Source organism: uncultured Lactobacillus sp., from assembly GCF_948948975.1.
GTDB lineage: Bacteria > Bacillota > Bacilli > Lactobacillales > Lactobacillaceae > Lactobacillus.
In genome coordinates this window covers 1-48,240 of sequence record NZ_CARBVX010000016.1, presented here as the reverse complement: position 1 = coordinate 48,240, position 48,240 = coordinate 1, and the positions used below count along the sequence as shown (strand labels likewise).

The 48,240-nt window shown below is 35.5% G+C and carries 32 protein-coding genes and 2 tRNA genes; 4 read left to right on the top strand and 30 right to left on the bottom strand.

What is annotated here, in order from left to right:
* Positions 1-115 precede the first annotated feature (115 nt).
* The 17 genes from rpoC to pth all read right to left on the bottom strand — a co-directional run bounded on the left by rpoC (position 116) and on the right by pth (position 28,237).
* Entirely contained in the window at positions 116-3,787 is a 3,672-nt protein-coding gene (gene rpoC / locus Q9R40_RS07255; protein ID WP_304677030.1) for a DNA-directed RNA polymerase subunit beta', read from the bottom strand.
* A gap of 17 nt (positions 3,788-3,804) precedes the next feature.
* A complete protein-coding gene (locus tag Q9R40_RS07250) occupies positions 3,805-7,443 on the bottom strand; it encodes a DNA-directed RNA polymerase subunit beta (RefSeq protein ID WP_300722326.1) in 3,639 nt (1,212 codons plus the stop codon).
* Positions 7,444-7,641: 198 nt separating this feature from the next.
* On the bottom strand, positions 7,642-10,110 hold the full coding sequence (locus tag Q9R40_RS07245; RefSeq protein ID WP_304677027.1) for an ATP-dependent Clp protease ATP-binding subunit: 2,469 nt from the start codon (positions 10,108-10,110) through the stop codon (positions 7,642-7,644).
* Between the two features lie 164 nt (positions 10,111-10,274).
* Positions 10,275-10,348, bottom strand: a tRNA-Pro gene (locus Q9R40_RS07240).
* A gap of 40 nt (positions 10,349-10,388) precedes the next feature.
* Positions 10,389-10,463 (bottom strand) — tRNA-Gly (locus Q9R40_RS07235).
* Positions 10,464-10,565: 102 nt separating this feature from the next.
* On the bottom strand, positions 10,566-12,107 hold the full coding sequence (gene lysS, locus Q9R40_RS07230) for a lysine--tRNA ligase (RefSeq protein WP_011161471.1): 1,542 nt from the start codon (positions 12,105-12,107) through the stop codon (positions 10,566-10,568).
* 17 nt (positions 12,108-12,124) lie between these two features.
* Complete coding sequence (gene dusB, locus Q9R40_RS07225) at positions 12,125-13,129, bottom strand: tRNA dihydrouridine synthase DusB (protein WP_304677025.1); 1,005 nt, start codon at positions 13,127-13,129, stop codon at positions 12,125-12,127.
* Positions 13,130-13,188: 59 nt separating this feature from the next.
* Positions 13,189-14,064: an Hsp33 family molecular chaperone HslO gene (hslO, locus tag Q9R40_RS07220; protein ID WP_004898919.1), complete on the bottom strand. Its 876-nt coding sequence runs from the start codon at positions 14,062-14,064 to the stop codon at positions 13,189-13,191.
* A gap of 50 nt (positions 14,065-14,114) precedes the next feature.
* Positions 14,115-16,757: a YfhO family protein gene (locus tag Q9R40_RS07215; protein WP_304677024.1), complete on the bottom strand. Its 2,643-nt coding sequence runs from the start codon at positions 16,755-16,757 to the stop codon at positions 14,115-14,117.
* A gap of 62 nt (positions 16,758-16,819) precedes the next feature.
* Entirely contained in the window at positions 16,820-19,507 is a 2,688-nt protein-coding gene (locus Q9R40_RS07210) for a YfhO family protein (RefSeq protein WP_297937952.1), read from the bottom strand.
* Between the two features lie 70 nt (positions 19,508-19,577).
* Positions 19,578-21,704, bottom strand: a complete 2,127-nt coding sequence (gene ftsH, locus Q9R40_RS07205) for an ATP-dependent zinc metalloprotease FtsH (protein WP_297937950.1) — start codon at positions 21,702-21,704, stop codon at positions 19,578-19,580.
* Between the two features lie 83 nt (positions 21,705-21,787).
* Positions 21,788-23,080, bottom strand: coding sequence for a tRNA lysidine(34) synthetase TilS (gene tilS, locus Q9R40_RS07200; protein WP_304677022.1), 1,293 nt, complete (start codon positions 23,078-23,080; stop codon positions 21,788-21,790).
* A 22-nt stretch (positions 23,081-23,102) separates the two neighbouring features.
* Positions 23,103-23,459, bottom strand: coding sequence for a S1 RNA-binding domain-containing protein (locus tag Q9R40_RS07195; protein ID WP_304677021.1), 357 nt, complete (start codon positions 23,457-23,459; stop codon positions 23,103-23,105).
* Entirely contained in the window at positions 23,459-23,836 is a 378-nt protein-coding gene (locus Q9R40_RS07190) for a septum formation initiator family protein (RefSeq protein ID WP_004895915.1), read from the bottom strand. The genes Q9R40_RS07195 and Q9R40_RS07190 overlap by 1 nt, the downstream gene beginning before the upstream one ends.
* A gap of 88 nt (positions 23,837-23,924) precedes the next feature.
* Complete coding sequence (locus Q9R40_RS07185; protein WP_004898904.1) at positions 23,925-24,167, bottom strand: RNA-binding S4 domain-containing protein; 243 nt, start codon at positions 24,165-24,167, stop codon at positions 23,925-23,927.
* 13 nt (positions 24,168-24,180) lie between these two features.
* Positions 24,181-27,678 carry a transcription-repair coupling factor gene (mfd, locus tag Q9R40_RS07180; protein ID WP_304677020.1) on the bottom strand — a complete coding sequence of 1,166 codons (3,498 nt, stop codon included), beginning with the start codon at positions 27,676-27,678 and terminating at the stop codon, positions 24,181-24,183.
* Between the two features lies 1 nt (position 27,679).
* On the bottom strand, positions 27,680-28,237 hold the full coding sequence (pth, locus tag Q9R40_RS07175; protein WP_304677019.1) for an aminoacyl-tRNA hydrolase: 558 nt from the start codon (positions 28,235-28,237) through the stop codon (positions 27,680-27,682).
* A 184-nt stretch (positions 28,238-28,421) separates the two neighbouring features.
* Here pth and Q9R40_RS07170 point away from each other — a divergent pair, with 184 nt between their 5' ends.
* Together Q9R40_RS07170 and cbpA are read left to right on the top strand one after the other, a co-directional pair.
* Complete coding sequence (locus Q9R40_RS07170; protein ID WP_004895924.1) at positions 28,422-29,393, top strand: L-lactate dehydrogenase; 972 nt, start codon at positions 28,422-28,424, stop codon at positions 29,391-29,393.
* A 146-nt stretch (positions 29,394-29,539) separates the two neighbouring features.
* On the top strand, positions 29,540-30,220 hold the full coding sequence (gene cbpA, locus Q9R40_RS07165; protein ID WP_061400965.1) for a cyclic di-AMP binding protein CbpA: 681 nt from the start codon (positions 29,540-29,542) through the stop codon (positions 30,218-30,220).
* Positions 30,221-30,284: 64 nt separating this feature from the next.
* On the opposite strand, the gene alr is transcribed toward cbpA, so the two are convergent.
* From alr to Q9R40_RS07100, 13 genes are all read right to left on the bottom strand, one after another.
* Positions 30,285-31,415, bottom strand: a complete 1,131-nt coding sequence (gene alr / locus Q9R40_RS07160; protein ID WP_304677018.1) for an alanine racemase — start codon at positions 31,413-31,415, stop codon at positions 30,285-30,287.
* A complete protein-coding gene (gene acpS / locus Q9R40_RS07155) occupies positions 31,415-31,774 on the bottom strand; it encodes a holo-ACP synthase (protein WP_011161458.1) in 360 nt (119 codons plus the stop codon). Before acpS ends, alr begins: the two co-directional genes overlap by 1 nt.
* Positions 31,775-31,849: 75 nt before the next feature.
* Entirely contained in the window at positions 31,850-33,304 is a 1,455-nt protein-coding gene (locus tag Q9R40_RS07150) for a DEAD/DEAH box helicase (protein WP_304677015.1), read from the bottom strand.
* Between the two features lie 15 nt (positions 33,305-33,319).
* The gene (gene murF / locus Q9R40_RS07145; protein WP_304677014.1) at positions 33,320-34,687 is read right to left on the bottom strand and encodes a UDP-N-acetylmuramoyl-tripeptide--D-alanyl-D-alanine ligase; all 1,368 of its coding nucleotides are present in this window, start codon (positions 34,685-34,687) and stop codon (positions 33,320-33,322) included.
* A 162-nt stretch (positions 34,688-34,849) separates the two neighbouring features.
* Positions 34,850-35,101, bottom strand: a complete 252-nt coding sequence (locus tag Q9R40_RS07140) for a type B 50S ribosomal protein L31 (protein ID WP_004898881.1) — start codon at positions 35,099-35,101, stop codon at positions 34,850-34,852.
* A 116-nt stretch (positions 35,102-35,217) separates the two neighbouring features.
* Positions 35,218-36,816, bottom strand: coding sequence for an APC family permease (locus Q9R40_RS07135; protein ID WP_304677013.1), 1,599 nt, complete (start codon positions 36,814-36,816; stop codon positions 35,218-35,220).
* A 105-nt stretch (positions 36,817-36,921) separates the two neighbouring features.
* Complete coding sequence (locus tag Q9R40_RS07130) at positions 36,922-37,686, bottom strand: ABC transporter ATP-binding protein (protein WP_304677012.1); 765 nt, start codon at positions 37,684-37,686, stop codon at positions 36,922-36,924.
* Positions 37,679-38,578 carry an ABC transporter permease gene (locus Q9R40_RS07125; protein ID WP_297937910.1) on the bottom strand — a complete coding sequence of 300 codons (900 nt, stop codon included), beginning with the start codon at positions 38,576-38,578 and terminating at the stop codon, positions 37,679-37,681. The genes Q9R40_RS07130 and Q9R40_RS07125 overlap by 8 nt, the downstream gene beginning before the upstream one ends.
* Positions 38,575-39,567 carry a tryptophan ABC transporter substrate-binding protein gene (gene trpX, locus Q9R40_RS07120; protein ID WP_304677011.1) on the bottom strand — a complete coding sequence of 331 codons (993 nt, stop codon included), beginning with the start codon at positions 39,565-39,567 and terminating at the stop codon, positions 38,575-38,577. The genes Q9R40_RS07125 and trpX overlap by 4 nt, the downstream gene beginning before the upstream one ends.
* Before the next feature lie 285 nt (positions 39,568-39,852).
* Positions 39,853-41,088, bottom strand: a complete 1,236-nt coding sequence (gene glyA, locus Q9R40_RS07115) for a serine hydroxymethyltransferase (protein ID WP_304677010.1) — start codon at positions 41,086-41,088, stop codon at positions 39,853-39,855.
* Positions 41,089-41,235: 147 nt separating this feature from the next.
* On the bottom strand, positions 41,236-42,678 hold the full coding sequence (gene gtfA / locus Q9R40_RS07110; protein WP_304677009.1) for a sucrose phosphorylase: 1,443 nt from the start codon (positions 42,676-42,678) through the stop codon (positions 41,236-41,238).
* 10 nt (positions 42,679-42,688) lie between these two features.
* Positions 42,689-44,887, bottom strand: a complete 2,199-nt coding sequence (locus Q9R40_RS07105) for an alpha-galactosidase (RefSeq protein ID WP_304677008.1) — start codon at positions 44,885-44,887, stop codon at positions 42,689-42,691.
* Complete coding sequence (locus tag Q9R40_RS07100; protein WP_304677007.1) at positions 44,871-46,832, bottom strand: PTS sugar transporter subunit IIA; 1,962 nt, start codon at positions 46,830-46,832, stop codon at positions 44,871-44,873. The genes Q9R40_RS07105 and Q9R40_RS07100 overlap by 17 nt, the downstream gene beginning before the upstream one ends.
* A 220-nt stretch (positions 46,833-47,052) precedes the next feature.
* Between Q9R40_RS07100 and Q9R40_RS07095 the strand changes: the two genes are divergently transcribed.
* Both Q9R40_RS07095 and Q9R40_RS07090 read left to right on the top strand, forming a co-directional pair.
* Positions 47,053-47,880 carry an AraC family ligand binding domain-containing protein gene (locus Q9R40_RS07095; protein ID WP_297937892.1) on the top strand — a complete coding sequence of 276 codons (828 nt, stop codon included), beginning with the start codon at positions 47,053-47,055 and terminating at the stop codon, positions 47,878-47,880.
* A 77-nt stretch (positions 47,881-47,957) separates the two neighbouring features.
* A partial coding sequence (locus tag Q9R40_RS07090) for a C69 family dipeptidase (RefSeq protein ID WP_304677006.1) occupies positions 47,958-48,240 on the top strand: 283 nt, incomplete at its 3' end.

Genomic DNA, 48,240 nt, shown 5'->3' with positions numbered 1-48,240 from the left:
AACTAAAAAATAAAGTCAAACATCCTATTGTGCTTGACTTTACGTAGAAAAAAGCCTACTCGTTTTTACACGAATAGGCTTTTTGAACACAAATGTTTAAGTTTTGAAAGGATGATTAGTCAGCTGAGCCATTATCTTTCTCTGCATCAGCTGCAGCTAATTTCTTTTCAATATCAGCTATAGAATAAACTGACTTTTTCTTTTCATCTTCAGGAACATCAACTTTAGGTTCCATTTCACGGTAAACTGGCATACCAGTACCTGCAGGAATAATCTTACCAATAATAACATTTTCCTTAAGACCAAGTAATGGATCATTCTTACCACGAATAGATGCATCAGTAAGAACACGAGTAGTTTCCTGGAAGGAAGCTGCAGACAAGAAACTATTAGTTTCAAGAGCGGCCTTGGTAATACCAAGAATTACACTTTGTGCAGTAGCAGGAATACCACCGGAAATAATTACTTCACGGTTTCTTGCCTTAAATTCACCAATATCCATCAATTCACCTGGTAAGATATCAGTTTCACCTGGGTCAAGAATACGAACCTTTTGAAGCATTTGACGTGCCATAACTTCAACGTGTTTATCGGCAATTTCTACACCCTGCATTCTATAAGCTTTTTGGATTTCACTTAGAATGTATTTTTCAGTAGTCAATGCATCACGTACACGAATCAATTCCTTAGGATCGATAGAACCAAGAGTTAACTTATCTCCACGTACAACATGATCTCCTTCAGTAACTGCTACTGAAGCAGTGTATGGTACATCATAAGTACGAGTATCAGTTTGTCCCTTAACAGTAATTTGACGAGTGTGTTCTGCTGGATCTTCTTCAATTGAAGTTACTTCACCAGTTACTTCAGAAATTGTAGCACGCCCCTTAGGATTACGAGCCTCAAACAATTCTTGAACACGAGGTAAACCTTGAGTAATATCTGCAGCACCGGCAACACCACCGTTGTGGAAGTTACGCATAGTTAACTGAGTACCAGGTTCACCAATTGATTGAGCGGCAACAGTACCAACTGCTTCACCAACTTCAACGTCATCACCAGTAGCAAGGTTCATACCGTAACATTTCTTACATACACCATGTTGAGTGTTGCAAGTAAATACGGAACGAATTGTTACTTCAGTAACTCCGGCATCAACGATCTTATGAGCCATATCTTCGTCCATTAAGACATCAGCTGGACAAATTACTTCATGAGTTTCTGGATCGTAAACACTCTTAGAAGTGTAGCGGCCAACTAAACGGTCAAATAATGGTTCAATCATTTCATCGCCTTCAGTAATTGCGTGAACAGTTAAACCACGATCAGTGCCACAATCTTCCTCACGAATAATGACATCTTGAGCTACGTCTACCAAACGACGAGTTAAGTAACCAGAGTTGGCAGTCTTCAAGGCGGTATCCGTCATACCCTTACGAGCACCGTGAGTGGACATGAACATTTCCAAAACAGATAAACCTTCACGGAAGTTTGAAGTAACAGGAATTTCCATCATTCCTCCGTTAGGAGCGGCCATCAAACCACGCATACCAGCAAGCTGGGTAAAGTTAGAAATGTTACCACGAGCACCAGAATCGGCCATGATTGTAATTGGGTTTCTTGGTGCATGAATTTGAGCAATTTCATTTTGAACAATGTCTTTACAGTTATTCCAAATACTAATTACTCGATCATGTCTTTCTTCATCAGTAATTAAACCACGACGGTATTGCTTAGAAACAACATCAACTTTCTTACGAGCTTCAGCTACAATATCATCTTTATCAGTAATTGTAGGAATATCTTCAACACCAATAGTTAAACCAGAAGTAGTACATACAGTGTAGCCTAGTTCCTTCAAATCATCCAAGAAATCAGAAGTTCTTTGAACTTTGTAATCCTTGTAAATTTGAGCAATAGAATCTGATAGGAATCCCTTCTTAAAGGCTTGACCAAGTTTCATATTGTCAAGCTTTTCATGGATATCCTCACCAGGTTGTAAGAAGTATCTTTCATCTACTGGATGAGTAAGGTTTTCTTGAGTAGGATCATTAATGTAGTAGAAATCCTTAGGGAAAATTTGGTTGAAAACTAACTTACCATAAGTAGTTACAAAAATTCCATGTTCATAACCTTTTGGCCATGGCTTTTCTGGCATTGAGTCAGCTGCTAAACCAATACGAGTATGATAGTGAATATCACCATTTGCATATGCAATAGCTGCTTCAGCTGGTGAATCAAAGATCATTCCTTCACCTTCACGACCACGTTCTGCTTGAGTTAACCAGTAGTTACCCAAAACAATATCCTGAGAAGGTGTTACGATTGGCTTACCATCCTTAGGAGCCAAGATATGGTGAGCAGCAAGCATAAGCAAACGTGATTCTGCTACAGCTTCATCAGACAATGGAACGTGAATGGCCATCTGGTCACCATCAAAGTCGGCATTGTAAGCTTCACAAGCAAGTGGGTGAAGACGGATTGACTTACCAGGTACTAAAACTGGTTCAAAAGCTTGAATACCTAAACGGTGAAGAGTAGGTGCACGGTTCAAAAGAACTGGTCTTTCTTTAATTACATCTTCTAAGATATCCCAGATATCATCATCTTCACGATCAATCTTACGCTTAGCATTCTTAATGTTAGATGCTAAACCACGTTTTACTAATTCATGCATTACAAATGGCTTAAATAATTCTAGAGCCATTGGACGTGGCACACCACATTGATAGAACTTCAATTCAGGTGAAACATCGATAACTGAACGACCAGAGTAGTCAACACGTTTACCAAGTAAGTTTTGACGGAAACGTCCTTGCTTACCTTTCAACATGTGAGAAAGAGATTTAAGAGGACGGTTACCTGGTCCGACAACTGGACGTCCACGTCTACCGTTGTCAATTAATGCGTCAACTGCTTCTTGAAGCATACGCTTTTCATTTTGAACGATAATTCTTGGTGCATTTAAGTCTAACAATCTCTTTAAACGATTGTTACGGTTGATTACACGTCTGTATAAATCGTTCAAGTCAGAAGTTGCGAAACGTCCACCATCAAGTTGAACCATTGGTCTCAAGTCGGGTGGAATAACAGGAATACAATCCATAACCATCCATGAAGGCTTGTTACCTGAATTCTTAAAGGCATCCAAGATGTCTAATCTTCTGATAGCCCGAGTTCTCTTTTGACCAGTAGCAGTCTTTAATTCTTCTTTTAATTCATGAACTTCTTTATCAATATCTACTTGTTCTAGAAGTTCTTTCACAGCTTCAGCACCCATTTTGGCTTCAAAACGGTCACCGAATTTTGCTTTCTTTTCACGATATTCAGCTTCTGTTAAAAGTTGCTTATCTTCAAGATCAGTATCACCTGCATCGATAACAATGTAAGCAGCAAAATAAATTACTTCTTCCAATGCACGAGGTGAAATATCTAAGACTAATCCCATACGTGAAGGGATACCTTTGAAATACCAGATATGTGAAACTGGTGCAGCTAATTCAATGTGACCCATACGTTCTCTTCTTACCTTAGCAGAAGTAACTTCAACACCACATCTATCACAAACAATGCCACGGTAACGAATACCCTTGTACTTACCACAAGCACAAGACCAGTCTTTAGTTGGCCCGAAGATTCTTTCATCGAACAAACCATCTTTTTCTGGTTTCAAAGTACGATAGTTGATAGTTTCTGGTTTTTTAACTTCACCATAAGACCAACTTCTGATCTTGTTTGGAGAAGCCAAACCGATTTGCATACTTTCAAACTTATTTACGTCGATCAAAAGTTTAACCTCCTATATTACTTAGAAACCTTATCATCAGATGAAGTTGAAGAATCACTCTCATCTACAGGTTCATCTGACTTATCGTCATTTTTTGCAGCTTCTTCAGCTAACTTCTTCTTTTCTTGTTGTTCAGCAAGTTTAGATAAAGTATCGATATTGAAGTGATCGTTAGAATCATCATCCATATCACGCAATTCAATTTCTTTATGATCCATATCTAAGACTTTGATATCCAAACCAAGAGATTGTAATTCTTTCACAAGAACACGGAATGATTCTGGAACACCAGGTTTTGGAATTTTTTCGCCCTTAACAATAGCTTCATATGCCTTAACACGACCTACAACGTCATCTGACTTGTAAGTTAAGATTTCTTGTAGAGTGTACGCAGCACCATAAGCTTCAAGAGCCCAAACTTCCATTTCACCGAAACGCTGACCACCAAATTGTGCTTTACCACCAAGTGGTTGTTGAGTAACAAGTGAGTAAGGCCCAATTGAACGTGCGTGGATCTTATCATCAACCATGTGAGCTAGTTTCAAGTAGTACATAACCCCTACTGAAACACGGTTATGGAATGGTTCACCAGTACGTCCATCGTAAAGGACAGTTTTACCATCTTTTCCAATACCAGCTTCGCGGACCATATTCCACATATCATCTTCAGAAGCACCATCAAATACTGGAGTAGCAACATGAATACCAAGCTGTTTAGCAGCAATACCTAAGTGTAATTCAAGAACCTGTCCAATATTCATACGAGAAGGCACACCCATTGGGTTCAAACAAATGTCTACTGGACGACCATCTGGTAAATATGGCATATCTTCTTCAGGACAAACCAAAGCAATAGTACCCTTGTTTCCGTGACGACCAGACATCTTGTCACCAACTTGGATCTTACGTTTTTGAACGATGTAAACACGAACCATCTTATTTACACCAGGTGGTAATTCATCGCCTGCTTCACGAGTAAAGACTTGAACGTTTTGAACAATACCGCCACCACCATGAGGTACACGCAAGGAAGTATCACGAACTTCACGAGCTTTTTCACCAAAGATAGCATGAAGCAAACGTTCTTCAGCTGATAATTCAGTCACACCTTTAGGGGTTACTTTACCAACTAAGATGTCCCCATCTTGAACTTCAGCACCAATGCGAACAATACCTTCTTCATTGAGGTCTTTGAGTGCATCTTCACCAACATTTGGAATTTCACGTGTGATTTCTTCTGGCCCTAACTTAGTATCACGTGCTTCTGATTCATAATCTTCAATATGAATGGAAGTGTAGACATCATCTTTAACCATACGTTCAGAAATCATAACGGCATCTTCATAGTTGTACATGTTCCAAGTCAAGAATGCAATAATTGGGTTTTGACCTAGAGCTAATTCGCCGTTTTCCATTGATGGTCCATCAGCAATAACTTCATCTGCAACTACACGTTCGCCTTGCTTAACCGCTGGAGTTTGATTGTAGTTCTTAGTTGCGTTTGAACGACGGAATTTTTCAAGAACATACTTATCTAGAGTATCGTCGTCTCTTCTAATTCTAATTTCGTTTGCATCAACATATTCAACTACACCAGGAGCTTTAGCAAGTAATGCATCCCCAGAGTCATGTGCTGCACGATATTCCATACCAGTACCAACAAGTGGTGCATGTGGATTAATCAATGGAACAGCCTGACGTTGGTGGTTAGCCCCCATCAAGGCACGGTTAGAGTCGTCGTTTTCAAGGAAAGGAATACATGCAGATGTTACTGAAACTACTTGCTTAGGAATAACGTCCATGTAGTCAATCTTGTCAGGAGTAACTTCTAGGTTATCTTCCTTATGACGAGCTAAGACAATCTTATCTTTGAAAGAACCATCTTCATTTAAGCGAGCGTTAGCACCAGCGATAATGTAATTATCTTCTACATCAGCAGTTAAGTAGTCGATCTTGTCAGTGACCTTGTGAGTATCCCAAGAAACACGCCGGTATGGTGTTTCAATAAAACCATACTTGTTAACAATAGCGTAAGTTGCCAAAGAGTTAATCAAACCAATGTTAGGTCCTTCAGGAGTTTCAATAGGACATAAACGACCATAGTGAGTATAGTGCACGTCACGAACTTCATATCCAGCACGGTCACGAGATAAACCACCAGGTCCTAAGGCTGACATACGACGCTTGTGGGTTAACTCACCAAGTGGGTTGTTTTGATCCATAAATTGTGATAATTGTGATGAACCAAAGAATTCCTTAACTGAAGCAACAACAGGACGAATATTGATTAATTGTTGTGGTGTAACAGTAGAAATATCTTGAATTGACATTCTTTCACGGACAACACGTTCCATTCTTGCTAAACCAATTCTAAATTGGTTTTGAAGTAATTCACCTACACGACGAATACGACGGTTACCTAAGTGGTCAATATCATCAGTAGTACCGATATTATCTTGAAGATCGAAGAAGTAGTTAATTGATGCCAATACATCAGCAGGAGTTAAGTGCTTAACATCATCTGCAATGTGGCCGTTAGACATTAATTTAACTACACGTTCAGGATCAACTTTAGAATATACCTTAATTTCTTGAACTGTTACTGGATCAGGTAACACACCTTCCTTTGAAGGTTCATAAGTTACCATCTTGAAGTCATCACGATCTAAGTAAGGTGATAGTTTATCAAGAAGTTCATGGGTAACAACGTCACCCTTTTTAGCAATGATTTCACCAGTATCAGGATCAGCTAAAGTTTCAGCCAAAGTTTGTCTTAGTAAACGATTCTTTAAAGAAAGTTTCTTATTGATCTTATAACGACCAACTGGAGCTAAATCATATCTTCTTGGATCAAAGAATCTAGCATATAAAAGTGAGCGAGATGAATCAGTTGTCTTAGGTTCACCTGGACGTAGTCTTTCGTAAATATCCTTTAATGCTTCTGCAACGCGAGAGTCGGCAGGATTCTTGTGGATATCTTTTTCCAAAGTGAAACGAAGTGAGTCACTTTCACCAAACATATCGGCAATTTCACTATCAGAACCAAATCCTAAAGCACGAATCAAAACACTTAAAGGAAGCTTACGAGTACGATCGATACGAACATAAGCTAAATCTTTAGCATCAGTTTCATATTCAAGCCATGCACCACGGTTAGGAATAACTGTAGCACCGAAAATTTGGCGACCATTTTTATCAAAATCTGAATGGTAGTAAACACCAGGAGATCTAACAAGCTGAGAAACAATAACTCTCTCAGCACCATTAATAACGAAAGTACCTGAATCAGTCATTAATGGGAATTCTCCAAAGAAGACGTCTTGAGTCTTAATTTCTCCAGTTTCATGGTTAGTTAACTTCAAAGTTACATGAAGCGGAGCAGAATAATTAGCATCGTGATCACGTGCTTCTTCAAGAGTATATTTTGGTTTCAAAAGCTTGTAGTCAACAAACTCTAAAGAAAGTTTTCCTGAAAAGTCTGAAATCGGCATAATGTCGTCAAACATTTCACGAATACCCTCATTAAGAAACCACTTGTAAGATTGCGTTTGTACATCAGTCAAGTTAGGTAACTTCAATACTTCTTTAATTCGAGAGAAGCTACGTCTTGTCCGGTGACTACCGTAGTTCACAGCGTGTCCTAACAAAGAAAACATCCTTTCTTATATAAGAATCTAAATATTACATTTGTGTTACAAATTGCAAAAAGTCAAAATTTGGGTACAAAAAAACAAAAACAACGTAAATGTCGTTTTTGTTTTATCATCTCGCTGGACAATAGATCAGCGAAATCCTGAATTTCAGCCTTTTAAACGTTTAGTATTTTACACTTATATTACCAATTTGTCAAAAAACTAATTTTTAACTAAAGTTTTCTCTTTATCAACAATTGTAAATTTTAATTTACCCTGATGGGCTCCAATTTTTACAATTTGACCAGCCTTAATTTTTTCACTAATTAAATCTTCAGCAATTACATCCTCAAGTTCATGTTGAATTGCACGACGTAATGGACGGGCGCCCATCTCTGGATCGAATCCATCTTTAGCTAATACATCTAAAGCGGCTGGTGAAATCTTTAAGGTTACGTCTTTTTTAGCTAAACGATCTACTAAATGACCAGTCATCAAGCTAACAATTTCGCGCAATTGCTTCTTAGTTAAGCTATCAAAGACAACTGTTTCATCAATTCTGTTTAAAAACTCTGGTCTGAAGAATTGTTTAACTGCTGCTGTAACTTTTTCTTGTTGGAGTTTATTTTTATCAGCATTATCAGCCGCAAATCCAACTGTCTTATCTTCTTGTAAACTACGTGAACCAAGGTTAGAAGTCATGATAATAATCGTATTTCTAAAATCGACTTTTCTTCCTTTAGAATCAGTCAAGAATCCTTCATCCAAAACTTGAAGCAATAAATTAAACACATCTGGATGTGCTTTTTCTACTTCATCCAATAAAATTACTGAATATGGATTACGTCTTACACGTTCTGAAAGCTGACCGCCCTCTTCATATCCTACATATCCTGGTGCCGAACCAATTAATTTGCTTGTTGCAATTTGGTCCATGTATTCTGACATGTCTACACGAATAATATTTCGTTCTGAGCCAAAAACTGCTGCAGCAAGAGCTTTAGCTAATTCTGTCTTACCTACACCAGTAGGCCCCAAGAATAAGAATGAACCGATTGGACGATTTTCATCCTTAATTCCGCTTCTACTTCGTCTAATTGCTCGACTTACGGCACTAATGGCTGCGTCCTGTCCAATTACACGTTCATGCAAAATACTTTCTAAATGAGCTAAGCGTTTAGTTTCACTCTTCTTCATTCTAGTAACGGGCACACCAGTCCATTCCGATACAATCTGAGCGATCTTATCAGAATCAACAATCGACTTTTTAGAGTTTTTATTCTCTACTTTTTCGATTAATTTATCCCGATTCTGTGTAAGTTTATTTTCCTCATCCCGCAGCTTAGCTGCTTGAACAAAATTTTGATTTTCTGCAGCTTGTTCTTTCTGATGAATAACATCATTAATTTGCGTATCCAATTTAGTTAGACGAGGATCACTTTTACCGATTGCTTGAATTTTTACAGCTGCACTTGCTTCATCAATCAAATCTATAGCTTTATCGGGTAAGAACCGATTAGCAATATAACGTGTTGAAAATTCAACTGCATCATTAATTGCCTCATCTTCAATTTTTACATTGTGGAATTTTTCATATTTAGGACGCAATCCTTTTAAAATATCCACAGTTTCTTCTTTTGAAGGTTCACCAATTTTTACTTGTTGGAAACGTCTTGCTAAGGCCTGATCTTTTTCAATATATTTTTGGTACTCATCAAATGTAGTAGCACCAATCATTTGAATATCGCCGCGCGCTAATGAAGGCTTTAAGATATTCGAAGCATCAATTGCCCCTTCTGCTCCACCTGCACCAATCAAAGTATGCATTTCATCAACAAATAAGATGACAGAACCATCACGTTGAATTTCTTTTAGAATCTTCTTCATTCTATCTTCAAATTCACCACGATATTTAGTTCCAGCAATTAAACTTCCCATATCTAATGCCATAACTCGTTTTTTAGCTAGAGTATCTGGAACTTCATGATTTACAATTGCAGTAGCTATTCCTTGTGCAACTGCAGTCTTACCGACACCCGGTTCTCCCACTAAAACAGGATTATTTTTAGTTCTTCGAGATAAAATTTGAATTACTCTTTTTATTTCTTTATCTCTACCGATTACTGGATCAATCGCACCTTCACGTGCTCTTTTATTTAAGTTCACGCTAACTTTATCTAAATTTGGAGTCAACGACTTACCTTTTTTTATGCCAGTGGATGAAGAGATACCCAAAGTATTATCTTCCTCCCCATAACCATCCATGAAACTATCATTCACATCCTGACTTAAATCTCGTGGATTTACACCAATATTTTTCAAAATTAAACTTGCTAAAATTTGATCACTAGCCAATAAACCTAGCAAAATATGTTTCGTCTCAATTTGAGCAGTCCCTAATTCGTCAGCCTTTTGTTTAGCAAAATTCAAAACTAAACTTAAGCGGGGGGACATTTCCATATATGTGGCCTTTGGACTTGAACCATAGCCAGTATATCTTTCAATTTCTTCTCGCACTAAGGTTGGTGTTACGTTTCTTTCACGCAAAAGTTTCCCAGCATCTCCATTAGCTTCGATTACTAAAGCAAGCAGAACATGCTCTGTTCCAATAATTCGATGGTGAAAGTTTTGTGCTTGTTCTTTAGCAATTTCAAGAACATTTTTTGCACTATCACTATACGATTTTTCCATTTTGCACCGCCTTACTTCTTTTAAGATCATATTACAATCTTTAGACAAATATATTATCACTTACAATTAGTAAATGTAAACTATTTGATATTTTCATGAACATTATATACAAAAAAGTTCGTCTTTCTAACCCAAGACGAACTTTTTAATAAAATAATATTCAATCGGGATGACAGGATTTGAACCTGCGACTTCTACGTCCCGAACGTAGCGCTCTACCAAGCTGAGCCACATCCCGAATAACAAAAAAGACTCACACTTCGGTGAGTCTTTTATACTGGAGCGGAAGACGGGATTCGAACCCGCGACCCCCACCATGGCAAGGTGATGTTCTACCACTGAACTACTTCCGCAGTACATTTATTAGTATAGCAAAACATCTTTTTATTGCAAGTATTTTTTGAAAAAATATTAAAAAAATAGACCGTCATTTACGACAGTCTATTTAGCAAAAACTATTTGTTCTTTTTCTTCAAATCTTCTTGAACTTCTGCTTCAACACTTTCAACCTTTTCTGGACGCATAGTTGGGAAGAGTAAGACATCACGAATAGCAGGAGCATCAGTTAAAAGCATTACCAAACGATCAATACCAATACCTAAACCACCTGTAGGAGGCATACCGAATTCCATAGCACGAAGGTAATCTTCATCAATCATATCCGCTTCATCATTACCAGCTTCTCTTTCAGCCATTTGGTCTTCGAAACGATGACGTTGATCATCTGGGTCATTTAATTCTGAGAATGCATTACCATATTCTGCACCCATAATGAAGATTTCAAAACGATCAGTAAATCTTGGATCATCAGCATTCTTCTTAGCAAGTGGTGATACTTCTACTGGGTGTCCATAAACAAAAGTAGGTTGAACAATTGATCCTTCACCGAATTCTTCAAAGAAGGCATTAATAATGTGACCAACCTTCCAGTAGCTTTCATAGTGAACGTTGTGTTCATCAGCAACTTTTCTTGCTTCTTCAATAGTCATTGGCTTCCAGAAGTCAACACCAGTCTTTTCCTTGATTAAATCAACCATGTGAACACGGCGGAATGGCTTACCTAAGTCAATATCAGTTCCTTGGTAAGTAATCTTACCATCTGGTGAAACAACTTTAGCAGCTGCTCTAATGATTCCTTCAGCTTCATCCATTACATCATGGAAGTCCCAGTAAGCTGCATAAGTTTCAAGTTCAGTAAATTCTGGGTTGTGCTTAGTATCAAGACCTTCATTTCTAAATACACGGCCAATTTCGTAAACACGTTCCATACCACCAACAATTAGACGCTTCAATGGAAGTTCCAAAGCAATTCTCATGTAAAGATCAATATCCAAAGCATTGTGGTGGGTAATAAATGGACGGGCTTCAGCACCACCAGGAATATTGTGGAGAACTGGAGTTTCAACTTCTAAGAAATCTCTATTATTCAAATAGTCACGAATAGCTTGAATAATTTGAGTACGGTGAACAAAGCGCATATAACTATCATGATTTGTAATTAAGTCAAGGTAGCGTTGACGATAAATTTGTTCAACATCCTTTAAACCATCCCATTTATTAGGTAATGGACGAAGAGCCTTAGATAAGAAAGTAATGTGAGTAGCACGAATAGTCAACTCACCAGTATCGGTCTTCATCACTTCACCATCAATACCTAAAAAGTCACCAATATCAGACTTCTTAAAAATCTTGTAGTTATCTTCACCAACGATATCTTTACGTACGTAAATTTGAATCTTACCAGTACGGTCATAAAGATCTGCAAATCCAACTTTACCCTTACCACGTTTTGCAAGCATACGACCTGCAATCTTAGTCATAGGCATATCAGCATTTAATTCATCTTTATCTTCGTTGCTATACTTTTCATTCAAAGTACGAGCTAAGTCTTGACGATCAAATTTTCTTACACCAAAAGGTTCAATACCGTTTTCACGCATTTCGTCCATTTTTTCACGACGAGCGATTAGTTGGTCGTTCATTTCATTCTTTGCCACTCTAAAAACTCCTTTTATTAGTTAATATGCTTTTGTCTCGCTTCATATTTTTCCACAAAATCATCTAACAAGTCAAAAACTTCTTTTTTCGTCCAAACATCATTTATTTTAGCACGGGTTCGAGCTGAACGGGGAATTCCTTTTAAATAATAAGCTGCTTGTCTTCTAAATTCAGGAACAGCAATTTTTTCTCCCTTAAGATCAATTAATCCATTTAATTGATCTTTAGCAGTTTCAACTTTTTCTTCAACAGTTTGTGGACGTAATTTCTCGCCGGTATCCAAATAGTGAACCATATCTTTAATAATCCATGGATTACCTAAAGCCGCTCTACCAACCATCACTGCATCTGCTCCAACATCTTCTAACATTGCTTTTGCCTTTTCAGGAGTAGTAACATCCCCATTACCAACAAAAGGAATAGTCAAAGCATCTGCTACATCCTTCAAAGTTTCCCAGTCAGCTTCGCCCATGTACATTTGCTTTCTAGTCCGACCATGCATAGCAACAGCACTAGCGCCTGCTTCTTGAGCAGCCAAAGCATTTTCAACAGCAAAAATATGTTTTTGATCCCAGCCTGTTCTCATTTTAACAGTAACTGGCTTACTTACATTACGAACGACTGCATGGACCATTTGATAGATCTTATTTGGATCTAATAGCCAGCGAGCTCCTGCATCAGTTTTTGTTACTTTTGGTACAGGACAGCCCATATTAATATTGATAATATCAGCTGCTGTATGTGTATCCACATAATGGGCAGCTTCAACTAAAGTTTCTTCACTACCACCAAAAATTTGAATACTCATTGGATGTTCACGAGGATCAACTGTTAACATTTCCAAGGTCTTTTTATTGCGATAAATAATCCCATGACCTGAAATCATTTCACAAACTACTAAGCCTGCACCAAATTCTTTACATACTACTCGGAAAGCAGCATTTGAAATTCCAGCCATCGGTGCAACTACTACACGATTAGGAATTTCAACATCCCTAATTTTCCAACTATCGTTTTTCACACTTGCTCACCCTTTCAAATACCCTAATATCATAGCAAAACTCTTCATTACACACCACTTTAATTTGCCTTCTTAAGAACATCTTTTAACTCATCTTCAGTAAAATGATATTTTTCTTTACAAAAGCGGCAAACTAACTCTGCGCCATGATCCTTCTCAATCATTTCTTTTAATTGCGCTGGTTTTAAGGTAGCTAAGATTTGACTATATTTTTCTTTCGAACAATCACAAGCAAAAGAAACATCCTCTTTAGCTAAAATTTTACAATCAGTCCCTAGAATTCTCTCTGCCAAATTTTCAGGTGTCATCCCATCTAAAAATAAAGTAGAAAGATTAGGTAAAGCCTTAATTCTCTTTTCAACTTCAGCTAATTGTTCATCAGTAGCTCCAGGTAATGCCTGCAAAATAAATCCACCAGCAGCCCCAATCTCATTATTAGGCTCAACAAATACTGATAAACCAACAGCTGAAGGAATTTGCTCAGATTTAGCTAAATAATATGTAAAATCTTCTGCAATCTCCCCGCTAACAATCGGAACTTGACCTGTATATGGCTCCTTTAAGCCTTGATCCTTGGTCACCTCAAGCCACCCTTTTCCAACAGCTTTTGCTACATCGATATGTCCATCTTTTTTAGGTGGAAGTGCTATATGAGGATTTTGAATATATCCTTTAATTGTTAAATCAGCTTTTGCTGTTACAATAGTTGCTCCTACTGGACCATTTCCAAGTAATCTAACGGTTAATTCATCTTTATCTTTCAATAAAGCTGCTGACAAGAGCAATCCACCAATAAGCGTTCTTCCAAGTACAGCTGAAGATGCACTCCAGGTGTCATGTCTTTTTTGTGCTTCACTTACTAAATCTTTAGCATCAACCGTAATTAATCGTAAATTCTTAGTTTTATCAATTGCTTTTACTAAATAATCTTTCATTTTTATCTCCTAAAAAATAAAGCCTATAAATTATAGACTTTATTCTTTGACTAATACTTTTTCTTTTCCAAGTACCCATTAAATACCACTAGTAAGATTATACCTATGATACTTGTTATAACTCCAATTAGCAATCCAGGAGTCCTATATTTCATTACTACAGTATGCTTGCCAGGTTTCATATCTAAACCAATAAATACATCCAAAGTTCGGCTAACCTTAACTGGTTTACCATCTACTTTTACTTTCCAACCCCTACTGTATGGAATAGTAGTTACCAGATTTTCATTTTTAGTGGTATTTATTTTTCCTGATAGATAATTATCTCTAAAAGTTCTTAAGTGCATCTGTTTTTTATTATTAACTTGTGAAATTTTGGATTTCAATAAAGTTGAATTAATATTTACTAAACGTGGCACTTCACTAGTCAGAATCCGTTTATTTCCTGCTAGTCTCCATTTAATTTGGATCTGGCCTTTTTGATTTGCTTGAACACCAATTAATTGCTTAACTTGTGGTTGAAGTCGAACATCTTTTTTATTAACGGTAATACTTAATTCAGGCTTATTATTTCCATCCTGCCTTGCATGATAAGTAGTTAGTGGATCCGCAAACCCCATTAAATCTTTACCAAATTGGATATAAGCCGTCTCTTTTGGTCTCAAACCATCAAAAGTAAAAGTTACACTTCCTTCTTTATCAGATGTCCGAGTTACCGTAAACTTCCTCTTTTCTTGACTTAACTTACTATCAGTTACTTTAATATTTGCAGATTTTAGACTATAAGTTAAGACATTTCCTTGAGTTTGAGTTAGCGAATTTAAAACTAGATTTTGATTATAAACAGGATCGTTACTCTTGAATTTTAAATTATTAGATAAGTTACCAGCAAAAACAAGTGGCAATGTATCAGTTCGATATGCTGTGTACTGCTTTTCTTTTAATAAAATCGGATTATTTTTCAAATCATCTCTCAGCCCATAACTAATATATTCTGGGGAGATACTTTGACTTGGTAAGGAATTATCAATAAAACCACCAATATTAAAAATAGCATCAGTCACTACCGTCCCGGTTTTATAGAAATAATAATAACCATATGCTGATAACCCTAAGTTAGCATACAATTTACTAATTTTTGGATCATTATTAGAAGAAAAAATCTCTGCTCCTTTATAGTTAAATGCGTAGCTTTCGCCGCGATCATTATTTAAAAAGTAATTTTTGGCTATTCTTTTACTTTTAACATTGGCTGGTAAACGATCAAATAACTCTTGGTTTTCAGTTACATAATTAGAATATATATTACTTTTCATCCCTATTCCATCTAAAGTGAGATAACTATTAATAGCAATTTCTATTACTCCTACCATCACTAAAAGGAGACGAGATGATTTATGGTCTGAAAAATAAAGTAAAAGACTAAACAAAATAATTAAGCCAAGAGAAACCAACATATAAATGTCGTATTTCCCATAGTGCAACCTTAAGACAGTCACCAAAAGTCCCAAAATAAATAGGCTTCCAGCTGCTAACAGGAGTTGTTTTTTCTTTAAATCGAAACTTGCTAGTTCTTTTGCAACTAATAATAAAATCCAAAAGATAATAATAAAACTAAACCGATATGGAAAACCAACTGGTTTTTGTCCTCCATGCCAGAAAAGATATATTTTTGTTTGAACCAAACTTAGTAGAAAAACTAAGCCAATCACTAAGTTAGTAATTCTTTCTTTTTTTGAATTCTTATTATCAATAAAATATAAAATGAAAACAATTATTGCCAAAGTACCAATAAATAAAAGCGGTGACCCATTAAAGGTATTTTTCATAAATAAAGCAGATATACTTTTGGCAATTGAAGAAACTAGGCTTAGCTTAAAACCCTCATTGATAGTATGTTCAGCAAATTTATTATTAGATAAATTCATCCATGTTGGCAAGGTAATGACAGCACTAATTAATCCACTAATTAGTGAACTTATTACAAAATCAACTATTTGCTGGATGAATATTTTTTTACTCTTAAAATTATTGATTGTATAAGCACAAAAGGCAATTACCATGAAGATACAAATCATGTAGCCAATATAATAGTTAAAAATTATGGCGCATGCTAGTAAAACAGTATAAAGAGCCCAACGTCTTTCAACCAAACCTTTGACCAGAGCATAAATAATTAATGGTAATAGGATTACTCCATCGAGCCACATTAAATTTGCTCCATATCCAATGCAGTACCCACTTAATCCATAAATAATTCCAAGAAAAACTGAATAGATCTGATTTTTAAAATTGAAAAATTTTAAAATTAAAAACGTAAATGCAGCACTAGCCAAGCCTAATTTGATAACAATTATTACATAGAGGGCTAAATTTATTTGACTAGCTGGAAATAATAAAATTAGTAAATTCAATGGGCTAGCCAGATAGTAACCAATGTTTCCGGCCATATCTGCACCCAATCCATTAGCAAAACTAAATTGCAGACTATTCCAGTTTCCTAAAATCAAACGACGAAGATATTGAAAAAATGACAGATATTCATCTGGTAAATCTCCGCCCCATAAAACTCCATCTAAAAACGGATTACAATTTGCCAAACTAGATACAATTAGGAAAATCGCTATAGTTATTCCAAAACTTGTCAAACACAGTTTCAGAATATTTTTCTTTTCTTTACTCAACTTTTTCATTATTATCCTTAATTCTAAATACACCCCTCTAATTTTAGAGGGGTGTACAATCTTTATTTCACCTATTTATTAGTTTTCTGACTAATAGATGTTTTATTTTTCTTTAGATAGAACGTATATACAGCTAAGGCAATAATACCGATAATGCTTAGTAAAGCACCGATGACTAAACCAGGTGTTCTATATTTGAAAGTTATTTGATGAGTTCCCGGCTTTAATTTTAAGCCAATAAACACTTTCAAAGTTCGATTAATTTTAACTGGTTTTCCGTCCACTTCTGCTCGCCATCCTTTACTATAAGGAATGGTGGTTGCTAAGTTTTCATTTTTATCAGTCTTTACTATTCCAGCTACATAGCTATCCCTAAACGCAGAAAACTTCATGCGATTATTTTGAGCTTTTTTAACTTTATTTTCTAGTGCAGTCTGATCAATATTCACAAAACGTGGATATTTAAACTCAACTTCATTTGACTTTCCGTCTAAAGTCATCTTCACTGCCAGTTTTCCGTTTTTATCAGCTTGAACTCCAATAAGTTGATCTGTGTACTGTTGAAGATAGACATCTTTACCATTAATTGAAACAGTAAATGGTAAGCAATAATTAGGATTTTGCTTCATTTGATAACTATTCAAAACCACAATTTGGTCCATTAAATTCTTACTGAAACGAATATAACCGACTTGCTCAGGTTTCAAATTATTATATGTAAATGTTATTGTACCCGGGTTGTCTGACGTTCTCTTAGCTTTAAACTTGCCCTTCTTAAATTTAAGATTCACATTCTTAGATTTAATTTCAGCATCTTTAGAACTATAACTCAAAACGTCTTTCTTAGTTTGAGTTAAAGAATTTAAAACTAAATTTTGATTATATACGGGATTTTCTTCTTTGAATTTTAACTTATTAGCTAAACCACCTGCAAAAGCAAATGGTAGAGTTTCATTTCGATAAACTGTCTTATCACCCTGTTTAAAAATCACAGGATGGTTCTTTAAATCATTTCTCAAACCATAGCTAATGTATTCTGGTGAAACACTTTGATTAGAAAGTGAACTATTAATAAATGTTTTTACATTAAAAATAGCATCTGTTACTACAGTACCTGTTTGATAATAGTAGAAATAACGAAAAGTTGAAAAACCAAGATCAGTCAATAATGAACTAATGCGAGAATCATTATTTGATGAAAATTCTTCCATTCCCCGGTAATTAAAAGTGTATCCCTCACCGCGATCATTATTTAGCTCATAGTTTTTAGCTAATCTACCTGTTTTATCAGAATTTGGAATTCGAGAAATAATACTTTGATTTTCAGAGACATAAGATGGGTATGCCCCACTCTTCATTCCTAAATGATTCAATCCAATATAGGCATTCCCAGCTAATTCAACTAGACCCACTAATAACAAAGTTACACGGACAAATCTTTTATCAGAGAAATAAACTAAAATTCCAAATATAATTACTAGGACAACTGCCAGCCAAGCATAACCATTCCATGGTCCAATTCTACGACGAATATATACAGCTGCTAAACTAACAAGTAAGTAAATTCCAGCAGCAATAAGTCTTTCTCTTTTACTTTCTTTTCTATATTCACTTAAGTTAGACAGCTCTTTTGCCGCCAAAAGTAAGAACCAGAATACAATAATAAATCCAAAACGATATGGATAAGCAATAGTTTGTTGCCCACCATGCCAAAAGAGATAGATTTTTGGCACAGTAATACTCAACACAAAAAATAGTCCAATAACTAGATTAGTAATTCTTTCTTTGATGGAGTTACGTCCATCAATAAAGTAAAGAATAAATACAATTAAAACTAACGTACCAACAAAAATTGGTGCCCAATCATTGTAAGTATCACCAATAAATAATCTTGAAACAGCTTTTCCACCACTAATTAAAGTTTTAATTTCAAAATTAGAATTAAAGTCTGCCTGAGATAACTTATTGCTAGAAAGGTTAAAGAAAGTTGGCAGAATAACTACTGCGCTGATTAACCCACTAATGATTGAACTAATTGCAAAACCAGTAAATTGATGAAGAAAAGTTTTGCGATTTTCAAAATTGTTAACTGTATATGCCAAAAACAATATTACTAAAAAGATACAAATCATGTAGCCAATATAGTAATTAAAAATGATAGCACATGCTAGCAAAACACTGTAAGCCAGCCAAACATTCTTCCTGATTCCTCTGATCAATGCATAGGAAATTAACGGAAGTAAGACTAAACCATCAAACCACATTACATTTCCAGCATAGGCAATCGAATATCCGCTCAAGCCATAAGCAATTCCTAAAAAGACAGGATATGCTTGATACTTAAACTTAAACCATTTCAAAGTCAGCCAAGTAAAGGTTCCACTCATTAAACCTAATTTGATCAGGATAATAATATACACAGCAATATTCATTTTACTTGCTGGGAAAAGGAACACAACAAAATTGAGTGGGCTAAGAAGATAATAGCCAATATTTCCGGCCATATCTCCACCCAAACCATTGAGAAAACTAAATCCTGCACTACTCCAATTACCGAGCATTAAATGACGATAATATTGAAAGAAGGACAAATATTGATTTGGTAAATCCCCACTATACAGAACTCCTCCAAAGATTGGATTACAATCTGTCAAAGTAGATAAAAGGAAAAAGAGAACTATAGTTGTTAAACAACTTATTAGGCTTATCTTTAAAATCTTTTTTTCTTTTTTACTTAAATATTTCATTCTTAATACCAAAAAACTCCTTTCTAAAATCTGTAATTTCAGTATTAGAAAGGAGTTTAAACATTACTCTTACAATAAACTCTTACTCATCCTTATTTTTATCTGAATTGTGATCATCAGATTCATTCTTTTCAGATGGCGGATTAAGTGGAATATTATCAATATTCTTATGATCATCAGGAAGTGGATGAATATCTTCTTTATCATCCTTATTTTCAGTTTCTTCTCTTTGTTGATCCTTCTTTTCCATTGCAGCTTTTGCTTCTTCATAAGTTGAAGCTTTAGACTCGCTTGGAAATTCATTTTCATCATTTTCAGGCATTTTACCAGTCTTGAATAATGAAAGAATTTGTTTTTCATTTAAAGTTTCGTACTTGAGTAAGGCTTCAGCAATAATCTTATGAGTTTCACGATGGCTCTTAATGATATCAACTGCTTGTTTATGACCCTCATCCAGAATTTCCTTAACTGCTTCATCAATCTTAGCAGCTGTAGCTTCACTATATGGCTTAGTTCCATAAGGTGATTGCATACTTGGAGATTCAAGTTCAGTCATACCAACATCAGTCATACCATATTGAGTAACCATACCTCGAGCAATGTTCGTTGCTTGTTCAAAGTCGTTTGAAGCACCAGTAGACTTATCACCCACAACTACTTCTTCACCAGCACGACCACCCATTAAACCAGCAACTTGTTCCATCAATTGCTTCTTAGTAATGATGTTTTCATCTTCCTTTGGAAGCATAATGTTATATCCACCAGCACGGCCTCTAGGAACAATTGTAACCTTACGAACAGTTCTTGAATCACTAAGAACCAATCCAACAATTGCATGTCCTGCTTCGTGGTAGGCAACACGTTTTCTTTCTTCTGGAGAAATAACAGTATCTTTTTTAGCTGGTCCAGCAATAACTCTGTCTTCAGCTTCGTCAATGTCAGAAGCGGTAATTTCAGTCTTATTACGACGAGCAGCAACTAAAGCAGCTTCGTTTAAAACGTTTTCAAGATCAGCACCAACGAATCCAGGAGTTTGACGTGCCACTTCTTTTAGATCAACATCAGGAGCTAAAGGCTTATTCTTAGCATGAACCTTCAAAATAGCCTCACGTCCTTTAACATCTGGACGACCAACTAAAACTTTACGGTCAAAACGACCAGGACGAAGAAGCGCTGGATCAAGAACATCGGAACGGTTAGTAGCTGCCATAACAATGACACCTTCATCACCTTCAAAACCATCCATTTCAACCAGTAATTGGTTTAAAGTTTGTTCTCTTTCATCATGTCCGCCACTTACCCCGTTACCACGTTTACGTCCAACAGCATCAATTTCATCAATAAAGATGATACTTGGTGCATTTTTCTTAGCTGTTTCGAATAAATCACGCACACGTGAGGCACCAACACCGACAAACATTTCCACAAAATCTGAACCAGAAATTGAATAAAATGGTACGCCAGCTTCCCCAGCAACTGCACGTGCCAGTAAAGTTTTACCAGTACCTGGAGGTCCTTCAAGAAGAACCCCAGCTGGAATTCGAGCACCTAGTTTAGTATATTTTGCTGGATTCTTTAAGAATTCAACAATTTCAACTAATTCTTGCTTTTCTTCTTCTTCTCCAGCTACATCTGAGAATCTAACCTTATTTTTACTTGGATCCTGTGGCTTAACATGAGACTTACCGAAGTTCATCATGCCGCCTCCACGACCTTGTCCACCTTGATTCATCATCATCCAAAGCATAACAATAAAAATCAAAGTTGGAACAAGCATCACAATCGTAGAGATCCAAGTTCCAGATTGAGATTCACCTTGTCCAGAAATCGATGCTCCACTCTTTTGGGCAAGATTTGAAACTGTCTTAACCATTGAGTCATTTTGAAGCATCGTAGTACTGAATCGGGTTACTTCATTACTACTTGGTGAACTTGGAATTAGTCCAAATCCATTATTATTTTGATTATTTGACTTTTGAGCTTTCTTATAAGATCCAGTAACCGTATATACACCATTAGATGGTTGGATATTGATACTCTTGACTTTACCCGCCTTTAAATCTTTCACTAGTTGAGAATAACGGATATTTTCTGTGGAACCATTACTACCAGAGCCACCTACGGCCCAATTGATTCCAGCCAAGAGGATCACGAATACTATGATATAGAAAAGACCGTTAGAAAGCAGCCTATTTCTTCTATTTTTCATCTATTAACCTCCGCGAAACTTCTTGGAATTACTCCAACGATTTTACCACAAATTATGCGTTTACCATAGAACTTTGCATAAACTTAAGGATAAATATATACATTATAGCGTACAAAATTAGAATTGTATTCTTGATTTTTATAAACACGCTCAACATAGACCGGATTTTTTTGCCACACTGTCAAACAATACGGCCTTAAGACCAGTGGAATCCCATTTTCAGCAAATTTTTTCTTAGCCTTAGTTTTTTTTCCTGTCGCTAACTTTAATGTACTACCTTGAGGCAAACTTCCTACTTCTAAAAATTCCGCTTTTTCGCCATAAAAATAACCAGCTAATTTTTGTGACTTTTCATCATGGGTAATCAAATAATTTTTCCCATTCAAAGAAAATTTTTCATTTAATTTAACTAGTTTTCTTTTAGGATCAATTACAGCTAATTCATTTCTATTAATCAAATAGTAATATTTTTGATAAAAAAGTAATTGAAAATTTTCTTTATTGAAAATCACATTTTTATTCAAGTCAATTTCATCAAAATGGATTCTTTGATGCCACTTTTTGTAGATTAAATAATCAAAAAAAGCTCCCACTTCGTGTGCATTTAATTGAGCTATATCTTCCTTTTTACCTCGTAGCGCTTTACTAAAGCTTATTGGAGAAGGTAACCTATCAAAAAAATCTCTCTGACACTTTGAAAGTAACGCTACACTCTCACTAAAATGGTTAGCATTTTTAACTAAATGATTGGTTTCTTTCTTTAATAATGGAACAACATGATGTCTCAAACGATTTCTTAAAGTGTCATCTTCAAAATTAGTTTTATCTTCAATGAAATTAAGATGGTTGTCCTTATCATATTTCAATAGTTCATCTTTTGAATATTTAACTAGAGGGCGCAATAATTTCATTGAACCGAGATTTCCCACAATTTGAAGACTATTCATTTCAGCCACATCCCCAGAGCGAATAAACTTCAATAAAATATTTTCAATTAAATCATCCCCGTGATGTGCTGTTAAAAGATAATCAGTTTTATACTTCCTTCCAGCATCCCGTAAGAATGCATAACGATACTCTCGGGCTTTTGCTTCAACTCCAGTTTGCGGATGAAGTTCAACTGGCCACTTTTTTTCTACTAGCTTTACTTTAAAGTCTGCGGTTAATTTTTGTAAAAGTTGACTTTCTAAAAAGCTATCATCTCTTAGACAATGGTCCAAATGTGCAACAATCAATTGCTCAGTCGGATTAGGTAAAAAATCAACTAACATTTTCAGTAATGCTACTGAATCTGGACCACCACTTGCAGCCAGTAAAAATTTTTTGTTTTTTATTTCAATATTATTTTCAGTAAAAAAAGTTGTAAATTTTGTCATTTTTAGATTAAAAAAGTGACCACTATCGGTCACTTAAATTCAATTGATTTTTTAAATTAGCTATTTTATCAGTAGATTCTTCTAACAATTTAGCTAGTGCAGTGAAATCTTTACTATCTTTAAATTCATTAGTTGGATCAACTAAATCAGGATTATTTACCTGACTCAATGATAGAGAAATTTTTCCTTCATGATTATTGATCACAACAACACGGATTTCGTCTCCAATACTATACTTCTTTTTAACACTTTCCCACTTATCACCGAAGTCTTTATGAAAAATCAAACCATGATGTCGATGTGGTAAAGTTACAAAAATTCCAAGTTTAGTAATATTATTCACTTTAGCATTGAGCCTTAATCCAATTAGAAATTTCACTAATAATCCTCCTCTTTTTCAGGAAGAGTATAAATTGATTCACCAGATTTAGAATAATAGAACTTATAGCGAATTACCTTAGCCACATAATCAGGATCTTTTAAGTCTGCAACCTGTGATTTTAATTTTTTATTAGTTTTGTTAACTTGGTTTAACTCTGCTTTGTTAGTTTGAATTTGACTATTAATTCTACCAGTTTGCACATGAACCATAATTAGTTGCAGCCCAAAAATCAAAATTGCAATTGCAAAACAAGCAATAATTCGGTTCTTCCTTACGCGATGAACCTCTTTTTCTTTTCTAGCTGCTTTACGTCGCAAACGTGCTAGGCGTTCTTCATCGCTTAAGGCATTATAAAGTCGTGGCCCTCTTTGCATACGGATGTCCCTGCCTTTTCGTTAATATTCTAAATCTTAATTATATCACCACTTGGTATTAATATAACACCTTACTCTTCCCTTGTCATTAATCAATTAACTCATACAAGTCGCTGGCTTCTGCCTTCTTAGTTGTTTCTCTTAAGTCAAGAACACGAGCTTTTAATTGTTTTGTACCGAATCCGATTTCAATAACATCGCCCAGTTTAACATCATAGCTAGATTTTACTACTCGGTCATTAACTTTTACTCTTCCTTGATCAGCCATTTCTTTAGCAACAGTACGTCTTTTAACTAATCTAGATACCTTTAAAAACTTATCGATTCTCATTACTTTTTTCTCCTTATTTTTGAACAATCTCACTAGCTGCTTCTAAGAATGTATGAAGCTCATTAAATAATTGTCTAGTACTCATATTTTTCTCAAGCTCAAGCATTACGTTCAATCTCTTTTGCGGATCCATATTAATTCGTGCTCTTAGAGATACATGTTCTAGGGCCTTAAAAATATTTGGTCCTTCTAATTCCTCACTAGCCTGATTATTAAAAATGACTTGCAACTTATCATTTGATTTTTGAGTAAGAGATACAACTTGAGCTAAATCTGCATCTGCCTTAACTGTAGATACATTCAAAAGATTTTCTACAGCAAGTGGATAATCACCAAAGCGATCAATTAATTCATCTGCAATATTGTCCGCCTCTTTTTGATCATTGATCCCCTTAATTTTCTTATAGAATTCAATTTTTTGTTCTTGATCTGCAATATAATCATCGGGAATATATGCTTCCAAATCAAATTGCACTTCTGCATTAGACTTAACACCAACTTTTTTACCTTTACGTTTCTTAATTGCTTCGTCTAGCATTTGAGCATATAAATCATAGCCGACACTATCAATGAATCCATGCTGCTGTTTTCCCAGCATATTACCGGCCCCTCTAATTGATAAGTCACGCATAGCAATTTTAAAGCCTGATCCTAATTCGGTAAAGTCGCGGATTGCACTAAGTCGTTTCTCACCAATTTCAGTTAAGACTTTATTGGGTTGATAAAGAAAATAAGCATAGGCTAAACGGGCACTTCTACCTATTCGACCACGTAATTGATATAGCTGACTTAACCCATAATGATCTGCATCTTCAACAATCATAGTATTAACATTTGGCATATCAACCCCAGTTTCAATAATTGTTGTTGTTACCAAGATATCAAATTCGTTTTTTGAAAAACGATACATAATATCTTCCATTTGGTTTTCACTCATACGGCCATGGATATATTCAATTTTAGCTTCTGGAATCAGTTCTTCTAGTCGACTAACAACTTTATCGATATCATCAATCCGATTATGTAAGAAAAATACTTGCCCGTTACGCTTCATTTCTCTAAGAACTGCCTCACGGACAATGCTTGGCATTTCTTCCATAACATAAGTCTGAATTGGATAACGGTTAGTAGGCGGAGTTTCCATCACTGAAAGATCTCTTACTCCTACCATCGACATATGCAAAGTACGGGGGATTGGAGTAGCAGTCAAAGTCAAAACATCAATGTTTGCTTTTAATTCTTTTAGTCGTTCCTTATGCTTAACCCCAAATCGCTGTTCCTCATCAATAATTAACAAGCCCAAGTCTTTAAATTGAACATCTTTTGAGAGCAAGCGATGTGTTCCAACAACCATATCAATCTTGCCACTTTTTACGCCTTCAATTATTTCCTTAACTTCAGCAGGAGTTTGAAAACGTGATAAAAGCGCACAATTTACTGGAAAATCTTTAAAGCGATCTTGCATGGTTTCAAAATGTTGCTGTGCCAAAATAGTAGTTGGTGCTAAAAAGGCAACTTGTTTTCCATCCCGAATTGCTTTAAAAGCAGCTCTCAAGGCAACTTCAGTTTTACCAAAGCCTACATCTCCCACTAACAGTCGATCCATTGGCTTCGGACTTTCCATATCAGCCTTAATTTCTCTAATTGAACGAAGCTGATCTGGAGTTTCAGGGTACGGGAAAGCATCTTCGAATTCTTTTTGTAAATCATCATCCGGACTGAAAGCAAATCCTTTTTCAGATTCACGTTTTGCGTACAGTTCAATCAAATCATCTGCGATATCTTCAACTTTTGACTGAACCCGTTTTTTAGTCTTAGTCCACTCAGAGCTCCCCAATTTATTAATATGAGGAACTCTGCCTTCAGAAGCCACATATTTTTGTACTAAACCTAATTGGTCAGCAGGGACAAATAGCTGATCATGATGTTGATAAGTAATAGTGATATAGTCACGTTTTTTACCATCTACATCTAAGGTTTTAATTCCTTCAAACCGTCCAATACCATGATTGACATGAACAACATAATCGCCTGGCTTTAATTCATTATAGTTTCTTAAGCGTTGAGCATTTTCAAGAGTCTTAACACGCTTACGATGATGAGGTCTTTGATTGAATAATTCTCGCTCAGTTAAATAAACCAAATCTAAACTAGGCAAAGCAAAACCATGTGCAAAATTACCCACAGTTATTTGAGCTTTATTTGATAAAAGCTGATCTGCTTTTACAACTGGAATATCAACACCATAATCAACTAAATTTTGTGCGATTTGCTTGGCACGAGTTTCCGAATCAGCTTGTAAGATAACCGTATTTCCCTCATTAGAAAATCTTGTTAGCTCACTTTTAATCAAAGGCATTTGACTAAAGAATTGTTGAACTTCTCGTGTGGTAAAGTTAAGAATTTGATCAAACTTTAATCGTCCCATCCCTTTTTGGAAAAGCGAAAATAAAATCTGGGCTTGCTTTGATCTTTGAACAACTCGCTCAAAACTATGGCGTAATTTTTGACTATTCAGCATTGCTCCAGCTTTTATTTCTTCGGAAATAAAAGCTTCATTTTGAGCATCCACATCAGCCACATTCTTTTTAATGGACTGCCAGTCATCAAACAACAGCAAGCCATCTTTATCTAAATAATCAATCAAATTGAAAGATCGCGGAAGTAAATAATCAATTAAAAAGGCATAGTTATCCGGCAAACCACCAGCTTCTAGTAAATCAATTGCTTTAACAAAATGATTTTTAACACTCTCTTCTTCAGCAATTGATTCGCTCATATCCTGCTTTATTTTTTCTACTGCTTCTTGAAAATTATGTGGTGAAAATACTCGATCTAGAGCTGGCCCAATTGAAATACTGTCTTTTTCTTCCAAACTACGCTGTGTAGCTGCATCAAATTCTTTTACGGTATCAACCTCATCCCCAAAGAATTCAATTCGAATCGGATTCTCTTGATCCAAAGGATAAATATCAAGAATATCTCCTCGACGAGCAAATTCTCCAGGACGGGCTACAATGCTTTCTCTGCGATATCCTGCCTGCGTAAGCCATTCAGTTAACTTATCTAAGTCGAATTCTGCCTCAGGCTTAAATACTTTTTTTGCCTTAGTAAAATCTCTTGGATCACTCAACTTGTACTGTAAAGCTTGAGGCGTTACTACAACAATTCCCGCTCTCTTTTCAGCTAAAAACTCTAAAGTCTGCAATCTTTGACTAAGTTCGTCCGGAGACGCAACAGCCGTTTGGGTAGCAATTGTAGCATCAACTGGGAAACTAAATACCATGTCATCGGGCAACAAGTTTCCTAATTCATCTAAAAGCGTCTGCGCCTTCTCTTCATTATCTTCAACTAAAATCAGCGGTTGCTGCCAAGCTCTTAGCATTTGCATCAGTACAGCAGCAAAAGCACCTGAATTTACTCCAGTTAAAAGTGATCTTTTTTCTACTGGAGCTTTTTCAATAAAATTATTTAACTCTTTATCTTTTTTTATTAACTCTGTAATATTCATACTAATTATACTGATTCATTAAATATTGGGCGTTCTTCCCTTTAATAAAATCATTAATGACATTTTCACTTGTCTCAAAAGCTGCATCCATCAGTTTTTGCTGGTCATTATTAAAGGGACTTAATACCCAAGAAACAACACTTTCATTTTCAGGATGGCGAATTCCAATTTTTAATCGATTAAAATTGTTCGTTCCTAAGCAAGCCATAATGCTCTTAATTCCATTATGACCTCCTGATTTACCATTTGCACGAATTCTAATCTTTCCAATTGGCATATCCATATCATCATGAATAACCAAAATATCCTCCGGTTTAATTTTGAAGAAATTGGCTACCTGTGCGATTGATTTTCCCGAATCATTCATAAAAGTCTGTGGTTCAAGAAAAATCACATCTTCACCGTTGATTTTTTGTTTTGTCCATAAACCTTCAAACTTATCCTTATCTAGGATTAAACCGTTTTTTTCTAAATAATGATCTAATGCCATAAAACCTGTATTATGCTTAGTCTGATCATATTTTCTACCTGGATTTCCTAAACCTGTAATTAACTTCATTCTTTTTCATCCTCTTTTATAAATACTTCATTCTAAATCTGCTTATTGCTCTTGAGATTATAGCACACGCTTACTTACAAATAATTAATTAGATCTTTAAAATTATATTTTTAATTTTTAAATTTCAATATGATATAATCGTTATTGTTAAATAAATCACTAATATGGAAGGAAGTATTAGCAAATGTCAGAAGAAAAAATTCATAAGATTATTCTTGTTGGTGACGGTGCTGTAGGTTCTACTTACGCATTCTCATTAGTTCAACAAGGTATCGCACAAGAATTAGGTATCGTTGATATCATTAAAGAAAGAACTCAAGGTGATGCTATTGACTTAGCAGACGCTACTCCTTGGATTGCACCAAAGACTATTTACTCTGCAGAATACTCAGACGCAAAAGATGCTGACTTAGTAGTTATTTCTGCTGGTGCTCCACAAAAGCCAGGTGAAACTCGTCTTGACCTTGTTAACAAGAACTTAAAGATTTTATCTTCAATCGTTGAACCAATCGTTGAATCAGGTTTCAATGGTATTTTCTTAGTTGCTGCTAACCCAGTTGATATCTTAACTCACGCAACTTGGAGAATGTCAGGATTCCCTAAGGATCGTGTTATCGGTTCAGGTACTTCACTTGATACTGGTCGTCTTCAAAAAGTTATCGGTGAAATGGAACACGTTGACCCACGTTCAGTTAATGCATACATGCTTGGTGAACACGGTGATACTGAATTCCCAGTATGGAGCTACAACAATGTTGGTGGCGTAAAAGTTAGCGATTGGGTTAAGGCTCACCCAGAAGTTGGTGAAAACAAGCTTGAAGCAATCCACAAGGAAGTTGCTGACATGGCTTACGATATCATTAACAAGAAGGGTGCTACTTTCTACGGTATCGGTACTGCTTTAGCATTCATTACCAAGGCTATCTTGAACAACGAACACAGAGTTCTTCCACTTTCAGTACCTATGGATGGTGAATACGGCTTACACGATATTCACATCGGTACTCCAGCAGTTGTTGGTCGTCACGGCTTAGAACAAGTTATTGAAATGCCATTAAACGCTGACGAACAAGCTAAGATGGAAGCTTCTGCAAAACAATTAAAAGAAGTTATGGACAAAGCCTTCAAAGAAACTGGCGTAAAGGTTCGTCAATAATAATTACGACTTTTTTCTGTAAAAGAGCATTCACATTTTGTGGATGCTCTTTTATTTTCTAAATTAAAGTTGTTTAATCAGACTTTAATTTTTATATAAAACTATGGTATAATGGCTTGTAAATTTCAGATGTATGGAGGCTAATCATGCTAATTAAATCTCTTGTCTATAAAAAAGATTACTTAACTACAGTCAATGAAAAAGCTACTCTTGCCGAAGCATTAAAAATATTAGAAGACTCCGGCTTTCGTTGTGTCCCTATTTTAGATGATACAGGAACTATTTTCCGTGGAAATATTTATAAAATGCACATTTACCGTCATAAATCTCAAGGCGGCGACATGAATTTACCTGTAACTTACTTGCTTAAAAACGCTACTAAAACAATTAAGGTAAATTCACCTTTCTTCCGTGTATTCTTTAACATTAAAGACCTTCCATACATTGCTGTATTGGACGAAGAAAATCATTTCTACGGAATTTTAACTCATGCTCGTTTGCTAGATATGCTTTCTGATGCTTGGAACATCAAAAATGGTTCTTATGTTTTGACAATCCTCTCAGATAATGACCGTGGTAATTTAGTTAAAATGGCAAAAATTATTTCTAAATATAGTAATATTGCTGGTTGTTTAACTTTAGATGTCAAAACTGGTGAATTAGTTCGTCGTAACTTATTTACTCTTCCTATTGGTGTTTCTCGCGAAACTATGACCGCTATCGTCAACCGACTTGAAAAGAAAGGTTTCGTTGTTGCCGAAATTGAAGATCTTCAATCAGGCCTAACAATCCGTAGCGCAGAAAAACCTGGTGAATTAAAAGACTAATTATCTTAATTACTGTAGTTAAAAAAGCTTGCTTAGCCAAAATTGGTTAAACAAGCTTTTATTTTTAATTTTCGTAATATACACGTGGTAAACGATCATTTAATAAGCAAGCCACTTCATAATGAATTGTGTCAACATAATCAGCTGCAGCTTTAATATTATTTTGATCATTAGGATTAGAAGAAATGATAGTTACTTTGGTCCCTACTGGCATCTTTTTAGGCATCTTAACCATAAATTGATCCATACAAATTCGGCCAACAATTAGACAGTATGTATCTCCCACTTTAACTTTGAAACCTTGAAATTTTCTAATAAATCCGTCCGCATAACCAACAGGTACGGTTCCAATAATTGTATCTTCATCTGCAACAAAGGTCGAACCGTATCCAACACCATCACCTTGATGAATTGTCTTAACATGAGTCAATTCACTTTCAAATGACAAGGCAGGTTCTAACTTAATACTTGATTTTAAATCTGGAGAATTAGGATTAGAAGAAGGATTTAAACCATAAATTCCAATACCAAATCTAACTAAATCACTTTTAATTCCGTCATGAAAAATACTTGCTGCCGTATTATCAACATGAATCCACTTTGGCTTTACAGTAAGCAAGCTCTTCATATGATTAAATTTTTCACATTGATGTTTGAAATAAGTTTCATCACTGCTATCAGCAGAAGCAAAATGGGCAAACATTCCTTCAATAAAGAAATTATCGTTATTCTCTAAAAACTCATTAGCAGCAATAAAGTCTGCGTCTTCATTAAATCCGATTCTTCCCATTCCGGAATCAATACCTAAATGAATCTTCAATTGCAAATTTGCATCTTTTAAATACTTCTCTGCTTCTTTAAGCCATTCTAAGTTTGGAACAGTCAATGAGACGTTATTTACAGCAGCAATTGAAGCATATTCAGGAGAAACAACGCCTAAAACTAAAATTGGTTTTGTAATATCTGCACGTCTTAACTCTAATGCTTCATCTAAAATTGCAACGCAAAATCCGGCTGCTCCTACCTTATCTGCCACTCTAGCTACTTCTACTGCACCGTGTCCGTAGCCGTTTGCTTTTACAACGGCAAGCATCTTTTGACCGGGTTCTAGATGCCCCATCTCATTTTTCAGATTTCTTTTAATAGCGCCCAAGTTTACCTTTACTACGGCTGGACGATGAATTCCTGGAACCATTAGTTTAATTCCTCCAAAACTACAACTGTTATAATCTCATGATCATCATGTGTGATACTAGGAAAAATATTTCCAGAAAACTTAGTCGAGGTCATTACTGGATGTCCTAAATCATCCCATAATGTTTCAATATCTTGAAAACCAACATATTTGCCTAATCCAGTCCCCATTGCCTTTGAAAAAGATTCTTTTAAAGAAAAACGTCCACCAAGGTATTCTACCTTGCGCTTTCCTTTTAATTGTTGATATTGCTCAAATTCTTTCGGAGTTAATACCCTTTTAGCAAATTTATCGCCTTTTTCAACTATCTTTTTCATGCGTTCAACTTCAACTGAGTCAATTCCTACGCCTCTAATCATTATTTTCACCTCACACATTGATACATTATATTACAAAAAAGAGCTGTAGCAACTACAGCTCTCCAGTAACAAAAATTAATCTTTTTTCTTTATAACAAACTCGTGCTTGGTACTTGCACGACGAGCATTGGGTTTGCGACGATATCTTTCATTTCGATCTCCGCCACGTTTGAAATTACGTTTAAATTTTCGATTGTTACCATGCTTTGATTTAAATGGTAATGGCTTTTCAGGTGTAATCTTTACTTTTACACTATCGGCATCTTTAGACAAATCCTTTAATAAAGCGGCCACTAAATCAATCGCAGAATAGTCGTCAAGCAGTTGAGATGCCTCTTCAGTATATTTAGAAAGATCGCTATCGAGCAATTCTGCTACCTTTTTATTAGCTGCACTTAATTGACCCTTAAATGCTTCTTCATCTGTTGGTGGCTTAAGTGGCATCATCTTTTTATGCGTCAATTGTTCTATAGTACGCATATAGCCAATTTCATTTGGAGTAACAAAAGTTACAGACATTCCGTTCTGACCAGCACGTCCAGTTCTACCAATACGGTGAACATAAGAATCTGGATCCTGAGGAATATCATAGTTATAAACATGACTAACCCCAGAAATATCTAGTCCCCGGGCTGCCACATCGGTTGCAACTAAAATATCAAGCTTACCTTTTCGGAATCTCTTTAACACGCTCATTCGCTTAGCTTGAGAAAGATCACCATGAATTCCAGCTGCATTATAACCACGTGCTTGCAGCCCACGTGTTAGTTCATCAACACGTCTCTTAGTTCTACCAAAAATAACAGCTAGGTCAGGATTTTGAACGTCAATTAAACGACACAAAATATCAAATTTTTCATTTTCTTTTGCTCTCACAAAATACTGATCAATTAAATTAGCAGTTAATTCTTTTCCTTTGATTTTTACAATCTCAGGATCATTCATGAATTTTTCGCCAATTCGTAAAATTGGCTTTGGCATTGTAGCAGAGAAAAGTAATGTTTGATGTTTACTTGAGGCATACTTCAAAATGCTTTCAATATCTTGAATAAATCCCATATCAAGCATTTCATCTGCTTCATCTAAAACAATTGTTTTAACTTTAGAAATATCAATTGTGCCACGTTTTAAATGGTCAAGTAAACGTCCAGGCGTTCCTACCAAAATTGCTGGAGTTTGTTTTAAAGCACGAATTTGACGTCGAATATCGGCACCGCCATAAACTACTTGAACGCGAGCTTTTTCATCACGACCTAAACGGAACAACTCTTCTTGAGTTTGAATAGCCAATTCACGAGTAGGTTCAATAATAATTGCTTGAATTGAATCGTGTTGCTTATCTAAGTTCTGTAAAATTGGCAAACCAAAAGCAGCAGTTTTACCAGTACCTGTCTGGGCTTGACCAATTACATCTTTTTCCTCCAAAACTAGGGGAATGGTTTTTTCTTGAATTGGTGTAGCTTCTTCAAAACCTGAACGCTTAATAGCTTTTAAAATTTCAGGTTTTAAGTTCATTTCAGAAAATTTCAAATATCTAATTCCTTCCTACATGAGACGGTCTAAGACCTTTTCTAAATGCATCCCATGTGATCCCTTTAGCATTACAATATCAGCTGGCTTAATATCATTCTTTAAGTCATCAATCATATGATTCATTTGATCTTGTGGATAATAGTGCAAGTTTTCTGCTGGGTACTTATCAACAAGAGCATCATATAAGTTTTTCATTTCTGGCCCATATAAATATAGTTCATTGATAATTGCTGGATCGAAGCTAGTGGCAAGAGACGCATGAAGATCAGCTGATTCATCCCCAAGCTCTAACATATCACCTAAGACAGCAATTCTGCGTCCACCATCTTCCACCATTACTTGTCCAAACGAAGTCGTAACAGCCTTAACTGCAGTTGGATTTGAGTTGTAGACGTCATCCATAATTGCTTCGCCTACATCTCCTTTCTTCCATTGCATTCTATTTGCTGTTGGAGTGAAGTTAGCTAAAGCTTGGGCAATTTGTTCATCATTTTCACCAAAATGGCGTCCTACACTAATGGCTGCAAGAGCATTAGAGACATTATGTTTTCCAATCATTGGAATTTTAAATTGTTGTGTTGAACCATTTACTTCAAAAGTAGCATGATGCATGTAAGATCTAAATGTAGTTGCAAAAACAGTATCTTCTTCTCTAAAACCAAAAGTACTCTTTTCTTGTTTAATCTTAGCTGCACGCTCTTCTAATAAAGGTTCATCGCCATTGTAAATAAACTTACCATCTTCCTTTAAGAAGTCAGTAACTTCCATTTTAGCGTCTGCAATCTTATCTCTAGTACCGAAGAACTCAATATGAGCTTCACCAATCATTGTGATGACACAAACATCTGGTCTTACTAATTCACTTAAATGGTGTAATTGTCCCGGACGATCCATCCCCATCTCAAGAACTAAAATTTCAGTAGATGGTTTCATATCTAAAATAGTTACAGGTACCCCAATTTCGTTATTAAAGTTAGCCTGTGTCTTATGCACATTAAATCTTTTTGATAAAACAGCTGCAACCATATCCTTAGTTGTAGTTTTACCATTAGATCCAGTAATCCCAACAACAGTTGGATTAACTTTACCTAAGTAATATTTAGCTAAATTTTGAAGTGCAGTTAGCGGATCTTCCACTTCAATAACTGGCACATCAGTAGGCATACCCTCATGGCCTTTTTTCCAAAGAGTTGCTTCTGCTCCGTTTGCCATTGCATTAGATACAAAATCATGTCCATCCCTTGCACCATCTAAGGGAATAAACAAAGAATTGGGAGTTGCTTTTCTTGAGTCAAAAACAACAGATGTAATGACCTTGTCTTCTCCCATATTAACTGAACTATTTAATGCTTTAGCGATCTCAGCAAGTTGCATTTTCATAATAAATAAATTACTCCTACCTAAAATTGCATGTACTCCTATTATACTGACTTATCGCAGTCAGAAAAAGGTCTCACGCATATCAATAAGAATTATACCACGTTAAGCATAAAAAAAGAGCAGTCCAAAGTGGGCTGCTCTTTTGGTAAAAACCAAGAATTATTAGTTCTTTGAAGACATACCGTACTTCTTGTTGAATTTTTCGATACGACCATCTGCTTGTGCAAACTTTTGCTTGCCAGTGTAGAATGGGTGAGAATCTGAAGAAATTTCAACACGAACTAATGGGTAAGTCTTACCTTCGAATTCAATTGTTTCTTCTGGTTTTAAAGTAGAACCAGCTACGAACTTAGCACCAGTTGCTGAGTCCATGAAAACAACTTCTTGGTAATCTGGATGAATCCCTTTTCTCATTGTTTAATACTCCTTTGCCATGACCAATATTTCAGATCATAGATTATTTTACGACTAGTTAAGGATAGCACCTTTCTAACTATAATTCAAGCTAATTTATACTAGTGTACTTAATTCTAGTCATTCTTAAGCTTAATTTTTTCGTTTACTTTTATCGCTGCCGGATCAACTTTTTCTAGTCCTGTATCAATTGCAACTCTATAGAAGATCAAGGAAACAATTGCAATTACCAGAAAATCCCAAGGATACTTAATCCAGTTTTGTCCTCCAAAGCCGTCGCTACCACAATAAGACATAATAGAAATAAATACTAAATACCCTAAAAGCCAAGCAGCATGCTTAAACTGCGATTTAAAATCTTTCTTTTGATATTTAACTTCATAATAGAAATAAATTGGAATTCCCACAAGAATAACCAGAATAACTTGAATTGTTGTTGGCCACATCGTCCAATAAATAGCTAAACTAGTTAATACAAAAGTTAAAGGAGCAAACCAGCGCATATAATTAGGTTTATATGGTCTTTCCAAATCTGGTGCTATTTTTCTCAAAGTAATAGTAGTAACTGGACCAGTTAAATAAGCAATCAAAGTTGCACAAGTAATTACCGTTGCAAGTAAATCCCAGTTTCTAAAGACACTTACTAAAATCATTGCTAAAATCAAATCCGCAATCATCGCAAAACGAGGCACCAGATAACGTCTATTAAGTCTCCCTAACCACGCTGGTAAGTGTTTTGTATATGTCATTGCAGCAAGTGCTCTTGATGCTGTTGCAACAAAAGCCACTCCAGTACCAAAAGGTGAAACAAAAGCATCCATATAAAGTAAAATTACAAGCCAATTAATTCCTAAAAGGATTGCAATATCTGCAAATGGGGACGCAAAATTAATTCCATGCCAGGAGTTCTTAGCAAGCATTGCCGGATCAACCGCTCCAATAAAGGCTACTTGAAGCAGAATATAAATTGCGGCTGTCACAAACATGGAAATTAAAACTCCACGAATAATATTCTTTCGCGGATTCTTTAATTCACCACCAATATTAATTACTGTCTGAAATGCGTCATAAGACATAATGATACCAGCACCAGAAGCTGCTTCAAAAATTGCTCTACTTCCATAAGGCATAAATGTTTTTACATCGTGACCAAAGTTAGCAGGATGAAAACTAGATGCAAACAGCATAATGATTGTTATCGTAGGCAAGAGTACTTTAAAAACAGAGATCAAATTAGTAAAGTGGGTCATGATTTTAATTGACCAGAAGTTAATTAAAGTAAAAATAATCATGAACACGAATACCAATAACAGCCCCGGTGTAGTTATATTTCCATCTTGCATAAAGTGATGCGTCCAGTTTGCCCACTTCCAGGGCCAAGAACTCATATATTGAACGGCCGCAACTGCCTCCATTGGCACCAAAGTTACCAGCGAAATCCAATTTGCCCAAGCAGCGATAAAACCAAGCATAGGACCGTGGCTATATTGAGCATATTTGCTCATTCCCCCACTTTCAGGAAACATAGTTCCTAGCTCAACATAGGTCAAGGCAATTGCAATAATAATAACTGCACCAATAATCCAAGATAAGATAGCCGCTGGGCCGGCAATTTTTGCTGCCGAGCCTGAACCAAAAAGCCATCCGGATCCAATCAACGAATTAAGGGCTAGCATTATTGCTGAAAATAAACTTATTTTGTGTCCCTTATTCACATCTCTTCCATCCCTTCTTTATAAAAAATTAAATCTATACTTAAAACAATTAAAAATTATTTTAACTAAAAAACCTAGAGCCGACAACCAGCCCTAGGTTTTAGATTAGTCTTCAAAATAGCTATAAAGATCACTTACTTTTAAATTTATTTTTTCTTCTTCACTAATATCTGCTTTAACTTTACCATCCTTTAACACTAAAAGACGATTTCCATATTTTAAAGCATCCTCCATGTGATGCGTAATCATTAAGGCAGTTAATTTATTTTCTTTAATTTGCTTATCAGTTACTGCTAGTAGATTTTCACTAGTATGAGGATCTAAAGCTGCTGTATGCTCATCTAATAATAAAATATCAGGCTTTTCTATTGTAGCCATCAAGAAGCTCAAAGCTTGTCTTTGTCCTCCAGATAAGCCCTCCACAAATGTATTTAACCGATTCTCTAAGCCATTATTCATAACTGCAGCTAGTTTTTTAAAACGAGGTAAGTTCTGCTTAAGTCTTCTAATCTTTAAAAATCTTCTCTTTCCCCGTTTTGTTGCCAGTAATAAATTTTCTGCCACAGTCATTCGCGGAGCAGTTCCCATCTTAGGATCTTGAAAAACTCGTCCAATAAATTGCGTCCGCTTTTCTTCACTTATTTTAGTAATATCTTGACCATTATGTCTAAGAATACCACTATCAGGTTTTAAACTGCCCGCAATCGTATTAAAAAGTGTAGATTTACCCGCTCCATTTGTCCCAATTATAGTAATAAAATCCCCAGATCTAATTTCTAAATTAATTCCCTTTAAGATTGGAACAATTTCACCATCAGCTGTTTTAACAGTTGTTTTGACATCTTTTAATTCTAAAATTGGCTTAGTCATGCTTTTTCACACCTCTTTCTACTGGCTTTTTCAAATGTAAAACTTTTTCTAATTGTGGAAGCATCATACATAGAGCTAAGACAATTGAAGAGATCAAGTTTAAATCATTAGCTGAAAATCCAAGTTGCAGCACAGCGAGTAAAATCAAACGATAGATAATACTACCTAAAGTTACGGCTACTAAACGCTGATTTAAGGTCAATTCTCCAAAAGCTACCTCACCAATAATAATTGAAGCTAAAGCAATAACAATGGTTCCAATTCCCATATTAATATCAGCGTAGCCATTATTTTGCGCAATTAATGCCCCACATAGGGCAACTATTCCATTTGATAGCATTAATCCGATAATTACCATAAAATCTGTATGAATTCCTAATGATTTAGCCATGCTTGGATTATCTCCGGTAGCAATAAAAGCTTGCCCAAAATCTGTATTTAAAAAGAAAATTAAGATTCCCGTAATTACTATTACAACTACAATACCTAAAACAACACTGTTAAAATATTGAGGTAATTTTTCTAAAAATTCATTGTTGAGTAAAGTTTTTTTACCAATCAGTGAAATATTAGAACCACCCATAATTCGCAAATTAATCGAATAAATTGCCGTCATTGTTAAAATACCGGCAAGTAGAATTGGAATTTTTCCTTTTGTGTATAATAATCCCGTTACTAAACCTGCTGTCATTCCAGCTAAAAATGCTAGGAAAGTAGCTAAATACGGGGACATTCCATGTGAGATATTAGCTACTGCAACAGCTGCCCCCAATGGGAAGGTTCCCTCTACTGTCATATCGGCAAAATTCAAAATTCTAAATGTCAAATATAATCCTAAGCCAAGCAAAGCCCATAGCAAACCCTGGCCAATAGCAGATACGATCAAGTTCATCTATATACAACTCCTTTTTTCTGACATTCTTCTAAAAATCTTTGCGGTACTTGAAGATTTAATTCTCTGGCTTCTTTTAAATTAACAATTGGTTCTCCCTTTTTCACTCTCTCAACTGGTAAAGAACTAACTTTTTTCCCCTGTAAAATTGCAATAGTCATCTTTCCAGTCATTTTTCCTAGCTCATATTGATTAACGCTATAAGTTGCCAAACCACCTTGTTTTACCATAGTAGCCGCGGCAGGGAAAATTGGCTTTTTAGCAGCATTACCATTCTTAACTAATGTTTCCATCGCTCCAGCAATTGTGTTATCAGTAGGTACAATGACCGCATCTACCTGACTAAACATCTGCTCTGAAACTTGATTAAGGTCATTACTATTTGCAATTGAGAAAGATTTTAAATTTATTTTTCTTTTTTTACATTCACGCTCAATCTCGTGAAAGCCACTAACTGCAGAAGAATCACTAGAAGTATAAATTACCCCTAAAGTTTTTAAATTGGGTAAAAACTCTCTAATTAAATCTAGTTGTTGTCTAATTGGAGCAGCATCTGATACCCCAGTAATATTTTTTTCGGGATGTTTTTCATTCTTTACCAACCCACTATTTTTTGGACTTGTTACAGCACCTAAAACTATTGGAATCTTATTTGTTGTATTCGCCAATGCTTGCGCAGCCGGGGTAGTAATTCCAACTAATACTCTTGATTGCTCGTCAGTTAATTTAGTTGCCATCGTACGTAAATTACTCTGATCATTATTTGCATTTTGATAGTCAATTTTGATATTTTTTCCATTTACGTAGCCTTCCTCTTTCAATTCATCTCGAAAGCCGCGATATATCTCATCAAGAGCTGGGTGACGCATCAAAGTTAATACACCAACTCGAGGAATTTTATTATTTTCTTCTTTTTGTTTATTCTCTCCAAAAAAAGCTATGGTTAAAAAAGCTACTAAAATTACAATTAATCCATACATTCTTTTCATAATTTTTCTCCAAAAAAATAGGAATCTACTTTTACATGCAGATTCCTGTTACTTTTTTATCACAAAAAGAAAAAGGTCTGCATGTTACTCCATGCAGACCACAATAAATACACAGCCAGCACAGATACAATCTGAATCTTTCAGGTTGCATCTTGCTTAACAACCTGATTTACTGGCCTTGCCAACGATTATTTTTCATAAACTTAGCTTGTGTATTCATCATTAACTACTCCTTAAAAAATTTAATTATATTGTAATTGGCTTATATTTTTCTGTCAATAGCTTTTATTTAATTGGATATCTCTGAATTAACCCCTTAACTCTTTCTCTTGCCTGAGCTAGGACTCCTGCATCTTCAGGATTATCCAAAACTTCAATAATTATTTTAGCAACTTCTTTAGCATCAGATTCCTTAAAGCCCCGACTAGTTATTGCTGGTGTTCCAATTCTCAATCCACTAGTAATAAATGGACTTCGTTTATCGCCAGGAATAGATTCTTTGTTAGTCGTAATATTCACAGAGTCTAGTAAATTTTGGGCATCTTTTCCTGTTACGCCGGTCTTGGTAATATCAATAATCATCAAGTGATTATCAGTTCCACCTGAAACCACGCGAATATTTTTGCTATTTTTAAATTCTTCAGCCATGGCTTTTGAATTCTTAATTACTTGATCAATGTATTGAGTAAATTCTGGCTGTAAATCTTCATAAAAAGTTTGCGCCTTTGCAGCAATAACATGCTCTAGTGGGCCACCTTGCGTTCCTGGAAAGAGAGCCGAATCAATTTTCTTCCCTAATTCTTTATTGTTAGATAGAATCATTCCTCCACGCGGACCACGCAAAGTTTTATGTGTAGTTGTTGTAACAACGTCAGCTATAGGAACTGGGCTCGGATGTGCTCCCGTTGCAACTAAACCTGCAATATGCGCCATATCAACCATTAGGTAGGCGCCAACTTCATCCGCAATCTCACGAAACTTCTGCCAATCAATAATTCTGCTATAAGCAGAAGCACCAGCAATAATTAATTTTGGCTTCTTCTCTATAGCAATCTGTCTAATTCGATCAAAATCCAATTCTTCAGTTTCAGAATTTAAGTCATAAGTAATAGAATTAAAAATTTTTCCTGAAAAGTTAACCTTTGAACCATGCGTAAGATGACCGCCAGCATCCATACCCATCCCTAAAATCGTATCTCCTGGCTTTAGCAAAGCATTATAAACTGTCATGTTTGCTTGGGAACCAGAATGAGGCTGAACATTGGCATATTCTGCATTAAATAATTTTTTGGCATAGTCAATTGCCAATTGTTCTACCTTATCAATATATTGACAGCCACCATAGTATCTTTTCCCGGGATATCCTTCTGCATATTTATTTGTTAGAACAGATCCTTGTGCTTCTCGGACAGCATCGGAAACAATATTTTCTGATGCAATTAATTCAATTGTATCTTCTTGTCTTTTCTCTTCACTTTTAATTGCATCCCAAAGTGCAGGTGATTTTTCTCCATAATTCATCTATATGATTCCTCCCATGCTTGCAGAATTTTTTCATTAATCAAATTATACCTTATATTGTCTATAAACTTAGTTTCTAGATCTGCTTCAAAAAAAGAATTAAGCAATTTCTACCTAATTCTTCTTCAAAAATATTTATAGTTTGTATTAAAAAGCCATCTCTCGCCCATTCACTAACACTTTATAAGCTAAGGTTTCTAAGTTTGCACGTAATTCTGCTTTTCGTGTTTTGTCCTGATTCAAACGGATAATGTGAATTTCATTTTCAGTAGGAGTAGTAACTTCAATACTTCCATTCAAATCAAATGCCGCTTCATTATTTCTAAATCTTAATAAGTTAATTAAAGAACTAACAACGGGACGTTGAACTTCTTCATGAATTTCTTCACGACCATAATAATGACGATTAATATTTCGACCTTCTTTTGTCTTTTCAAGAAGTTGAATATCATTTTTACCAGCAAGCATTCCAACATAATAGACTTGGGGAATTCCAGGTGCAAATACTTGTAAAAGTCGAGCCATAAAGTATTTTTTATCATCATCACCAAGTGCAGAGTAGAAAGTAGAGTTTATTTGATAAATATCGAGGTTATGATATTCCGCACTTGAGTATTTCTTTTTAACATTAGCGCCGACCTTATACAATTCATTGCTTGTGTATTCTATCTCATTCGGAGTTAAGATATCACGAGCATCTACTACACCAATTCCATCATGAGTATCTAATGTCGTAAACTGCTTCATTGGACTCTTTTTTAGCCATGAAGCAAGACGCTGACTTTTACCACTATATAGTGAATAAAGCACCACCATTGGTAAGGCAAAATCATAAATAAAGTAACCGTGTTTTGCAATCTTAAATGGCATTGAATAGTGTTCATGAATTTCAGGCAAAATTAGCGCGCCTTTAGCTGAAATATCATCTTGAACTTCTTTCAATAGATCCCAAATTTCTGGTTCTACGAAAAAGTCATTAGTATCTAGCTTCTTAACAGCATAAGCAAACGCATCTAGTCGAATGATGTCACTGCCATGATCAATTAAATTATTTAAAGTCTGCTTAATAAACTGTTTAGTTACATCTTTGCGAACATCAAGATCAATTTGCTCTTCACCGAAAGTATTCCAGAGTTTTTCCTTACTTCCATCCGCAAAAGTAATTTCCTGATATGGAGCATGATCTTTTCTCTTGTAAATAAGGTCAATATCTTTTTGTGTTGGTCGATTCTTAGGCCAGAACTTATCCCAACTCAAAAATAAATCAGCATATGGACTTTGATCCTTATTTTTTTGAAAGTCACGGTAATATTTAGACTGGCGAGAAATATGATTAATCATAAAATCAAACATAAGGTAGTAGTCTTCGCCTAACTTTTCGACATCAGACCAATCTCCAAATTGAGGATCAACCATTGAATAATCTGTTGGAGCAAATCCGCGGTCACCAGTTGAGGGAAAGAATGGTAACAAATGAACTCCTCCAACAGCACCTTTTAAATCTGTGTGTAGTACTTCATCTAAATCTTTAATATTTTTACCTAAACTATCTGGATAGGTTATGAGCATTACTTTATTTGAAATTGCCATTACTATATTCCTAATCTATTGCTTTAAAGTGATAAATATAGGCCTTGAAATCACCGTGTTCAACTGGATCATAAATTCCTAAATTCATCAATTCATCTCCGCCGTATACTTCATGAGTATTTTGATCTTCATAGTACTTTTCTGGATCAAGTCCAACCATTTTAGTCTTAGTTAAATACGGTTGAGCACTTGCCATTACTTTAACTACTGACAAAACAGCTTCATTTTTATCTTTTGAGACCGTTTCCCAAGCACATTGATTACTAGTTTGAGTAGACTTTAAGCGGTAAAAAGTCCCATATTGGGTAACTTCTCTAATTTTTTTATATTCTGCCACCTGCTCTTTAACTGCTTGACGATCCTCTTTGCTCATCTTAGTTAAATCAAGTTCATAACCTAAATCACCCCACATTGCTACAATTCCACGTGTCTTAAATGGTGTAATTCGACCATTTTGTTCATTTGGACTAACTGAAACATGAGAAGTCATCATTGATTGTGGATAAGCTAAACTAGTGCCATATTGAATACTTAATCTATCAATTGCATCACTATCATCGCTAGCCCAAATCTGTGGATTGTAATATGCCATACCAGCATCGAAGCGCCCACCACCACCAGAACAGCCTTCAATTAATAGGTTTGGATAAGTATCAACTAGCCTTTCAAGCAGATCATAAAGTCCTAAGACATAACGATGGTAAGTTTCTCCCTGTCTTGCAGCTGGCAAATCTGCTTCATAAATATCTGACAAGTGACGATTCATATCCCATTTAATGTAATCAATCTTACCTGATTCAAGAATCTTATTCATTTGCTCAAATATGTTGTCACGAACTTCTTTTCTACCTAAATCCAGAACATATTGATTACGAGATGGACTTGGAGTTCTTCCTGGAACATGCATTAAATAGTCAGGATGCTCTCTATATAAGTTTGAATCCATTGAGATCATTTCTGGCTCAAACCAAAGGCCAAATTTTAACCCTTGGTCATGGACATAATTAGCAAAATGATCTAATCCATGCGGGAATTTCTTTTCAAAAACACTCCAATCTCCTAGTGAAGAATTATCATCATCACGATGACCAAACCAACCATCATCAAGGACAAACATTTCAATACCCATTTCTTTGGCATCATCTACAATTGGTTTTAATTTTTCTTCATCAAAGTCGAAGTAAGTTGCTTCCCAATTATTTACTAAAATTGGCCGAACTTGATCTTTGTACTTACTACGAATAATCCGATCATGAATCAAGCTATGAAATGCTTGGCTCATCTTATTTAAACCTTGATTAGAATAAGTCATTAAGACTTCTGGCGTTTGGAAGCTATCTTTTGGCTTCAACTCCCAATTAAAGTTAAAATTATTAATGCCAATATTGACGTGAGTTTGAGCAAATTGGTCTTTTTCCACTTCAAACTTGTGATTACCAGAGTAAACGAAGACAAATCCGTAAGCATCCCCAGCAAATTCGGTTGTATCAGGATCAACTAATGCCATAAATGGATTCATTTGATGACTAGAAGTGCCGCGATGGCTTGAATAAACATGAATACCTTGATTGATTTTGCTACGTTCTACTCGTCTTTCATGTGCATGCGCACCAGGTAAAGTAATTGATTCAAAGTCACGATCAACAAAATCAATTTGCATTGAAGCAACTTTTTCAATATTAACTGTATCTTCACCATTATTAACAACTTTTACTGAACGGGTAATTACTGGATAATCACGATAAATTGTATAAGCTAATTCAAATTTAATTTTGCTCTTTTCATCAAGTAAATTGATAATTAAAGTTTCAGCTTCATCATTATTTTCAACAAAGGAATGTGGCAATCCTGCTAAATCGGGCTTTCCGGCCACAATTTTATAACCATGGTAAGTTAAAAATAATGCGTTAGATCCATCCTTTTGGCGAACTACTGCTGCTGGAGTATGGTAATCCATTTCACCAGCTGTACTGTATTCTTTTGGTAAAGAATCACGTGAAAAAGTTCTATCTAGTGAGCCCGGTAAATTACCAGAAAAGCCTCGGTCTACTCGCGGATAGCGTAATTGCCCATGATATTGTTTAATTGTTTTACCAAAATACACGTGAGCAAGTGTATTTCCATCTTCAACTGCTAATAAGTATGAAATTTGATCATTATGTAAATGAAAAACTTTATTTTTTTTATCAAAATTAATTAGTTGGTTCAACTTCTCCGCCTCCTAATACTGGTTCTTCTTTTTTTACTTTTAATTCTAAAATATTATCTTCTGCTTGTACGGCTTGACCAGCTTTCGCCACTAAGTCAATATCTGCAAACTTATCAGAATTTGTTACTATTACAATAACCGTGTCATCTAGACCAGCCTTTTTAATAGTGGGGTCCCAGAATTCAATTAATTCTTGACCCTTCTTTACTCTTTGCCCCTGTTCAACATATGATACAAATCCAGTCCCCTTTAGTTCTACCGTTCCAAGTCCAATATGAATTAGTAGAACTACTCCGTTATCACCAACTAGTCCAACTGCATGTCTTGTAGTAAAGACCTGTCTAACTGTTGCATCAAATGGAGCCAGGACCTTTCCATCACTTGGCTTAATTGCAAAGCCTTGCCCAACTGACCCAGATGAGAATGTTTTGTCATTAACCTGGTTTAAATTTATCAATTCACCAGAAATTGGAGTGGCAATGAGGACATCACTATCAACATCATTATCACTATCCTTATCAAATTTCTTGCCCCAGGTCTTTTCAAGCTCAGCTACGATTTCTGCATGTTTCTTTTCACTTAAAATAACTTTACCTGCAAAAATTAAAATGGCAATTACAAGCATAACAGCAGGTACAGCGAACATCATTATTTTAAAATTAAGCTTACCAGCTGCTGTAATTGAAGAAGCAGTAGCACCAGTAGTCATCCCAGCCATAATCGCAATTTGACCAACAACACCATTTGAAACGGCACCGCCAAACTTATCAATTAATGGACGAACAGACAACGCAAGTGATTCGTCACGATGCCCAAGTTTTAACTGACCATATTCAACTGAGTCAGTAATAACCATTAAAACGATTAAGAATACCATTGGTTGTGGAAAGCCAAAAATTGAGGCAGCAAGCAAAACCAGTGGTAAATTACTTCCAGCTACTGCAAATAATCCCATTCCACAAAGCATTACAGCTAAACAAGAAGTAAAGAGTGCCTTACGACTCATTTTTTTAGATAAAAGTGGAAATAATGATGTCGAAATAATTCCTAAGAATACATTAATCGTTGAAAAAATAGAAAATGCTTTTGGCATTCCCATAATATATGTAAAATAGTAAACCTCAAGAGATCCAGTAATATTAATTGCAACCCCATAGAATAAGTATGCAAGTGCAACCCACATTAATTGATCATTACCTGATAAAGCTTTAAAAATACCAATAATTCCCTTAGTATCTTTCTTATTTTTACGAATATCGCTGTTAACTTCTCTAGTAAATAAACCAACACACCATGCAGAAACAAATGCAATTGAGCAAATAATTGCTGCAAAAATGAACCAACCACGATCATCCCCCGTAGAAGTTGGACGGGCTGAGAAGTAGATAACAGCTGGCATAACTAGAATTCCAACTAATCCACCACCAATAGTAGATCCTACACGAGCATAAGTAGCAGTTTTTTCTCGTTCTCTAGAATTCGTTGTTAAAGATGGAAGCATTGACCAAAAGCCAACATCTTTAAATGAATAAAAGATATCCATTGTGATGTATAGAACTGCAAAAACAATCATGTATAAGATTGCATTCTTTTGGTAAAGTCCGCCTAAGTTAGTGAACAATATCAATAAAATCACAGCTGAAATGCTACCACCAACTACAACCCATGGTCTAAAATGGCCCCACCGGGTCTTAGTTCTGTCAATTGCATTTCCAATAAATGGATCAATAAATAATTCAACAATTCTTAACACCATGATAATCAATGTAACCATACTGATCATTCTGGCATCTTCAGCCGCATTACCTGTATTAAATAAATGCGAGGTAATAAACATAATTAAATATCCTGATAGTAATCCATAAAATGAATCATTACCAAATGCACCAAAACTGTATGCTAGTCTAGCACCCAGTGACATTTTTCCCTGATCTTTATCTTTCATAATCTTCCCTCTTTTATTTTTTGTATTCGCTTTCAACAATATTTATTATGCAGAATGTATGCGCTTTATAAAATAGCTAGATTAAGTCAGATTATGTCAATTTGTTTTTAATCATAATGATATGTTTTACCGTAAAAATGGTATCATTATAAGTACTAAATATATTTTTGAAAACATATATCCATCATTAACATGGGAATTTGATAAGAGGATAAGAGCAATGAATGGTGAATATCATACATTAAACAATCACAGTATTGAGACTAAAGTTTTATTTTTTGGACAAGAAAATTGTCCTCCAAACTACTTTTTCAAGGGTAATAATGTCCGTAACAACTATGTCATTCACTATATTCAATCAGGTAAAGGAACCTTTTCGGTAGCTAATCACCATGCTGTGAGCTTAAAAGCTGGCGATATTTTCCTTCTTCCAAAGGATATACCTTGTTTTTATCAAGCTGACGGCACTGAACCCTGGTCATACTTCTGGATTGGTTTTTCAGGTGTAAAAATCAAGGGATTACTAGACAATTCTAAGTTGACTAAAAAATATTATTTACGTCAGCTTCAAACAAGTGAAACTTACGAAAGCCTAAAACAACTTTTCGATTCACTTCACTACCGTAGTTCCCTTGCTAGCGATGTATTAATTGAGTCATTAATCTATACATTCTTTTACCACTTAATCACCGAATATCCTGCTGAATTAAATTCTAAAGCTAAAAACTCTAATGAAGAATTGCGTCTAGCGGTTAATTATTTAGAACAAAATTCTGCTAATTCTACTTGTACAATTAGTGCTCTATGTAATGATCTCGACCTATCTCGAAGCTACTTATACAGCATTTTTAAGAAAAATCTGAACCTTTCTCCACAAGCATTTCTTACCCAATTACGGATGGAAAAAGCGAAAGAAAAACTATTAAACAGTAATTACGCTATTCAGCAAATTGCAAATATTACCGGGTATACGGATGCCTTTACTTTTTCAAAAGCTTTTAAACGCTATACTGGCCTTAGTCCCAAATACTATCGAGAAAAGCATTAACTAGTGCCAGATTATTTCCTAAGACCTTACATTTTCGCGTACAATAGTAAGTAAAGAATTCAGAAAGGATTTTATTTATGAAACCAACCGAATGTACTACTATCTTAGTCGGAAAAGATGCAACTATTGATGGTTCAACAATGATCGCCCGTAGTGAAGATGGCGGTCGCACTATTATTCCGGAGCGATTTGATGTAGTAATGCCAGCTGATCAACCTAAACACTACGAAAGTGTAATTAGTCACCAAAAGATCGACGATGAAGATCTTCTCCCTAATCCTCTTCGCTATACTAGTGCACCTGACGCATCAGGTGAAAATGGAATTTGGGCTGCTGCTGGTATTAATTCAGATAATATTG

Excerpts from the sequence above, each read along its gene's own strand:
- glyA (WP_304677010.1), bottom strand. The coding sequence starts at position 41,088 with ATGAATTATGGAGAAAAATCACCTGCACTTTGGGATGCAATTAAAAGT.
- tilS (WP_304677022.1), bottom strand. The coding sequence starts at position 23,080 with ATGACAAAATTTACAACTTTTTTTACTGAAAATAATATTGAAATAAAA.
- cbpA (WP_061400965.1), top strand. The coding sequence starts at position 29,540 with ATGCTAATTAAATCTCTTGTCTATAAAAAAGATTACTTAACTACAGTC.
- Q9R40_RS07245 (WP_304677027.1), bottom strand. The coding sequence starts at position 10,110 with ATGGAAAAATCGTATAGTGATAGTGCAAAAAATGTTCTTGAAATTGCT.
- Q9R40_RS07140 (WP_004898881.1), bottom strand. The coding sequence starts at position 35,101 with ATGAGAAAAGGGATTCATCCAGATTACCAAGAAGTTGTTTTCATGGAC.
- Q9R40_RS07185 (WP_004898904.1), bottom strand. The coding sequence starts at position 24,167 with ATGAGAATCGATAAGTTTTTAAAGGTATCTAGATTAGTTAAAAGACGT.
- Q9R40_RS07095 (WP_297937892.1), top strand. The coding sequence starts at position 47,053 with ATGAATGGTGAATATCATACATTAAACAATCACAGTATTGAGACTAAA.
- Q9R40_RS07250 (WP_300722326.1), bottom strand. The coding sequence starts at position 7,443 with ATGTTTTCTTTGTTAGGACACGCTGTGAACTACGGTAGTCACCGGACA.
- Q9R40_RS07125 (WP_297937910.1), bottom strand. The coding sequence starts at position 38,578 with ATGAACTTGATCGTATCTGCTATTGGCCAGGGTTTGCTATGGGCTTTG.
- pth (WP_304677019.1), bottom strand. The coding sequence starts at position 28,237 with ATGAAGTTAATTACAGGTTTAGGAAATCCAGGTAGAAAATATGATCAG.
- acpS (WP_011161458.1), bottom strand. The coding sequence starts at position 31,774 with ATGATTAGAGGCGTAGGAATTGACTCAGTTGAAGTTGAACGCATGAAA.
- murF (WP_304677014.1), bottom strand. The coding sequence starts at position 34,687 with ATGAAAATGCAACTTGCTGAGATCGCTAAAGCATTAAATAGTTCAGTT.
- gtfA (WP_304677009.1), bottom strand. The coding sequence starts at position 42,678 with ATGGCAATTTCAAATAAAGTAATGCTCATAACCTATCCAGATAGTTTA.
- Q9R40_RS07170 (WP_004895924.1), top strand. The coding sequence starts at position 28,422 with ATGTCAGAAGAAAAAATTCATAAGATTATTCTTGTTGGTGACGGTGCT.
- mfd (WP_304677020.1), bottom strand. The coding sequence starts at position 27,678 with ATGAATATTACAGAGTTAATAAAAAAAGATAAAGAGTTAAATAATTTT.
- Q9R40_RS07130 (WP_304677012.1), bottom strand. The coding sequence starts at position 37,686 with ATGACTAAGCCAATTTTAGAATTAAAAGATGTCAAAACAACTGTTAAA.
- alr (WP_304677018.1), bottom strand. The coding sequence starts at position 31,415 with ATGGTTCCAGGAATTCATCGTCCAGCCGTAGTAAAGGTAAACTTGGGC.
- Q9R40_RS07190 (WP_004895915.1), bottom strand. The coding sequence starts at position 23,836 with ATGCAAAGAGGGCCACGACTTTATAATGCCTTAAGCGATGAAGAACGC.
- trpX (WP_304677011.1), bottom strand. The coding sequence starts at position 39,567 with ATGAAAAGAATGTATGGATTAATTGTAATTTTAGTAGCTTTTTTAACC.
- Q9R40_RS07100 (WP_304677007.1), bottom strand. The coding sequence starts at position 46,832 with ATGAAAGATAAAGATCAGGGAAAAATGTCACTGGGTGCTAGACTAGCA.
- hslO (WP_004898919.1), bottom strand. The coding sequence starts at position 14,064 with ATGAAAGATTATTTAGTAAAAGCAATTGATAAAACTAAGAATTTACGA.
- ftsH (WP_297937950.1), bottom strand. The coding sequence starts at position 21,704 with ATGAAAAATAGAAGAAATAGGCTGCTTTCTAACGGTCTTTTCTATATC.
- Q9R40_RS07215 (WP_304677024.1), bottom strand. The coding sequence starts at position 16,757 with ATGAAAAAGTTGAGTAAAGAAAAGAAAAATATTCTGAAACTGTGTTTG.